The following is a 56,689-nucleotide window of genomic DNA, read 5'->3' on the forward strand; positions in this document are numbered from 1 at the left end:
CGACCGTGCTCGGCGCCCTCTCTGACAACGTTGCCGCACACGCGGTGGCGGTGAACCGTGCTGCCGGCGATCTCGTCGTCTTCCCGGAGATGTCGCTGAGCGGATACGCGATGGACGCGCCGACAGTTGCTCTCGACGACCCGCGCCTCCGCCCGCTGATAGCGGCATGCCGGCACACTGGCGCCGTCGCCCTTGCCGGAGCTCCGGTCCACACCGGCACCGGCGGCCGGGGCATCGGAGTGCTCGCCGAACTCGATGCCAGGGCGCGGAGGATCGCAGCGGTATACGACCTGCCGGTCGCGTTTGCAGTATTCGCCGGGCCAACGGGTGGTGGTTACGTCCAGACCTGCGGCGGCTCGGGAGTCTGGGATGTGACCGGAACCGTGGTGGCGCAGCTAGGACCCGAACCGGGAACGGTCGCATCGGCGGAGCTGTAGCCCCCGAGCGAATCTTCGTGTCGCTGCCTGCGGACCAGGAATGGCAGCGCGGGGACCGCCTGGCGGCGCCACGGCACCGCCAATGGGGGAACGGTCGAAGGGGGGAGCGGGTGGACGATCTAGGCTCGTGGGCATGCAGCGCATCATCGGTATCGAGGTCGAGTACGGGATTTCCTCCCCGACGGAACCGACCGCGAACCCCATCCTGACCTCGACCCAGGCGGTACTGGCCTACGCGGCGGCCGCCGGTGTGCCGCGCGCCAAGCGCACCCGCTGGGACTACGAGGTGGAATCGCCGCTGCGTGACGCCCGCGGTTTCGATCTGGGCCGCTTCAGCGGACCGGCGCCGGTGATCGATGCCGACGAGGTCGGTGCGGCGAACATGATCCTCACCAACGGCGCCCGGCTGTACGTCGATCACGCGCACCCCGAGTACTCCGCACCCGAGTGCACCGATCCACTGGACGCCGTCATCTGGGACAAGGCGGGGGAGCGGGTCATGGAGGCCGCCGCACGGCACGCGTCCAGCGTTCCCGGTGCCCCGCGGCTCCAGCTGTACAAGAACAACGTCGACGGCAAGGGCGCGTCCTACGGGACCCACGAGAACTACCTCTGCTCCAGGGAAACCCCGTTCTCGGCGATCATCGCCGGGCTGACGCCGTTCTTCGCCTCCCGGCAGGTGATCTGCGGATCCGGGCGGGTCGGCGTCGGCCAGTCCGGCGACGAGTCCGGATTCCAGCTGTCCCAGCGCGCGGACTACATCGAGGTCGAGGTCGGCCTCGAGACCACGCTCAAGCGCGGCATCATCAACACCCGCGACGAGCCGCACGCCGACGCCGACAAGTACCGGCGCCTGCACGTGATCATCGGCGACGCGAACCTCGCGGAGTGGTCCACCTACCTCAAGGTCGGCACCACCGCGTTGGTCCTGGACCTGATCGAGGCGGGCGTCGACCTGTCCGACCTGCAGCTCGCGCGCCCCGTCACCGCCGTGCACCTGATCAGTCACGACCCGACGCTGCGACAGACCGTCGCGCTCGCGGACGGGCGTGAGCTGACAGGTCTTGCGCTGCAGCGGATCTACCACGAGCGGTGCGCGGCGTTCGCCGAACGCCAGGGCAACGACGATCCGCGGGTGGCGGACCTGCTCGACAAGTGGGCCACCGTCCTCGACATGCTCGAGCGGGACCCGATGGAGTGCGCGCACCTGTTGGACTGGGTCGCGAAGCTCCGGCTGTTCGAGGGCTTCCGCCAGCGGGAGGGCCTGTCCTGGTCGGCGCCCAAGCTGCACATGCTGGACCTGCAGTACTCGGACGTGCGCCTCGACAAGGGGCTCTACAACCGCCTGGTCGCGCGTGGCTCGATGGAACGGCTCGTCTCCGAGCAGCAGGTGCTGGACGCGATCAGCAACCCGCCAACGGACACCAGGGCGTACTTCCGCGGCGAGTGCCTGCGCAGGTTCGGGGCCGACATCGCCGCGGCCAGTTGGGACTCCGTCATCTTCGACCTGGGCGGCGACTCCCTCGTCCGGATTCCCACCCTCGAGCCGTTGCGCGGCAGCAAGGCGCACGTCGGCAAACTGCTCGAGTCGGTGGATTCCGCCGCTGACCTGGTCGATCAGCTCACCAGCTGAGACGCGCGCACGCGACACGCTCGTCCACCACCTCAGGGTGCCTCGCACTCGGTAGGGTAGGGGTCCGTGCACGAGCGCACACTGGTTGTGCCGGTAATTGTGCAAGAGCTAAGAGGAGGTCGGCGGCTATGGCGCAGGAGCAGACCAAGCGCAGTGGCGGTGGCGACGACGACGATGCCCCGATCGGCGACGGTGCCGCGGGACAGGAACGTCGGGAGAAGCTCGCCGAGGACACCGACGACCTCCTCGACGAGATCGACGACGTTCTCGAGGAGAACGCCGAGGACTTCGTGCGCGCGTACGTGCAAAAGGGCGGCCAGTGACGGCGGATCACCAGCGGTCCGTGGCGGGGGGCGAGCGACTGCACTTCGGTTCACAGCTGTCCTCGTTCTCCGATCACCTCCGCAAGCATGCGCCGGAACTGTTGCCGGAGAACCGGATCGACCTCGGTCGTCAGCGCGCCGGAAGGGGTGACTCGATGGATGCTGCGGACGTCGCTCCGCACGGCACCACGATCGTCGCGTTGACCTTTGCCGGTGGCGTGCTGATCGCCGGTGACCGCCGGGCGACCATGGGGAACCTGATCGCCAGCCGGGACGTGGAGAAGGTGTACGTCACCGACGACTACTCGGCGGCCGGGATCGCGGGCACCGCGGGCGTGGCGATCGAGTTGGTGCGGTTGTTCGCCGTCGAACTCGAGCACTACGAGAAGATCGAGGGCGTTTCGCTGACGTTCGACGGTAAGGCCAACCGGCTCTCGTCGATGGTGCGCGGCAATCTCCCCGCGGCGATGCAGGGACTCGCGGTTGTGCCGCTGCTCATCGGCTTCGACCTGGATTCGGCCACGCCCGAGAAGGCCGGCCGGATCGTGTCCTACGACGTGGTGGGCGGACGCTACGAGGAGCGGGCCGGGTACCACGCGGTCGGTTCCGGATCGCTGTTCGCGAAGTCCGCCCTCAAGAAGCTGTTCGATCCGAAGGCGGATGAGGAGCACGCGCTGCGGGCTGCCATCGAATCCCTCTACGACGCCGCGGACGACGACTCGGCCACCGGCGGCCCCGACGTCAGCCGGGGCATCTATCCGACGGCCGTGGTGATCACCTCGGCAGGCGCCGTCACCGTTCCCCAGGAACGGACGTCCGCGCTCGCCAAGGCGGTCATCGCCGAGCGCACCGAGGAAGCGGGGGAGAACGCATGACGTTGCCGTATTACGCCTCCGCCGAGCAGATCATGCGGGATCGCTCGGAGCTGGCTCGCAAGGGGATCGCCAGGGGCCGCAGCGTCATCGTGCTGACCTACGCGCAGGGTGTGCTGTTCGTCGCGGAGAACCCGTCGACCGCACTGCACAAGGTGAGCGAGCTGTACGACCGGCTCGGGTTCGCCGCCGTCGGCAAGTACAACGAGTTCGAGAACCTGCGACGGGCGGGCATCGTGCACGCCGACATGCGCGGCTACTCGTACGACCGCCGCGACGTCACCGGCCGCTCGCTGGCCAACGCCTACGCGCAGACTCTCGGCACCATCTTCACCGAGCAGCCCAAGCCTTACGAGGTGGAGATCTGCGTCGCCGAGGTGGGCCGCATCGAGCAGGCCAGGCACGCGCAGCTCTACCGCATCACCTACGACGGGTCGATCGTCGACGAGAAGCACTTCGTGGTGATGGGCGGCGCGACCGAACCGATCAGCACCGAGCTCAAGGCGTCCTATCAGCCGGACCTCGAGCTGGGGCCCGCGGTCGAGGTCGCGGTGAACGCGCTGCGGGTCGGCACGGGCATACCCGGCAACGGCGAGGCCGAACCGCGCACCATCGGTGTGGAGGCACTGGAGGTGGCGGTCCTCGACCAGACCCGCCCGCGCCGGGCGTTCAAGCGGATCACAGGCGCGGCGCTGGCCGGGCTCCTGCCCGCCAACATGGTCGGCGGGTCGGACTCGGCGAAGGAATCCGAGGCCACTCCCAAGAGCGGCGAGGACGCCGGTCCCGGCGAGAACGGGACCGACAAGGCCTGACCGGCTCTACCGGTACGTCACCGGTAGAGCCGCAACGCCAGCGGCCTACTGGTGAACCGGAACCGGTTGCCCTTCCCGACCACCTCGCCGTCGGTGGCGAGCGAGATGGCCTCACCGTGCACCCGCACCTCCAGGTCGGCGACCATGGTGCGCTCGTACCCGGCCGAGCCACCGAGCGTGCCGGTCGCGGCGGCCCACAACAGCCGTGTCCGTGACCAGCGCCGGTCGGCCCGCAGACAACGGACGTCGAGAAGACCGTTGTGCAGCTCCGGCCGCGACATCGGGACCTGATCGGCGGGCGAGTAGCGGCCGTTGCCGACGAAGAGCATCCACACAGCGATCCGGCGGCCGTCCATGGACACCTCGAGGGGCTGCGCCTGCGCGAGGACCCGGACCATCGCCGCGGCGGCCGCAGGCCACTTGCCCATCCGGTGCTCCCAGCGTTCGCGCAACCGGACCGCATCCGGGTAGCCGCCGAGGCTCGCGGTGTTGACGAATATCATCGGGTCCTGCTCGTCCGCAGTGACCTCCGCGACGTCCAGCCGTGTCGCCCGGCCCTCCGCAACGGCCTCCCTGGTGGCCTCGATGTCCTCGACCCCGGTGTCCCTGGCGAAGTGGTTGAGGGTGCCACCTGGGAACACCGCAAACGCGAGATCGTTGCGGATCGCGGCCGCCGCCGCTGCCACCACGGTGCCGTCGCCGCCGCACACGCCGAGCGCCCGCGGCTTCACCCGCGCGATCGCGTCGTCGAGCTGGGCTTCGAGATCGGTGTCCGGATCCGACTCGACGAGCGTCGCCTCCGGCAGTAGCTCGGACAGCGCTGCGGCCGGATCATCGTCGGCCGTCCCCGATCCGGGGTTGACGAGGACGAGCAAGCCGGCGCCGTTCGGCATCTCGGGCGCTTCCGACGTCGGCCCAAGCGTGGCCGGTTCCTCGGTCCGCACGGCCCACCAGCGACGAGTCGCGAGGGCGATGCCCCCGCCGACGGCGGCACCCACGACCACATCGGACGGCCAGTGCACGCCGATGTGGACCCGTGAATAGGCGACCGCGGCGGCCACCGGTGCGAGGAGCGCGGCGGTGGCGGGCGATTCGAGGGCAACGCCGGTCACGTAGGCGGCGGCGGACGCCGAGTGGCCGGAGGGGAACGACGAGGAGGTCGGGACCCGCCGCGCCTGCCGGTGCGCCGCCACCCACCCCACGGGCGGGCGCCTGCGGGGGAGTACCGGTTTGAGCACGGCGTTCGTGAGCGCGCTCGCACCGCCGAGCGAGAGCAGACCGCGCACCGCCGCACGCCTGGGCCTGCCACCGATCGCGAACAATCCGGCGCTGATCGCGAACCACAGCACGCCGTGATCGGCCGCTCGACTGAGCGCCCTGAGGCCGCGGTCAGACGCGAGCGGCGCCGTGGGCAGGACCCGCTCCGACGTGGTCATCAGTTCAGAGTAGACGGCGCGAAACGCCGCGGAGGTATGTATGCGGTGAGCCGGTCCGGGGGGCTCCCGGCGCTGTACTGTCAGAGTGTGGAGCGACGAATCATGGGCATTGAGACCGAGTTCGGTGTTACGTGCACCTTTCACGGCCACAGGAGGCTGAGCCCCGACGAGGTGGCCCGCTACCTGTTCCGTCGCGTGGTGTCCTGGGGCCGCAGCTCCAACGTCTTCCTCCGCAACGGCGCGCGCCTCTATCTCGACGTGGGATCGCACCCCGAGTACGCCACCGCCGAGTGCGACAGCCTGGCCCAGCTGGTCACCCACGACCGGGCGGGCGAGCGGGTGCTCGAGGATCTGCTGATCGACGCGGAGGAGCGGCTCGCCGAGGAGGGCATCGGCGGGGACATCTACCTGTTCAAGAACAACACCGACTCGGCGGGCAACTCGTACGGCTGCCACGAGAACTTCCTCGTGGTGCGGGCGGGCGAGTTCTCGCGGATCTCCGACGTGCTGCTGCCGTTCCTGGTCACCCGTCAGCTGATCTGCGGCGCGGGCAAGGTTCTGCAGACGCCCAAGGCGGCGACGTTCTGCCTCTCGCAGCGGGCGGAACACATCTGGGAGGGCGTCTCGTCGGCCACCACCCGCTCCCGGCCGATCATCAACACCCGCGACGAGCCGCATGCGGACGCGGAGAAGTACCGGCGCCTGCACGTGATCGTCGGTGACTCGAACATGTCGGAGACCACCACCATGCTCAAGGTGGGCACGGCGGCCCTGGTGCTGGAGATGATCGAGGCCGGGGTCTCCTTCCGCGACTTCGCGCTCGACAATCCGATCCGGGCGATCCGCGAGGTCAGCCACGACATGACCGGCAAGCGCCCCGTTCGGCTGGCCGGGGGCCGCCAGGCCAGCGCGCTCGACATCCAGCGCGAGTACCACGCCCGCGCGGTCGAGCATCTCAAGACCAGGGCGCACGACCCGCAGGTCGACCAGGTGGTCGAGCTGTGGGGCCGCACCCTCGACGCCGTCGAGTCCCAGGACTTCGCGAAGGTCGACACCGAGATCGACTGGGTGATCAAGCGCAAGCTGTTCCAGCGCTACCAGGACAAGCACAACCTCGAACTGTCCGACCCGAAGATCGCCCAGCTCGACCTGGCGTACCACGACATCAAGCGCGGCCGCGGCGTCTTCGACCTGCTGCAGCGCAAGGGGCTGGCCAAGCGTGTCACCGAGGACGAGCAGATCGATGAGGCGGTCAACACCCCGCCGCAGACGACTCGGGCCAAGCTGCGTGGCGAGTTCATCTCGGCCGCCCAGGACGCCGGCCGGGACTTCACGGTGGACTGGGTGCACCTCAAGCTCAACGACCAGGCGCAGCGGACGGTGCTGTGCAAGGACCCGTTCCGGTCGGTCGATGAGCGCGTCGAACGCCTCATCGCATCGATGTGAGTGCCGGGCGGTCACCGTTCTGGCACTAGGCTGCTGAGCCGTGGCGATCACCAAAGTCGAGCGGTTGATGAACCTGGTCATCTGTCTGCTCTCAACCCGGCAGTTCCTGACCGCCGAGAAGATCCGGCACAGCGTGGCGGGCTACGACGAATCGGCCAGCTACGAGGCCTTCAGCCGGATGTTCGAGCGGGACAAGAACGAACTGCGTGATCTCGGCGTTCCGCTCGAGACCGGCCAGGCCTCCCGCTTCGGCACGGTTGAGGGCTACCGGATCAACCGGGACGCCTACGAGCTGCCGGACATCGATCTGAGCAGCGAGGAGGCGGCCGCCGTCGCGATCGCGGTGCAGCTGTGGGAGTCGCCGGAACTGAGCTCCGCCGCCCAGGGCGCGTTGCTGAAGCTGCGCGCGGCCGGTGTGGTGGTCGACCAGGATTCCGCATCGGCGATCATCACCGCCCTGCCCGCCAGGTCGAGGGGTTCCGAGCCCGCGTTGGAGAAACTGCTGGCCGCGGTCGACGCCGGACAGAGCGTCCGCTTCGAGCACCGATCGGCCCGCAACGAGCCGCTGCGCACCCGAACCGTGCAGCCGTGGGGTGTGGTGACCCACGCCGGCCGCTGGTACCTCGTCGGGCACGACACCGACCGGGATGCCACCCGCACGTTCCGGCTGTCCCGGATCGGAGACGACGTCACCGCGTTCGGGCCGGTCAACTCGGTGCACAAACCCGACGGCGTCGACCTGCGCCAGATCGTGGACCGGATCGTCGGATCGGGCGGGGTCACCGGCGTCGCCGTCGTGTGGGTCGCGGACGGTCGCGCGCAGGAACTGCGGCGGCTCGGCCGCGCGGCCTCGGACCGGACCGTCCGGGGACGACCGGGCACGATGCTCGAGGTCCCAGTGCGGTCCTGGGACTGGGTGGCCAGGCTGATCGCAGGCTATGGGGAGGACGCGCTGGTGTTCGAGCCCGCGGAACTGAAGGAGGACGTCCTGGACAAGCTTCGATCGGCGCTGTCGACGTCCGGTGGCGAGGGGCTGGCCGGCCGATGAGCCAGAAGCTCTCCTCCCGGCTCGCCCGGCTGCTGAACATGGTCCCGTACTTCATCGCCAATCCCGGGATGAGCGCCGCGGAGGCGGCCACGGAACTGGGGGTCAGCACCGCCCAGCTGATGGACGACCTGAACCAGCTGTGGATGTGTGGGCTGCCCGGGTACGGACCCGGCGACCTCATCGACCTCTCGTTCTCCGAGGAGAGCATCGAGGTGACCTTCTCGGCGGGCATCGATCGGCCGCTACGGCTGACCTCGACGGAGGCGACCGCACTCCTGGTGGCCCTGCGCTCGCTGGTGGAGATGCCGGGCACCGCGGACCCCTCGGCCGTGCAGGGTGCGATCGCCAAGATCGAATCGGCGGCGGGCGTCGCCGCGGGCGGGTCCGTCACCGGCGTGGCGGATCAGCGCGAGCAGGCGGAGGACCCGGTCGCCGCGACCGTGCGCTCCGCGGTGCGCCGGGGCATGGCACTGGAACTGACCTACTTCTCCGCGTCGCGGGACGCGGTGTCGCAACGGGTCGTGGACCCGGTGCGCATCGTCCTCGTCGACAACCAGAGCTACCTGCAGGCGTGGTGCAGGCAGGCCGGGGGAGTCCGGCTGTTCCGGTTCGACCGGATCGACGCGGCAACCGAGCTCGACGAGCCCGCCGCCGCGCCCGAGGCGGCACTCGAGGACGGCCACTCGATGGACCTGTTCCACGACGACCCGACGCTGCCGCAGGCCCGGCTGTTGATCGCGCCGGAGCACGCCTGGGTCATGGACTACTACCCGATGACAGACGTCATCGTGGCCGCGGACGGCTCGATCGAGGCGTCGATGCGATACGGCTCGCAGGACTGGATGACCCGGCTGATGGTGGGGTTCGGTCCTGGGGTGCGTGTGCTCGGCCCCGACGATCTGTCGGCGTCCGTGCGAAACCGTGCAGAGGCCGCCCTTGCCGCCTATGGTGAGGCCTCGACCGCTGACTGACCCGCACTCTCCGCGGGGGCCTGGCCGCTCTGGTCCGGTAGCATCGAATCATCTGATAACTGGAGGTAAAAATGGGAGCCATGAGCCCCTGGCACTGGGCCATTGTGGCGCTTGTCGTCGTCATCCTGTTCGGTTCGAAGAAGCTTCCCGACGCCGCGCGCGGCCTGGGTCGCTCGCTGCGGATCTTCAAGAGCGAGGTCAAGGAGATGCAGAACGACGGTGCCACCACCGCCGCGCCGGCACCCGCCGCCCCGCCCGCCGAGCTGCCCTCCGTGGCACCGGTCGCCGATCCGACGCAGTCCGCGGTCACTCACACCGAGCCCCGGACTTCCTAGTCCCGATTCCGACGGTCCCGGGGCTGCGTCTCGCGCCCCGGGCCGACTGCTGACCAGAACCAGGGCCCACTGTGCGCATCCCATTCGACCCGCGGCGGAGCAAACGCAGGGTCAATCCAGACGGCAGCATGTCGCTGACCGATCACCTGTACGAGCTGCGGACCAGGTTGCTCCTGTCGATTCTCGCCGTGCTGATCACCACCGCGTTCGGCTTCTACTGGTACTCGCACGAGATCTTCGGCATGCAGAGCCTCGGCGACCTGATGCTGGGGCCGTACTGCTCGTTGCCCCAGGCGAACCGCGCCGAGCTCACCAGCGACGGCGCCTGCCGACTGCTGGCGACCGGACCGTTCGAACAGTTCATGCTCCGGTTCAAGGTGGCGTTCACGGCGGGCATCGTGCTCGCCTGCCCGATCTGGCTGTACCAGCTCTGGTCGTTCATCACGCCCGGGCTGTACGCGAAGGAACGCCGGTACGCGATCGGTTTCGTCGCGGGTGGCGCGGCGCTGTTCGTCTCGGGCGCGGTCCTCGCCTACGTGGTGGTCTCGAAGGCGCTGCACTTCCTGCTCACCATCGGCGGCGACGTCCAGGTGACCGCGCTCAGCGGCTCCGAGTACTTCGGCTTCGTGATCAATCTGATCATCATCTTCGGTGTCAGCTTCGAGATCCCGTTGCTGATCGTGGCGCTCAACGCCGTCGGCGTGCTCAGCTACGCCAAGCTCAAGGCCTGGCGGCGCGGCATCATCATGGGACTGTTCGTGTTCGCCGCCATCGCGACCCCCGGTCAGGACCCGTTCTCGATGCTCGCACTGGCGGCCGCGCTGACCGTCCTCGTCGAGTTCTCCATCCAGATCGCGCGACTGAACGACAAGCGCAAGGCCCGCAAGCAGGAGGAGGGCTGGGGCGCTCTCGACGACGACGAGGCCTCGTCCATCTCCGGTGCTACGTCGCTCGACGACGCGTCGACGATCTCCGGTGCGACACCGCTCAAGGACCTCTCCGACACCCTCTGACACAACCGGACCCGAGACACGGGCTGCCCTCACGACCGCCGTTCGGCGATCGGCTCGAGGGCAGCCCGTTCGTCGTTGGCTAACCTGGCTGTGTGGAACTCGAGACCTTCGCGGCGCAGATGAGCTTTCCGCTCGATCCCTTCCAGAAGGAGGCCTGCCGGGCGCTGGAGGCGGGGCACGGAGTGCTGGTGTGCGCGCCGACGGGCGCAGGCAAGACGGTGATCGGCGAGTTCGCGGTGCACCTCGCCCTCACCTCGGGCCGGAAGTGCTTCTACACCACCCCCATCAAGGCGCTGAGCAACCAGAAGTATGCCGACCTGGTCGACCGGTACGGCAAGTCCTCCGTCGGCCTGCTCACCGGCGACCTGAGCATCAACCCCGAGGCGCCGGTGGTCGTGATGACCACCGAGGTGCTGCGCAACATGCTGTATGCGGACTCACCGGTACTGCGCGGGCTCTCGCACGTGGTGATGGACGAGGTGCACTACCTGGCGGACCGGTTCCGCGGCGCCGTGTGGGAGGAGGTCATCCTGCACCTGCCGGAGGAGGTCCGTCTCGTGAGCCTCTCCGCGACCGTCAGCAACGCCGAGGAGTTCGGCGCCTGGATGGAGACCGTGCGCGGTGACACCGAGATCATCGTCGACGAGGTCCGTCCGGTGCCGCTGTGGCAGCACATCATGGTGGGACGCCGGCTCTTCGACCTTTTCGACAACGATGCGCAGAAGGCTGACAGCGGCGCCAAGCTGATCGTCGACCGCGAGCTGGTGCGGCACCTCAAGCAGCGCCAGTCGCTGGACCGGGCCGACTCGTGGCAGCCTCGCGGCCGCGGGCGCGGGGACCGGGGCGGCTCGAACGGCAACTTCCGGCCGCTGGCCCGTCCCGAGGTGATCGCGCGTCTCGACGAGGAGGGCCTGCTGCCCGCGATCACCTTCATCTTCAGCAGGGCAGGCTGCGATGCGGCGGTCGCCCAGTGCCTGCGGTCGCGGCTACGGCTGACCACCGAGGAGCAGGTCGAGGCGATCACCGCGATCATCGACAAGCACACCGGGGAGTTGCCGCGCGCCGACCTCGAGGTGCTCGGCTACTGGGAATGGCGGGAGGCCCTCGAACGGGGCATCGCCGCACACCACGCCGGCATGCTGCCCGCGTTCCGGCACACCGTCGAGGAGCTGTTCGTCAACGGGTTGGTCCGGGCCGTGTTCGCGACGGAGACGCTGGCGCTCGGCATCAACATGCCCGCCAGGACCGTCGTCCTCGAGCGTCTGGTCAAGTACAACGGCGAGACCCACGCCGAGCTCACCCCCGGCGAGTACACCCAGCTCACCGGCAGGGCCGGCAGGCGCGGCATCGACGTCGAGGGCCACGCCGTCGTGCTGTGGCAGCCCGGGATCGAGACCACCGAGGTGGCGGGCCTGGCCTCCACCCGCACCTTCCCGCTGCGGAGTTCGTTCCGGCCGGCGTACAACATGTCGATCAACCTCATCGACCGGATGGGGGCGGCCGAGTCACGCTCGCTGCTTGAGCGGTCGTTCGCACAGTTCCAGGCGGATCGGTCGGTGGTCGGGATCGTCCGCACGATCGAACGCAACCGGGTCACTCTCGCAGAGCTGAGCGATCAGCTCGGCGGCGCCGACGGCGAGTTCTTCGAGTACGCCCAGCTGCGGGAGCGGGTTCGCGCACGCGAACGGCTGCTGGAGAAGCAGGGCCGCACCGATCGCAGGCAGGACGCGGTGAGCTCCCTGACGGCACTCCGGCGCGGCGACGTCATCGCGATCCCGGTGGGACGGCGGACCGGGCTGGCTGTGGTGCTGGAGACCGATTCCGACCCGAATGACCCTCGTCCGCTGGTGCTCACCGAGGACAAGTGGGCGGGGCGGATCTCCGCTGCCGATTTCCCGGCACCCGCCACGTCGCTCGGCAGCATGCGGTTGCCCCGCCACGTCGACCACCGAACCGCGCGCAGCCGACGGGATCTCGCCTCGGCGTTGCGCAGTACCGGGATCGTGCCACCCGGCCGGTACAGCAAGCGGAAGTCGCCCGCGGCCAGTGACCGCGAACTGGCGACGCTCCGGCGGGCGCTGCGTTCGCACCCGTGCCACACCGCGCCGGATCGAGAGCAGCTCAGCCGGATCGGGGAGCGATACAACTCGCTGGCCCGCGAGACGGAGACGCTGCGGCAGAAGGTCGCGGCGACGACGAACTCGTTGGCCCGGACCTTCGACCGCATCGTCGCGCTGCTCGCCGAACGCGAGTACATCGAGCAGGAGGGACACGGGATCACCGAGAACGGGCAGCGGCTGAGCCGGATCTACTCCGAGAGCGACCTGCTCGTCGCGGAATGCCTGCGGGGCGGTCTGTGGAAGGGACTCGGACCGGCCGAGCTGGCGGGGGTGGTGTCGACGATGGTCTACGAGTCGCGGATGGACGGCGACACCGGTGACCGCGGACCGACCGGACCGGCGCGGCACGCGCTCACCCGGACGTTGCAGATGTGGAGCGAGATTCGCGCGGATGAGGTTCGGCACAAGCTGCCGCTCACCAGGGAACCGGACTTCGGTTTCGTCGCGGCCATCTACAAGTGGGCGCGAGGGGAGCCGTTGGTGGACACGCTGCTCGCCGCGGGCGATCGCGGACAGGCCCTCTCGGCAGGCGATTTCGTCCGGTGGTGCAGGCAGGTGATCGATCTCCTCGACCAGGTGCAGTCGACCGCGCCGGACCGAGAGGTGCGCGCCGCCGCGACCAAGGCGGTGCACGCCATCCGGCGGGGCGTGGTGGCCATCGACGCGGCCTGAGCGCGTCGAACGTGATGGGATTCGACGGCTTCCGCGGCAGCCACGCCGTTTGACCTCGGGGTGACGAGCCGCGGGGGACTACGGTGTATCTCAACACAACCTTCAGGGGAGGCAACGATGAGTGGCCCGGTCGGACCCAGCCAGCCAGACGAGCGCGGGGCGTCACGCGAGGACCAGCCCGGTGCCGGTGAGCAGTCACCCGCCGAAAACGATGCGCCCGGAGCCAACCCGCAGGAGGCAGGCGGCGAACCGTCACAGCCGGGGGGCGAGCACACGCCACAGCACAGCGGCGACCAGACACAGCAGTTCCAGTGGCCGCAACAGGCCGGCGCGGAACCGACTCAGGCGTATCCGTCTGCGCAGCAGCCGTATCCGGGCGTCGAGCACCAGCAGGCGCCGCAGCAATACCCCGGGCAGCAGTACCAGCCGCAGCAGTACCCGGGACAGCAGCAGTACCCGGCGCAGCCCGCGACCGACCAACAGCAGTGGAGCCAGCAGGCCTGGGGCGCACAGCAGCCCGGCCAGCCACAGACCGGCGCCCAACCGCAGTACCCCGCGTACTCCGCGCCACAGCAGCCGTATCCCGGTCAGCCGCAGTACCAGCCACAGCAGTACCCGGGACAGCAGCAGTACCCGGCGCAGCCCGCGACCGACCAACAGCAGTGGAGCCAGCAGGCCTGGGGCGCACAGCAGCCCGGCCAGCCACAGACCGGCGCCCAACCGCAGTTCCAGGCGTACAACGCGCAGCAGCAGCAGCAGCAGTACCCGGGCCAGCCCGGTCAGTATCCGCAGGCTGGTTACCAGCCCGGCCAGCCCGGCCAGCCGCAGTGGGGTGCACCGGTCGCCGGGCAGCCGGGAGGCGGTTCGTCGAAGGCCCCGCTGTGGATCGCGCTCGGTGTCGGCGCCGTGGTGGTGCTCGGCGCCATCGCCGTGATCGCCGGGATGGCGTTCGTCGGCGGTGACACATTGGACCGGGCGGCGGCGGAGCGGGGCGTCGAGCAGGTGCTCACGGGCTCATACGGCATCAAGGACGTCGACGACGTGACCTGCCCCGCCGACCAGAAGGTCGAGCAGGGTGAGAGTTTCACCTGCGAGCTCACCGTCGACGGTGAGCCGCAGCAGGTGACCGTGACCTTCACCGACGACTCCGGCACCTACGAGGTCAGCAGGCCGACCAGCAAGTAGGTCTTCCCGGACCGTCCATTCGACCGTCCACCCGTCCGCCCGACCAGGGCGTCGGGTGGGCGGTCGAATTCGTTTTCCGCCACGGTGTCTCGCGTGTTGACGGATTCGGGTACAGCGCCGCCAATTCTTTGAGAAGGTTCATTGAGAATTGCTTCCCAGTGGCCGACGGTTTGCGCCGTCGTGGTCGCGCATGACACCTGGAGGAAATGTGACGAACGCTCAGCCACCTGACATGAAGTTGCAGCGCACGAGCCGCGACATGGCCGTCGTGCCTGCCGCCCTGGCCACGTGGCTCGCCACCAAGCTCCCCGAGGGAGCGGAGCCAACCGTCACCCTTCATTCCGGGATCGACGCCAACGGGATGTCCTCCGAGACCCTCGTTTTCGACGCGTCGTGGCAGGAGGAAGGCGAGCAGCGCACCGCTGAGTATGTGGCCCGCGTCGTGCCGTCGGTCGAGGACTTCCCGGTCCTCGAGACCTACGCATTGCAGCACCAGTTCGACACGATGCGGATCATCGGCGAGCTGAGTGACGTCCCGGTACCCCGCGTGGGTTTCATGGAGCCGTCGGGTGAGGTGCTCGGGATGCCGTTCTTCCTCATGGACCGTCTCGCCGGAGTCGTCCCACCCGACGTGATGCCGTACAACTTCGGCGGCAACTGGCTTTTCGACGCGTCGCCTGCGGACCAGCGGCGCCTGCAGGACAGCACCGTCAAGGCACTCGCGGGATTGCACGCGATCCCGGCGGCGGAGAAGGCATTTGCCTTCCTCGACCCGAAGCAGGCAGGCGCAACCGCGTTGCAGCGCAACCTCGCCCGAACCCGCGCCTGGTACGAGTTCGCGGTCCGAGACCTCGAGCGCTCACCGCTGATCGAGCGCGCCCTGACGTGGCTCGAGTCCACCCTGCCGGACACCACCGAGTCCGTGCTGGTCTGGGGCGACGCCCGCCTCGGCAACGTGATGTACGCCGACTTCGAGCCGGTCGGAGTCCTCGACTGGGAGATGGCGAGCATCGGCCCGCGCGAGCTGGACCTGTCCTGGCTGATCTTCGCGCACCGGGTCTTCGAGTCGATGACGACCACCTTCGGCCTCCCGGGCATGCCGGACTTCATGCGCGAGGAGGACGTCGTGGCCGAGTACGTCGATCTGACCGGCGCCCCGATCGGCGACCTGCTCTGGTATCACGTCCACAGCGCGGTCAACTGGGGCGTGCTGTTCATGCGCACGGGAGCGCGATCCATCCACTTCGGGGAAATCGAGCGCCCCGAGGACATCGAGTCGCTGTTGCATCACCGATCACTGTTCGAGAGCCTTCTCGACGGTCTGGACGAGGTGGCCCCGTGAGCGAGCAACTGAACGAACTCGGCTACTACGCGGTGACCCGGCACCCGGCAGACGCACGGGTGATCTTCTCGGAGGCGCGCGCGGCCGAGGAGCTCGGGCTCGGCTCGTGCCACGTCGGCGAGCGCTTCACAGTGAAGGACGCCGCGGTCCTCTCCGGCGCGCTGGCGGGCTGCACGACGACCCTGGGTATCGGCCCGTCGACCAATCCTCACACCCGGCACCCGACGGTCACGGCCACCATGGGGTCGACGATGCACGCGCTGACCGAGGGGCGCTTCTCGATGGCCTTCGGCCGCGGCATGGCCGCCTACTGGCAGGCCGTCGGGCTTCCCGTGGTGACCGAGGCCCGGCTGCGCGACTACTTCGGCATCCTGCGTCGCCTGTGGGACGGCGAGATGATCCTGGGCCACGACGGGCCGGCAGGGAAATGGCCGATGCTGCGGCACGCGAACGGGCTGGCGGACGCGCCGCCCCTCGGCCTGGTGGCGGTCGGTCCGAAGACGATGGAGCTCGCGGGTGAGATCGGCGACTTCGTCGTGCTCCACACGTTCTTCTCCGACGAGGCGACAGTGGCGTCCGTCGAGGCCGTGCGTCGCGGCGCCGAGCGCGCGGGCAAGGACCCCGACAGCGTCCGCATCTGGGCCTGCCTGGCGACGGTGGGCGACAACCTGCCGGAGGAGGACCGCCTGCGCCGCCGGGCCGGGCGGTTGGTGACCTACCTGCAGGCCTACGCGGACGTGCTGATCCGCGCAAACGGCTGGGACCCGGCCGTGTGGGAGCGGATACGCCAGACCGAGCTCTATTCCAACGCGGCCGCAGCGGGACCCATCGACGCCAGCGCATCGGTCGAGACGCTGGAGCAGCTCGCCGCGATGATGCCCGACGAATGGCTGGACTCGGCCGCCTCGGGTTCGCCCGAGGCCTGCGCGAAGACCATCGCCCGACAGTACGACCTGGGCGTGCACTCGGTCATCATGCACGGGGCGACCCCACAGGAGCTCGCGCCGGTCGTCGCGGCCTACCGCGCCGATCGACCGACGCTGCGCCGTGCCGTCGCCGCGAATCCGGGAAGGTTCGCCTGATCGGCCGCCCGTAAACTGTGCGCAAGACCGAGGGCGTCGACCCCGGTCTTGCGCACACCCGACACGGAGGACGGACCGAGATGTCAACAACGTCGACTCCTGTTGGCGCGGCGCGGGTGCCCCGGACCTGCGGGTCATGACGAGCGAGTCCCCGCAGGCAGCCCGGGCCCTGGAACAGTGGCTGGTGGCCGTCCCGACCCCGGTCACGACATCGGCCGCCGGTACGCGGCTGAACAAGCGCGGCCTCGAGACCAGGGCACGGTTGCTCGAGGTGGCCATCCGCTGCCTGGCCGAGGAGGGCAGTGAGCCGGTCTCGGCGAACCGCGTCGCCAAGGAAGCGGGCGTGACCTGGGGCACGGTGCAGCACCAGTTCGGGGACCTCGACGGCCTGTGGGTCGCGGTGATCACCGAGATCCACGCCCGCAGTTGGGGCGAGATCCCGGGTCCGTGGCCCGCGCTGAGCGGTTCGCTGCGCGAGCGGGTCGAGGGCGCCATCGACTCCGTGTGGATCTACCTCGACACGCCCGAGGGACGGGCGCTCACCGCGCTGCGCACCTTGCTGCCGCCGCGACGCTCGGACATCGTCGCCGAATACCCGAGGACGGCAGCGGCATTCGCCGCCCGCGAGCACGACTGGATCCAGGGCTTCGACTACCTGATGGACGGTCTCGACCTCGACCCGGTCAAGCTCGACCAGGTGCGGTGCCTGTTACCCGCGGCCGTGCGGGGCCTCGGCAACGAACGCCAACTCGGCTTCACCTCAGACCTCGATGTCGCCCGTCGGACGCTTGCCGAGGCCCTCGTGGCCTTCCTGACCTGAGGCCCCCTCGGACCTAGCCGCCGTACCCGTTCCGCGGCGCGGCCATCGCCTTCGTCAGCCGGCCGATCGACGCCCCGATCGCCAGTTCGTCCGCGAGTGCCGCGAGCCGCTCCTGGTCCACCGGCGCGACGGGCAACGGGTCCGGACGCGACATCTCGACCGCCGCGTCGGTGGCCACCCGAACCACCGGCAGCGCGGCGTCGAGATAGTCGGAGGCCGCGGTGAGCTTGGCCCGGATCCCCTTGGCCAGACCGGACTTCGGATCGTCGACGGCCGCGCGAAGCGCCTCGACCGACCCGTATTCGAGCAGCAGCGACGAAGCGGTCTTCTCGCCGACTCCCTTGACGCCCGGCAACCCGTCGGAAGGGTCGCCGCGCAGCAGGGCCAACTCCGCGTATCCGATGCCCGGTCGATCCGCGGGCACGCCGTACTTCTCGGCCACCTCGAGCGGACCGAAGAGTTCGGCCTTCGACAGGCCGCGCCCGACGTACAGCACCCGCACCGGCACCGGCTCGTCGGCGACGACCTGCAGCAGGTCCCGATCGCCGCTCACCACGACGACCGTGTCGGCGCGTTCGCGGGCGGCGAGGGTGCCCAGCACGTCGTCTGCCTCGAAGCCCTCGGCACCGGCGGTGGCGATACCGGCCGCGGCCAGCACGTCGAGGATCATGTCGACCTGCGGCGTCAGCGTGTCCGGCACCTCCTCGACGTCGGGACCGACCTCGGTCTCGACCGCGACGCGATGGGTCTTGTACGAGGGCACGGCGTCGACCCGGAACTGCGGGCGCCAGTCCAGATCCAGGCAGACCGCCAGCCGCTCGGGCTGATGCCTGGTGATCAGCGAGGCGACCATGTCGGTGAATCCGCGGACCGCGTTGACCGGTCGCCCGTCGCGGGAGGTGAACGATTCGGGGAGCGCGTAGTACGCGCGAAACCACAGGCTCGCGCCATCGAGCAGGAGCAGGGGGCCAGTCATGGCCCTCATCCTGCCAAACCGAACTAACCTGAGTGGCATGAGTTCCCACGGCGGTTCCGCGAGCACCTCATCCGACAGTCCAGAAGCGCAGGCTCCCGCGCGCTTCCCGACCGCGATCTACGCGGAACGCCTGCGCCGAGCTGCCGAACTCACCGCGGCTGCGGGGCTCGACGCCCTGCTCATCACCCCGGGTCCGGATCTTCGGTACCTGCTCGGATCCCGGGCGGATTCCTTCGAGCGGCTCACCTGCCTCGTCATCCCCGCCGACGGATCCACTGCCTCCGTGGTGGTTCCGCGGCTGGAGTTGGCGGCGCTCGGCGATTCGGCGACCGCGGAACTGGGCCTGACCGTGCGGGACTGGGTGGACGGTGTCGACCCGTACGCCTTGGTCGCGTCGGGGTTGCCCTCGCCGGCACGGACGGCGGTCGCCGACGCGATGCCCGCGCTGCACGTCATCCCGCTGACCTCGGCCTTCGGTGCACCGCCGGTCCTGGCCACGGACGTGCTCCGCGAACTCCGGATGATCAAGGACCCGGCCGAGATCGACGCGCTGCGACGCGCGGGTGCGGCCATCGACCGGGTGCATGCCCGGATGGCGGAGTGGCTGCGTCCCGGTCGCACCGAGGCGGAAGTGGCTGCGGACATCGATGCCGCGATCCTCGAGGAGGGCCACACCGCGGCAGAGTTCATCATCGTCGGGTCCGGTCCACACGGGGCGGACCCGCACCACGAGGTCTCGGATCGGACGATCCGATCGGGGGACGTCGTCGTCGTGGACATCGGCGGTCCGGTCGAGCCCGGCTACAACTCCGATTCGACCCGCACCTACTGCCTCGGTGAGCCCAGTGCCGAGGTGGCCGCCCAGTTCGCCGTGCTGGAGCGGGCGCAACGGGCCGCCGTGGACGCGGTTCGGCCCGGCGTCACGGCCGAGTCCGTGGACGCGGCCGCCCGCGACGTGCTGGCCGCGGAGGGGCTCGCGGACGTGTTCGTGCACCGCACCGGCCACGGCATCGGCCTGTCGGTCCACGAGGAGCCGTACATCGTGGCGGGCAATCGCATCGAGCTCGCCGAGGGCATGGCCTTCAGCATCGAACCGGGCATCTACTTCCGCGGCGCCTGGGGCGCGCGGATCGAGGACATCGTGGTGGTCACGGCGGACGGCTGCGAGCCGATGAACTCCCGTCCGCACGGACTGACGGTGCTCGGGGGCTGACGGCGCACGTCAGAGGCCGAGCGCGGTGACGGCGTTGCCGTGCAGGCCCGCGTGCTGTCGGGAGTAGATCGCGATCATCCGCTGGTCGGTGTGTCCGCTCTGGGTCATGATCTGTTCGGCGCTCGCGTCGTTGCGGACCGCCTGGGTCACGAATCCGGCCCGGAGGCTGTGCCCGCCGAGCAGGGCAACGAACTCCTCGGCGTACCCGGCCCCGACGGCGCGGCGCTTGATCATCGACGCGATCGCCTGTCCGGACAGGGCTTTGGCACCCAGGCCACCGGTACGGTGCACGGGCCGGAACAACGGCCGGACCTCGGACTCACGGCGCCCGAGTGCGCCGCGGCAACGATGCGTGAGGGGTTCGGTGTCTGGCTCTGCGAGCAACGCGCTGAGCGCGGGTTTGCCGTCCCGGTCCCACGCGTCCAGCACCTCGCGCCACCGCCAGTAGGCGCATACGGGGCAGGTGATCTCGGCGGAGCCGTAGGGCAGTGTGACCGTACGTCCCGCCGCGGCTTGGTCGGTCTTCGACCGGCGGATCGTCACATACAGTCCGTCCGCCCGGTGCGGGACGACGTCGCCGACCGCGAGCCCTGACAGTTCCGACCGCCGCATCGCGCCGGTCAGTCCGAGTAGCAGCAGCGCAGTGTCCCGCCGCTCGGCAGCCCGGTCGGCCCACGAGCCGTGTGCGGACTGGGCACGCATGGACTCGACGATGCTGCGGATGTCGGCGGTGAGCAGCGGCTCGCGCCGAACCGGCGGCGTGGCCCTGGTACGGGCGATACCTCGCAGGATCTCGCGCACGGTGGAGGACTGCCCCGGCTTGGGATGGCCGGCGAGCGAGTGCACCTTGTTGATCGAGGCGACCCAGCGCGTCATTGTCGACGACGCGTAGGCGGGTCGGCCGTCCGGCCGCACCTCCGAGGACTTCTCGGTCAGGAACCAGCCGACGAGGTCAGGGGAGGCGGGCAGCGGATCCCGGCCGACGCGCGTGCACCAGCGGATGAAGCTGGTCCAGTCACTCAGTTGCGCGGCGCGAGTGTTGGGGGAGACGGATTCGACGCGCAGGCGATGCATGGCCGCGGCTGCGTCGACCGGGACCGCGAGCGCTCCGGCCGACGAGTCGCCAGCGGTGAAGGATTCGAGTTCGGCCGCCACGACACAGGACGATACGTGGCCGAACCGACAGTTCGCGGCCGGCAGCACGATCCGGGGCGCGACATCTCGGCCAACCGTCACATGACGTAACGGGACCGGGGTGTCGGCGTCCGGAACGCGCTCTGGACGCCGACACGCGGGGCATCTTCGTCGCCACCGCGGCGGTGCGACACTCCGCCGCGAGTCCTCACTCGTCCCGTCACATCGCGGCCGGCCCACTTTTCCGAATCCGTTTCTCCGACGGTTCGGTGCACAATTCCGACCCGAAATCCTCTCAGTCGCTAACTCACGATAAGTGGGGATTATGACGATCAAGTGTCATCGTTTCATTACATACGGCGTAACGTAACATGCAACGTAACGTAACTTTAAGGGCGGACGCGCAATGAAAAGGGGAGTGCACGTGAACACCGAGGACGAGAAGGACGCGGATACCGCCGAGGAACCGAAGGCGCGCCCAGGCCGTCCCCGGCAGTACGCCAGCGACGCAGACCGCGTCAGGGCCTTCCGCTCGCGCCGGAAGGCCCGCGAGCAGCAGGGCGAACTCGACGCGCTCGCAACCGCGACGCCGGGCGAGGTGGTCGGGGTCCTCGAACGGACACTCGACGACCTCCGAACCGTCACCGCCAATTCGATCGAGCAGTTCAACGTGTTCGCCCGGCAGATCACCGCCGCCGTGGACAAGCTCAGCGACCCGGACGCGCTCGACGTTGCACTGCACCGCGCCACCGTCGAACTCGCGCAGACGAAGGCGAAGTACGAGACGGACCTGGCCGAGCTGCGGACACGGCACGAGGCCGCGGTGGAGGATCGGGCGAACGCAGAGGCCACCGTCGACGCGGTCGACGCCGAACTCTCTGCCGCGGTAGAGAATCACCGGCTCGAACTCGAACGACTGTCCGCTGACCACCAGGCCGAGCTCCGGGATCTGGAGCAGACCCACGCGGCGGAGCTACGAGCCGCGACCGAGCGGGTGGCGGCCGTTGAGGCGGATCGCGACACCCGCCTGTCCGTCGCGGAGTCCGACCTCGACGATCTGCGCAGCAGGTTCCGCGAGGCGCAGTCCCTGGCGGAGGCGGCCGAACGAAGGGCCGCGTCCGCCGAACAGTCCGCGGCCGTATCGGAGCAGCGTGCCGAGCAGGCAGGCGTGGCGGCCGAACAACGCCTCGCGCAGGTCGTCGCCTCGGCCGAGCAACGGATCGCCGACATGCGCGCCGCGGCCGAACTCGCGGCGAACACTACGGCGGCGACCATCGCGCGGCTCGAGAAGTCCGTCGACCACGAGCGGGCGGCGGCCACCACCGCCCGTGAACGCGCCGACACCCTCAGGGACGACCTCGAGCTGGCCCGCCTCGACACCCGCGAGGCGCGCACCGCCGAGGCCGCACTGCGGGAGAAGTTGGACGAGCTGCGCCAGCGCGCTCGGGAAGGTGAGCCTCCAGAGACCGCGACGACGTGACGCTGATCGGAACCTGACCGACCCTGGCGATTCCTTGACAGGTCCCGGCCGCATGGAACCATGGTGAATGGGTATTCGCGACACGCACCGCGACCACAGGAGCGCCGTCATGACTGTTTCCTCACCGACCAGGCAGGGATTCGGATCGATCCGCGCGGGCGGACTGAACTGGGATTCCTTCCCGCTGCGACTGTTCGCCAAGGGGAACTCACTGTTCTGGGATCCGGCGAACATCGACTTCCGGCGCGACGCCCAGGACTGGCGCGAGCTCAACAGCGAACAGCAGCGCAGCGCGACCTACCTGTGCACCCAGTTCATCGCGGGTGAGGAGGCCGTCACCGAGGACATCCAGCCGTTCATGAAGGCGATGTCCGCGGAGGGGCGGCTCGGCGACGAGATGTACCTGACACAGTTCTGCTTCGAGGAGGCCAAGCACACCGCCGTCTTTCGGCTGTGGATGGACGCGGTGGGACTGACCGGCGATCTGCATCCCTTCGTCGCGGAGAACCCGTACTACCGGACCCTCTTCTACGAGGAACTCCCCGGCGCTCTCGGTGTCCTCGAGACCGACCCGAGTCCGGCCAACCAGGTGCGCGCCAGCGTCACCTACAACCACGTGATCGAGGGCAGCCTCGCCTTGACGGGCTATTTCGCCTGGCAGAAGGTGTGCACCAAGGAGGGGATCCTGCCCGGGATGCAGGAGCTGATCCGCCGGATCGGCGTCGACGAGCGCAGGCACATGGCGTGGGGCACCTTCACCTGTCGGCGTCACGTCGCCGCCGACGACTCGAACTGGGGCGTCGTGCAGCAGCGGATGACCGAGCTGATGCCGCTCGCGCTCGGCATGATCGACTGGGTCAACAAGCAGTTCGAGGTTCAGCCGTTCGGGCTCGACGAACAGGAGTTCATCGACTACGCCGCCGACCGGGCGCAGCGCAGGCTCGTCGCCATCGAGTCGGCCCGCGGCCGCCCGCTCGAGGAGATCGACGTCGACTACTCGCCCGAGGCACTCGAGGACCAGTTCGGCAGGGAGGACGCGGCCGTCTTCGTCGAGGCCAGCGAGTGAGTTCGGCTAGACGATGAAGGTCCCGGTCGACGGACTGTTCGAACAGATCGGGGCACTGCCCAGGTTGATCGATCCGAACGCGGTGGCGATGACCTCGCCGTGCCCGGTGCGCACGGTCTTGGACAGGTAGGGGTACTTGCCCTCGAGGTCCACGATTCCGCTCTGGCCGGTGGTGGTGTTCAACCACGCCACCGTCACCTGTCCGGCCGCCGGGATCGGCGGGGCGGCAGGGAAGGACTGGAACCTGATCTCGCCGGGTGCGATCCCCGGTTCGGGCCCCGACTGCCCGGTCGCCGCGGTGAGCGACATCAGGCTGCCCTGGTTGGGACAGCCGATGGTCAACACGGGCAGGCCGAACGGGTGGGGTGGCAGGGCGGTGGCCGGCCCGGCCATCAGTCCGCCGATGAGGGCTGCCGTGGCCGCGGGGGCGGCCAGGGTGAGGATCATCCGAGTGGTGCGTAGAGCGCGCATTGCTGCTCCCTGGGTCCGAATGTCATTGCCGGACCGGTCGCGGCGGGGCACACGGCCGAGTCCCCGACGAGCAATGTATGACCTAGATCACACTAGTCGCCGGCGGTGGGACGGTCGAGCGGCGATGCTCAGCGGCCGAGCAGGGTGCCCAGGCCCATGACCCGCTGCACCGCGATCTCGACGACGACCCGGGTCGGGTTCTCCCGCGGCTGGCGGTACCGGGCGGCGTAGCGGGCGACGGCGTCCGCGACCGCCTCGGGGTCGGAGCGCACGGTCGCCGGCCCCTCGAGGGTCAGCCACCGGGGGCCCTCGATCTGGGTGACAGCGGCGTACCCGCGGCGCTCGGCGTTGATCGCCTTCTGCGATCCGCCGTTTGTGATCACCCTGGCGAGCCCGCTCTCCGGATCCCAGGTGAACCCGACCGCCACCACGTGCGGGGTGCCGTCCAGGCGCAGCGTCGAGAGGGTGGCCAGGTGCCGATCGGTGAGGAAGGCGAGCGCCTCGGCCGACAGATCTGCTGGGTTGAAGGGGGTGCGGGCCATGTGCCGACCGTAGTCCAGCACACTTGACGGTATGAGTGTCGGATCAGTCGTCATCCTCGGGGGCCGCAGCGAGATCGGTCTCGAACTGGCCACCAGACTCGCCCCCGGGCGGACCGTCGTCCTGGCCGCGAGGCGAAGCGTGGACCTCGAAGACGAACGCCGGGCGGTGCTGGCCGCCGGAGCCACCTCGGTCGAGACCGTCGAGTTCGACGCCGACCGCCTCGCCGACCACGCCCGGGTGCTGTCGGAGATCGTCGAGCTCGGCCCGATCGACGTGGTGGTGCTGGCCTTCGGCATTCTCGGCGACCAGGCCCGCGCCGAGACGGATGCCCAGCACGCGGTGAACGTCATCCACACCGACTTCGTCGCGCAGGTCGGCGTGCTCACGCACCTCGCGCAGCTGCTGCGTGCGCAGGGATCGGGGCGGATCGTCGTGTTCTCCTCGATCGCGGGCGCCCGGGTGCGGCGCGCGAACTACGTGTACGGCTCGGCCAAGGCGGGGCTCGACGGCTTCGCCAGCGGGCTCGGTGACGCCCTCGCGGGCAGCGGCGTGAGTCTGCTGCTGGTCCGTCCCGGCTTCGTCGTCGGCAAGATGACCGAGGGGATGAGCCCGGCGCCGATGTCGAGCACCCCGGGGCAGGTCGCGGATGCGGTGGTCAAGGCGCTGAGCCGGGGCCGCGAGCGCGTGTGGATCCCCGGCATGCTGCGCCTGGCCATCTTCGTGATGCGGCTGGTGCCACAACGTATCTGGCGACGGATGCCGCGATGACCGAGCTGCTGACCGTCGTCGGCATCGGTGCGGACGGATGGTCCGGGCTGTCCCCGAACGCGCAGCGCGCGATCACCGACGCAGAGGTACTGATGGGGTCGCCGCGCCAGTTGGACCTGGTCCCGGTCGGCGACGACGGATCGGAGACCGTGCGGGTGTCCTGGCCGTCGCCTCTCGTACCCGCGCTGCCCGGCCTGCTCGCCGAGCACGAGGGCAGGCGGGTGTGTGTGCTCGCCAGCGGCGACCCGATGTTCCACGGCATCGGGGTGACCCTCACGAACCTCGTCGGTCCCGAACGGATGCGGGTGATCGCGCACCCCTCCTCCGCCTCGTTGGCCTGCGCCCGGCTCGGCTGGGCGTTGCACGAGATCCCTGTCGTGAGCGTGGTGAACCGGCCCGTCGAGGTCATCACCCCGGAACTGGCCGACCACCGGCGGTTCCTGGTTCTCAGTCGCGACGCGGGCACCCCGACGGCGCTGGCCGCGCTGCTCCGCGAGAACGGCTACGGCGGTAGTGAACTCGCTGTGCTCGAGCAGCTCGGCGGCGATCGCGAGCGGATCGTGCGGGGGCGGGCGGATGGCTGGGATCATCCGACCGGCGACCCCCTCAACGTCGTCGCGGTCCGCTGCGTGCGGGGCGTCGCGACACCGCGACTGACCCGCGTGCCCGGCCTCCCCGACGAGGCGTACGAGTCCGACGGCCAGCTCACCAAGCAGGAGATCCGGGCCCTGACCCTGTCCGCACTCGCCCCGGGCCCCGGCGAGCTGCTGTGGGATGTCGGCGGCGGAGCGGGCAGCATCGGAATCGAGTGGATGCGTGCCGACGCCGGCTGCCGTGCGATCGGTTTCGAGCGCGATCCCGATCGCGCGGCCCGGATCGCGACCAATGCCCGACGGCTGGGCGTGCCCGGGCTCGAGATCCGCGGCTCCGCACCGGACGCACTCGCAGGTGCACCGACACCGGACGCGATCTTCCTCGGTGGCGGCGTCACCGCGTCCGGGGTGTTCGAGACCTGTTGGGACCGACTGCCGCCCGGCGGCCGGATGGTGGTGAACGCGGTGACCGCGGAATCCGAGACCCTCGTACTGCGGTGGCACGGGCTGCACGGCGGCACGCTGCGCAAGTTCCAGGTCTATCGGGGCGGGCCGCTCGGCGGGTTCACCGCATGGCGGCCGCAGCTGCCCGTTGCCCAGTGGATCGCGACAAAGAAGGAATCAACCCAGTGACCGTCCATTTCATCGGAGCGGGCCCCGGCGCCGCCGACCTCATCACGGTGCGCGGCCAGCGGATCATCGGCCGTAGCCCCGTGTGCCTGTACGCGGGCAGCCTGGTCCCCGCCGAACTCCTCGCGATGTGCCCCGAGGGCGCGGAGATCGTCGACACCGCGCGCCTGAGCCTCGACGAGATCACCGACCGCCTCATCGCGGCCGACCGGGCCGGGCTGGACGTGGCGCGGTTGCACTCGGGCGACCCGTCCATCTACAGCGCGGTCGCCGAACAGGCGCGCCGCCTCGATGCGGCGGGGGTCGGCTACGAGATCGTGCCCGGGGTACCGGCATTCACCGCCGCCGCAGCGGCGCTGGGCCGCGAACTGACCGTCCCGGGGGTGTCCCAGTCGATCGTCCTCACCCGGGTCTCGACGCTGTCCACCGCCATGCCGCCGGGCGAGGACCTGGCGACACTCGGAGCGAGCGGGGCCACGCTGGTCATCCACCTGGCCGCGCACCGCATCGATCAGGTCGCCGAGGAGTTGCGCGCCCCCTATGGCGGCGACTGCCCCGTCGCGGTGGTCGCATTCGCCAGCCGACCGGACGAGATCATCCTGCGGGGGACCGTCGACTCGATCGCCGCCCAGGTTCACGCGGCCGGGGTGACCAAGACCGCCGTGATCATCGTCGGCCGGGTACTGAGCGCCGAGGGATTCCCGGACAGCTACCTGTACTCGGCCTCGCGGCGTCGAACCGACCACTGATGGCGCCGACGGTGCGCGTGCTGATCCTCGGCGGGACCTCCGAGGCCCGATCCCTGGCGGCACGGCTGTCGGAGGCATCGGACGTCGAGGTCGTCTCGTCGCTCGCCGGGCGGGTCCGCGACCCGAGGCTCCCCGAGGGCGAGGTGCGGATCGGCGGATTCGGGGGAGTGGCAGGCCTGCGAGACTGGCTTCGCGACAACGCCATCCGTGCCGTGCTCGACGCCACCCACCCGTTCGCGGCCCGCATCTCGAGCAACGCCGCCGCGGCCACGACCGAGGCGGGCCTCCCGTTCGCCGTACTGCAACGGCCACCGTGGTCGCCCCGGTCGGGGGACAGCTGGCTGGAGGTGGACTCGCTCGACGCTGCCGCGGCCGCGCTGCCGGAGCTGGGCCGCCGGGTCTTCCTCACCATCGGGAGGCAGGGCGTGGACCGATTCGCCACGGTGAACGCCGACTTCCTGGTCCGAGCGATCGATCCGCCGGAAGGCCCGACACCGGCCCGGATGACGCTCCTGCTCGACCGCGGCCCCTTCGACGTCGGCCGTGAGTCCGCGCTGATGCGAGAGCACCGCATCGACGTGCTGGTCTCCAAGAACAGCGGGGGCGACCTGACGGTCGCGAAACTCACGGCGGCGCGCGAGCTCGGCATCCCGGTCCTGATGGTGCGTCGGCCGCCGAATCCGCTCGGCGTCACGGTGTTCGACGGCGTCGACGAGGCGGAGCGCTGGCTACTCGCCGTCGCCGGCTGACCTGTCCTCGGCGGGAGCCTCGACCGCCTTGTCCGCCACTGCCCGCGCCAACGCGTCCAGGTGCTTTTTGGTCCCCTCGGTGTCGCGATCGACCAGCCACCGCAGCACCAATCCGTCCAGGGTCGCGAGCCCGAAACGAGCGATCGCGGAAACAGGCTCGGACCACGCGGTTCCGGTTGCCCGCGCACATTCGTCCATGAAGGCCGCGACCTCGGCCGTCATGTGCTCCCGTTGGGCAACGGCGATCGCGCCCGCCCGGGGGAAACCGGCCTCGCGCTGGCGGAGCGATTGGGTCATGATCTCGTAGGTCAGCAGTCGCCGCTCCGGGTTGGCCTCGATCACCGGCCAGCCCCACTCGAGACCCGTTCGGATCAGCGCGTAGATGCCTTCCCTGCCACGCAGCTCCGGCCGGTCTTCGACGGTGTCGAACGTGATGCGGGCAGAGCCACTGAGCTCAAGGACGAGTTGCTCGGCCATCGCGACCACGAGCTCTTCCTTGTTCTCGAAGCAGTACTGGACCATTCCGATCGACACGCCCGTGTGCGCGGCGACCGCCCTGATGGTGACGGCGTCCATGCCGCCACGTTTGGCCAGTTCCAGCGCGCTCATCACCAAGGTGGCGCGCCGCTCATCCCCAGTGAGCCTACTTCCCATTCAGCGATCCTAGCGCTTGACAGACACTCTGTTGGACAATCGTCCAACAGAGTGCCGCGTGTCGGCCGCTCGTCTGGGATCTCAACCGCGTCAAGCGGGTTCAGCGCACGAACATCACGCCGGGTAGCGGCGAGGCGTGAACACCATCGTGCCCTCGGCGCCGTCGACCACGGTGGTCAGCGAGGAGCCGATGATCAGCAGGCAGCGCATGTCGATCTCGGACGGGTCGAGCTCACCGAGGGTGACGATCCGAACGCTCTCCTGCGGACCCGCGACGTCGCGGCCGATGATGACCGGGGTCGCGGGATCGCGATGCTCGAGCAGCAGGTCCCGCATCGCGCCCACCTGCCAGGTGCGCGAGCGCGACGCCGGGTTGTAGACGGCGATCGCCATGTCCGCCGCGGCCACCGCGGAGATCCGCTTGGCGACGATGTCCCACGGCTTGAGCCGATCGGAGAGCGAGATCACCGCGTAGTCGTGACCGAGGGGGGCACCGGCGCGGCTGGCGACGGCGTTGGCCGCGGTCATGCCGGGCAGCACCCGGACAGGGACGCCGGACCACTGGTCGTCGGAGGCCATTTCGATCACCGCGGCGGCCATCGCGAACACACCGGGGTCACCGGAGGACACCACGACCACCCGCGCTCCGCGCTTGGCCAGGTCCAACGCCATTGCCGCACGCTCGGATTCGACCTTGTTGTCGCTCGCGTGCCGGTTCTGGCCGTCGATCACGGGCACCCGGTTGACGTAGGTGGTGTACCCGACGATGTCGGTCGCGCGAGCCAGCTCCGCACGCACCTCGGGGGTAGTCCATGCATCGTCGCCGGGCCCGAGCCCGACGACGGTGACGTATCCCGTGGACGCCTGCCGGTCCGCGGAGGCACGGTTGTTGGACGGACTCGGCACCAACGCGATCGAGAAGTACGGCACCTGCGACTCGTCCACGTCGGCGGCCGCGATCACCCGCTGTTTGGGGGTGCTGGCCCGTTCGACGTAGCTCGCCTCGGCGAGCCGGCCGGAATCGGAGAGCGCCTGCCGCACGGCGGGAAAGGTGCGGCCGAGCTTGAGGATCGCGGCCGAATCGGTCTCCCTCAACCTCCTGGTCAGCTCCTCGACGGGAAGGGTTCCCGGCAGCACGGTGAGGATCTCGTCGCGCTCGACGAGGGGAGTGCCGAGCGCGGCGGAGGCCGCGCTGATCGAGGTGACGCCCGGGATCACCTCCGCCTCGAACCGGTCCTGCAACCGCTTGTGCATGTGCATGTACGAGCTGTAGAAGAGCGGGTCGCCCGCCGCCAGCAGCGCCACCGTCCGACCCGCCTCGAGATGCTTCGCCAACCGCTCCGCGGCCACCGCGTAGAACTCGTCGATCGCGCCCTGGTAGCCGCCCGGGTGATCGACCGTCTCGGTGGTGACCGGGTAGACCAGGTGTTCCTCGATCTGACCGTCCCGCATGTAGGGCTGCGCGACGGCGCGCGAGATGCTGCGGCCGTGCCTGGCGCTGTGGAACGCGATGACGTCGGCCTCGGCGATGATCCGGGCCGCCTTCACCGTCACCAGCTCCGGGTCGCCGGGGCCGAGCCCGATGCCCCACAGCTTGCCGGGGGTCACGCGATCCACCATCACTCCACCTCGCTGGCGATGGCGTTGAGCGCGGCCGCGGTGATCGCGCTGCCGCCGCGGCGGCCGCGGACGACCAGGTACTCGGAGCCGCCGCGGGCGATCAGCTCGTCCTTGGACTCGGCGGCGCCGATGAAGCCCACCGGTCCACCCACGATCGCCGCCGGGCGCGGTGCGCCCTGATCGATCATGTCGAGCAGGTGGAACAGCGCGGTCGGGGCGTTGCCGATCGCGACAACCGCGCCGTCGAGCTTGTCGCCCCACAGCTCGAGCGCGGCCGCGGATCGGGTGTTGCCCAGCTGCTCGGCGATCACCGGCACGCGCGGATCGGCCAGGGCGCAGAGCACCTCGTTGTTCGCGGGCAGGCGCTTGCGGGTGACCCCCGCGGCGACCATGGTCGCGTCACACAGGATCGGTGCGCCGGCCCGCAGCGCGGCACGGGCGGACTCGACGACGCCGGGGGTGAACGCGATGTCGTCGACCAGGTCGACCTGTCCCGACGCGTGGATCATCCGCACCACCACCTGCGATACGTCCGCCGGGAACCGGCCAAGGTCAGCCTCGGCCCTGATGGTGGCGAAGGACTGACGGTAGATCTCGGCGCCGTCGCGGATGTAGTCGGTCATGCGCCACACGATATGGGGTCAGCGCGGCCGTCGGTCCACCCGGTAGCCGTCGCCGGTGGCCACCACGTCGGCTACCTCCCCGCGGGGCCTGCCGCATTTGCGGTCGCAGCCCACCCAGTGCTGCCTGCCCTCCACCGGCAGCTCCCCGGCCGCCACTGCCGCGCCGAGGTCGCCGCGGACATCGGCAAGGGACTTGGCGCAGCCGGGGCTTCCCGTGCATGCGCTGACCTGCAGCCAGGGCGAGGCGGCGTCGAAGATCAGGCCCATCGGCGCGAGTACCCGCACGACCTGCTCCGCGGTCCATTCGTCGAGGTCGCACAGCAGCACCGATCGCCATGGCGTCACGACGAGGGGCTTGCCGACCGCGGCCAGGAACTCGGCGGTGCGCGCGGGGATCGCTCCCAGCGCGAGACCGGCGGCCAGAGTGACGCCACCGTCGCCGTGATCGAGCCAACCGATCGGCCCGGCCCCGTCGCCTGCCAGGTCGACGGGCTCCACCGTGGCCCGCAGGCCGAGACCGGCGAGGATCCGCTCGGGACCGCCGTCGATCTCGTGCAGCCGCCACTGCTCCCCGCGGATCTCCAGCAGGTGCCGGGCGGCCTCGAGCAGCACCGACACCCCGTCGGCCGCGGGGATCCGGGCGCCGGAGTCGCGGCCGGCCAGGACCAAGGTCACCTCGTCGGCGCCGACGGCGTGCAGCCCCAGGTCCGCGGACAGCCCCGAGACGTCGCCACGGCCGTCGTCGAGGGAGAACATCACCCGACCCGGCAGCTGCGCCAGCACCGGGTCGGCGCACAGGCCGCGGTCGAGTTCGCGCACCCAGTCGCGCACGTCGACCAGCCCACCGAGCCGCCCGGACAGGGGACTGGCGAGGATGTTGCGCACCCGTTCGTGGGTGGCCGAGGGCAGCAGGCCGATCTCGGCCAGCCGCTCGGCGAACCGGTCGGGGTCGGTGACCGCGCGTAGCTGCACATTGCCGCGCGAGGTCAGCTCCAGCTCACCCGCCGCGAGTTCGCGGGACGCCTCGGCCAGCGCCTGCAGCTGACCGGGTTCGAGGAACCCGCCGGGCAGCCGCACCCGGGCCAGCGCGCCGTCCGCCGCCTGGTGCACCTGGAGGGCTCCGGGGCAGGCGTCGGGGCGGGAACGGTCGGGGGTGTTCGGTTCAGCGGACATCGTCTCCAAGGTTACGTCCCGGCACCGGTAGCATCAGCGGCGCTTGCGGCAGCTCGAGAGGAAACCGGTGGGAATCCGGTGCGGTCGCGCCACTGTCACCCGACCGCCCGCTCTGCGGGCACCGGGGAGCCAGACCCTCCGCCGCTGCCGTTCCGAACCGATGGGGCGCGAAACCCCGAGGAGGCCTCACCGTGATCCTGCTGCTGTCGACGTCCGACACCGACCTGCTCAGCGCCCGTGCCAGCGGCGCGGAGTACCGCTGGGCGAACCCGTCCCGGCTCCTGGTGGACGACCTGCCCGGCCTGCTCGAGGGGGTAGAGCTGGTGGTGGTGCGCATCCTCGGTGGCCGCCGCGCCTGGGAGGACGGGCTCGACGCCGTCCTCGCCGCGGGCCTGCCGACGGTGGTGCTCGGCGGCGAGCTCGCCCCGGATGCCGAGCTGATGGAGCACTCGACGGTGCCGGGCGGCGTGTCCGCCGAGGCGCATTCGTACCTGGCCGAGGGCGGCCAGCAGAACCTGCTCCAGTTGCACCACTTCCTCACCGACACCGTGCTGCTCACCGGGTACGGGTTCGAGCCGCCTGCCCACACCCCCACCTGGGGTCACCTGGAGCGCGGCGCGGTCACGGAGATCGACGGCCCCACCATCGCGGTGCTCTACTACCGCGCCCAGCACCTGGCAGGCAACACCGAGTACGTCGAGGCGCTGTGCCGCGCGATCGAGGCCGCGGGCGCCAACGCGCTGCCCATCTTCTGCGCCTCGCTACGCACGGCCGAGCCGGAGCTGTTGACGACGCTCGGCACGGTCGACGCGATGGTCGTGACCGTCCTCGCGGCGGGCGGCACCAAGCCCGCGGGCGCATCGGCTGGCGAGGACGACGAGGCCTGGGATGTCACCGAACTGGCCGCGCTCGACGTGCCCATCCTGCAGGGCCTGTGCCTGACCAGCAGCCGCGAGGCCTGGGAGTCCAATGACGACGGCCTCTCGCCGATGGACGTGGCGACGCAGGTCGCGGTGCCCGAGTTCGACGGCCGGCTGATCACGGTTCCGTTCTCATTCAAGGAGATCGACGCCGACGGCCTCACCGCGTATGTGCCCGACCCCGAGCGGGCTGCCCGGGTCGCCGGCATCGCGGTGCGGCACGCCCGGCTGCGGCACATCCCCCTCGCGGAGAAGCGGATCGCGCTGATGCTCTCCGCCTATCCGACCAAGCACGCCCGTATCGGCAACGCCGTCGGCCTGGACACCCCGGCCAGCGCGATCGCGCTGCTCACCGAGATGCGCGCTGCCGGATACGACCTCGGGCCGCTCGACGGCGACGACGCGCTGCCCGGTCTGGCGGCAGGCGACGGCGACGCCCTGATCCATGCGCTCATCGCGGCGGGCGGGCAGGACCCGGACTGGCTGACGGCGGAGCAGCTCGAGGGCAACCCGATCCGCATCTCCGCTGCGCGGTACCGGCAGTGGTTCGCCACGCTGCCGCTGGACCTGCGCGAGGGCGTCGAGAAGCACTGGGGCGCCGCGCCGGGCGAGCTGTACGTGGACCGGTCGTCCGACCCCGACGGCGAGATCGTCATCGCCGCGATGCCGGTCGGCAACGTGGTCCTGATGGTGCAGCCGCCCCGCGGCTTCGGCGAGAATCCCGTTGCCATCTATCACGATCCGGATCTGCCGCCGAGCCACCACTACCTCGCCGCCTACCGTTGGCTGGCCGCCCGTCAGGACGAGGGCGGCTTCGGCGCGGACGCGGTGGTGCACCTGGGCAAGCACGGGAACCTGGAATGGCTGCCCGGCAAGACGCTCGGCATGTCCGCGTCCTGCGGCACCGACGCCGCGCTCGGTGAGCTGCCGCTGATCTACCCGTTCCTGGTGAACGATCCGGGCGAGGGCACCCAGGCCAAGCGCCGCGCCCACGCGACCCTGGTCGACCACCTGATCCCACCGATGGCCCGCGCCGAGAGCTACGGCGACATCTCGCGCCTCGAGCAGCTGCTCGACGAGCACTCCAACATCTCGGCGCTCGACCCGGCGAAGCTGCCCGCGATCCGCCAGCAGATCTGGACGCTGATGCGTGCGGCAAAGATGGACCACGACCTGGGCCTCGCGGAGCGCCCGGACGAGGACGTCTTCGACGACATGCTGCTGCACGTCGACGGCTGGCTGTGCGAGATCAAGGACGTGCAGATCCGCGACGGGCTGCACATCCTCGGCAAGGCACCCGAGGGCGACGCTGAGGTCGAGCTGGTGCTCGCGATCCTGCGGGCCCGGCAGATGTGGGGCGGCGAACGCACCGTCCCCGGCCTGCGCGAGGCGTTGGGGCTCAGCGAGGACGGCGACGAGGTCCGTACCCGGGTCGATGCGATCGAGGAGATCGCGCACCGGCTTGTCGCGGACCTGCAGGCCGCGGACTGGGCCCCGGCCGCCGCGGCACGGATCGGCGCCGACCACGGCGAACAGGTGGTGGCCGTACTGGAGTTCGCGGCGGCGGAGGTGGTGCCTCGGCTGCGGCAGACCGCAGGCGAGATCGCCCAGGTGCTGCGCGCCCTCGACGGCCGGTTCATCGCAGCCGGGCCCAGCGGGTCGCCGCTGCGCGGTCTGGTCAATGTGCTGCCCACCGGCCGCAACTTCTACTCGGTGGATCCGAAGGCGGTGCCGTCGCGGCTGGCCTGGGAGACCGGTCAGGCGATGGCCGAGTCGCTGCTTGCTCGCTACCTGGCCGATCACGGCGAGTACCCGCGCTCCGTCGGGCTGTCCGTGTGGGGCACCTCCGCGATGCGCACCTCCGGCGACGACATCGCGGAAGTCTTTGCCCTGCTGGGTGTCCGGCCGGTGTGGGACGAGGCGTCGCGCCGTGTCACCAGCCTGGAGGTCATCTCGCTGGAGGAGCTGGGCAGGCCCCGCGTGGATGTGACCGTCCGGATCAGCGGCTTCTTCCGGGATGCCTTCCCGCACGTGCTGGCGCTGCTCGACGACGCGGTCCGGATGGTCGCGGCCGTGGACGAGCCCGCCGAGAGCAACTACATCCGCGCCCATGCGCAGGCGGACCTGGCCGAGCACGGTGACGACCGCCGGGCGACCACCCGCATCTTCGGGTCCAAGCCGGGCACCTACGGCGCGGGACTGCTGCAGCTGATCGACTCGAAGAGCTGGCGCAACGACGCCGACCTCGCCGAGGTGTACACGACCTGGGGCGGCTACGCCTACGGCCGAGGCCTCGACGGCGCGCCCGCCTCCGACGACATGCGCACCGCCTACCGGCGAATCGCGGTGGCAGCCAAGAACACCGACACCCGCGAGCACGACATCGCCGACTCCGACGACTACTTCCAGTACCACGGCGGAATGGTCGCCACCGTCCGCGCGCTGACCGGGAAGTCGCCGGAGGCCTACATCGGCGACAGCACCCGCCCCGAGGCGGTCCGCACCCGCACGTTGTCGGAGGAGACCGCCCGGGTGTTCCGCGCGCGGGTGGTCAACCCACGCTGGCTCGAGGCGATGCGCAGGCACGGCTACAAGGGCGCCTTCGAGATGGCCGCGACCGTCGACTACCTGTTCGGGTACGACGCCACGACCAACGTCGTCGCGGACTGGATGTACGAGAAGCTTGCCGAGACCTACGTGCTGGACGAGCAGAATCGCAAGTTCATGACCGAGTCCAATCCCTGGGCCCTGCACGGGATCGCGGAGCGGCTGCTCGAGGCCGCCGAGCGCGACATGTGGGAGCAGCCGGAGCAGCAGACGCTGGACGGGCTGCGACAGGTCTACCTGGAGACCGAAGGTGAGCTCGAGGGGGAGTAATCGGGCCGGTTGCCCCCTAGGCTGATGCGCATGAGCCCCACGCTGAGCGAGATCGGTGCCACCAAGTACGTCCTGCTGACCACCTTCCGCAAGGACGGCTCAGCGGTCCCGACCCCGCTGTGGGCTGCGCTCGACGGCGACCGCCTGCTGCTGTGGACGGTCACCGACTCATGGAAGGTCAAGCGGATCCGTCGGAACCCGCAGGTGACGGTCGCGGCCTGCGATGTGCGCGGCAATCAAAAGGGTGACGCGGTCGAGGCGACCGCGGTGGTGCTCGACGACGCCGGGACGGAGCACGCCCGCGAGGTCATCACCCGCAAGTACGGGATCCTCGGCTGGATCACGGTCAAGGGCAGCCTGCTGCGCCGCGGCAAGACCGGCACGATCGGCCTGGCCGTCACCACACCCTGACGGCCTGTACCCGGCCGGTGCGCCGGGAGGGCGGCTGGGGCTCGTGAACGGACCGTCGAGCCCCACCCGTCGGGACGGTCCGTTCAGGCCAGTTGCCGGAGCGGCTACGAACCGAGGCTTCCGGAGCCGCCTACACTGCCGGAGCTGCCGTTGGAGCTGCCCGCACTGCCCGAGTTACTGCCGTTGCCGTCGGAGCTTCCGACACCGGGGATCTCGCGCGACTGGTACGTGATGATCACGGTCGGCAGTGCTCCCGGATTGGCCAACCCCTGACTGCCCCCGACTGGGACGAGGAACGATCCGCCGCCGCCGCCGGTCGTTCCGCCGCCGCCGCCGTAGAGGCCGCCGCCGCCGCCGTCGCCGAGCGCGCCCCCGAATCCGCCTTGACCGAAGCCACCCGCGCTACCCCCGAAACCCGCCGCACCACCGGCCGACTGGGTCCCGGCCTGGCCGCCCGCCGCACCGGGAGCGGAGACCGCCGCGTCGCCACCCGCTCCTGCGACACCGCCTGCACCGCCACCGGGCGCCACGACGAGACGAGACGCCAGCGCGACTTCCCGTCCGTTGTGCACGGACTTCGTTGCCACAGAGGAGAAACCGCCACCCCGGTTGAGGCCGGCCCCTCCGTCGACACCGGAGCGAATGTAGAGGGTCTGACCGGGAGTCACCGTGAGATCGGTGACGACCAGGCCACCGCGACCACCCTGCGCGCCTGCTCCTCTGCCCCCGATCGCCGACACATTCACAGACCACACATCACCCGGAATCGACAGGACGTACTCGTCCGCGAGTCCCGCGTCGTATGTGCACGTGGTGAGTGCCGGCGTGGTCGAGCACCCGACGGTCACTGCCGATGCCGTGCCCGCACCGAACACGACGGCCGCCGCGGATGCCGCCGTCAATCCGACGACAGCGGTGAGCCCCATCGCCCGACGAGCCCGCACCGCACCGTGTCGCCTACCCCGATCGATCATCAAACGTACCTCGCTGAATCGTTCCGATCCGGAGGCGGATGCCTCCGGATGGGGAAGCATGGCACGTCGAGAACGACCGCATGAGGGGAATGAGTAAGCGAATCACGCTACGTTTCCCTAGCTAGTCTTCGTTGAACCCGCGGAGCCGATTCAGTTCGCGCCGTTCACGTTTGGTCGGTCGGCCGGTTCCCCGATCACGCTCGGGCACCGCTAGCAGGACCTCGCGCGGCGGCGGAGGCGGCGTGCGGTCGATCAGGCACAGCGCTGCCTCCGCGGCACCGACGCGCTTCTTGATCGCCCGCGCCACCACCACGATCCGCTCGACACCGCCCGCACGAATCCGGATCTCGTCATCGGCACGAATCGGCTGAGCGGGTTTGGCCGAGATCCCGTTGACGCGAACATGGCCGGACCGGCACGCGGCCGCCGCGGCCGACCGGGTCTTGAACAGGCGAACCGACCAGGTCCAGCTATCCAACCGGACACTCGTGGTTTCTTCGGCGGACACGATATCCAGGATACTTCGCCGCTCTGGCACGGTGGTCAACGGCGACTGAGCCAGGCCAGCCGCACTGGCGGCAAGAATTCACCGACCTCCGCCCGCTCCCACCAGGCGCCGGTCGCTCGGCGCTCTGCGCGGGTCGTGAAGCGGTATCTGTACAGGGTTGCGCGGATGAAAACCGGCGGCGCAGCGGGGAACGGATTGCGGCGAAGCAGTTTCAGCGTCGCGGGATCGTTCTCGAGCAGCTTCGCGATGAACGCGGCGAACCACGCCCGCGCGTAGCTCGGAGAGATCGCAGCGAACCACATGAGCCAGTCGAGCCGTAGGTGATATGGCGCGAACTGGCCTGGCCGCCTGCGGACATCACCAGGTTTGCCTTTGAACTCGTACTCCTCCCAGATCGTGTCGGGCGTGAGGTGCTCATCGACAGTCCCCTCGACGATGACCTCATGTCGCAGCCGCGTCACGTGTCCGAATGCACCGTAGGTGTTGACCAGATGCCAGGGGTTGAACGAGGCGTTCATCAGCTGCCGGTGAGAGATCAGGTTCCGCACCGGCCAGTAGCTCAGCACGAGGACGAGCGCGGTCACCGCGAACACCGTCCCCACGTATGCCGGTGGTGTCGAACCGGATTCGGCCGGAATCGCGAGTACACCCGCAAAGAACCGGTCCGGGAGCACGGAGACGGCCAGCACGATCGCCATCCAGTTCAGCCAGGAGAAATTGCCGCTGGCGACCAACCAGAGCTGGGTGACGATCATGATCCCAGCCGCGATGCCGGCAATCGGCTGTGGAGCGAACAAACCGAACGGCACGATCAGCTGGGTGATGTGGTTTCCCGCGACCTCCACCCGGTGCAGGACCCGGGGGAGCCGGTGGAAGTGCCAGCTCAGCGGTCCTGGCATCGGCTGCGTCTCATGGTGGTAGTACAGACAGGTCAGATCGCGCCAACAACTGTCGCCGCGCATCTTGATCAGGCCTGCTCCGAACTCGAGCCGGAACAAGAGCCAGCGGAGCAGCAGCAGGATCGCCCACGGCGAGGCGGTATCGGCGTTTCCGGCAAAGACCGCCAGGAAGCCGGTCTCTAGTAGCAGCGATTCCCATCCGAAGGCGTACCAGGTCTGCCCCACGTTGACGATGGACAGGTAGAGCACCCACAGCGTGAGCCACACCAGCATGCATGCCGGAAGTGGCAGTCGGTCGGTCAGCCCGACCAGCGTGACAGCGGAGAGCGCGACGCCGGTCCAGGCAAGCGCGGCGAAGTACCGGTCCGAATAGTGCAAATGGAACAGGCTCGGATGACGGCGGAAGGAGGCATTCCGCAGGAACAGGGAAATCGGCAGCAGCCCGTCGCTCCCCAGCAGTGGCCGGAACTGGTTCACCGCGGACAAGAAGGCAACGAGGTAGATGGCGGCAAGCCCCTCCTTGAAGAGCAACCGCCCGAGTGAATAGCCCTCCGCAACGAACCAATCCATGTCCGTCACCTCACGACGACGGGACCTTCACCACTTTGCATGCCGAATCTGCCTACCGAATCGGACGTTACTCCTCGATACGACGGTCAGGGTCACCGAAGCGAGGGGTTGAGGAGCACACGCCGGTCGAGGACGAGCCGCACATTCGGCGCGGCTCGTCCTCGACCGGTGTTCACTCGTCAGTCCCGACGCAGCGGATCAGGATCCGCTGCTACCGAAGGAGTCGCAGAACGAGCCACAGCCGTCGCCGAGTCCGGGAATCAGGCCGGCGCCGAGGGTGAAGGTGAAGCCGACAACAGGCGCGGTGCCCGCCTTCGCGAGTCCCTTTTCACCACCGGCAGGCACCAGGAACGACCCACCGCCGCCACTGCCGCCCGCAGCGCCGCCGCCACCACCGTAGTAGCCGCCGCCGCCACCACCACCGGTACCGAACGCGGCGCCGCCGATGCCGAGAACACCCGGCTGACCGGGGTTCGAGTCGACCCCACCCGCGCCGCCGGCAGCGTCGGTACCCACCTTGCCGCCCTTGACGCCGGCGGCCGATTCACCCGCGTTGCCGCCCGCTCCGGCAGAGCTGGCCGCTCCGCCGCCCGGAGCGACGAGAATACGGGAGTTCATGGCACCGACCGGGTCGGTCTTGATGGACTTGGTCGACACGCTGGAGAAGCCGCCACCCTTGTTGGTGCCGTCGCCTCCGTCGACTCCGATCCTGATGTACAGCGTCTGCCCGGGGGTCACCGGTACGTCGGCGGCGACCTTACCGCCGAGACCGCCGGCTCCGGTGTACTGAGAGCTCCCGCCAGCACCGCCGATCGCGGTGACGCGCATCTTGGTGACACCTGCGGGGACGACCAGGGACTGCTCGTCCGGTGTGACGGTGTAGCCACAGGTCACGAAGGGGCCCGACTGCGCACATCCCGCGGCAGCGTTCTCAGCGGAAGCGGTCCCCGCACCAGCGGCAGCCGCAGCCACGGTCAGTCCGAGCGCGGCAGTGATTCCCATTGCACGCCGTGCCCGCGCCGAACCGGTGCGCTCAATCCGCATCGACTGCCTCGCACGTATTCCCATCAACCAACCTCACAGTGTTGCCTCGATCCGGAGACGGATGCCACCGGCGGATGGAAGCATGCCACGCAATCCTGGGTCACAGGAGGGTATCGACTGGATTTCAGCAGATCACTTCACTCGAGGGGGTCCAGGTACAGCCAGCGCCCGTCCTCGCGCACGAACCGACTGTGCTCGCGGAGCGAGTCCCGCTGCCCGGAGTGCACGTAATGTGCCTCGAACTCCACCGTGCCCTCGGTATCCAGGAGCCCGCCGCCCGTGTGGCCGAGAATGTCGAGCCGGGTCCAGCGCTGATCGGGGTCGAGGGTCAGCCGCGCCGGCCGGGTACTCGGGTGCCAGGTCCGTCGAAGATAGTCGGCGTCGCCGACGGCGAATGCGCTGTACCTGGACCGCATCAGCTGCTCCGCGGTCGGCGCCTCCGCGGCACCGGAATGGAACCGCCCGCAGCATCGCTCGTAGGTCTCACCGCTCAGGCAGGGGCAGCGGGTCATCACTGAGCCTGGCTCACGGACGACATGTGGAAGTCGGGGATCCGCAGCGGCGGCATCGCGGTTCGGGTGAACCAGTCCTTCCACTCGCGCGGGAGGGTGCTCTCGGTGGCCCCGACCTCCGAGACCCGCCGCAGCAGGTCGAGCGGACTCTCGTTGAAACGGAAGTTGTTGACGGCGCCGGTGACCGCCCCGTCCTCGACCAGATATACCCCGTCCCTGGTGAGGCCGGTGAGCAACAGCGTGGCCGGGTCCACCTCGCGGATATACCAGAGCGTGGTCAGCAGCAGCCCGCGCTCGGTCCGGGCGACCATCTCGTCGATGGTCGCCGCACCGCCGCCGGTGAGGAGCAGGTTGTCGCCGGGCACGGCCACCGCGGCCCCGAACTCCTGCGCCGCGTGGCGGGGGTAGGCGAGCGCGTTGACGGTACCGTCACGGACCCAGTCGACCCGATCGACATCCATGCCGTTGTCGAAGAGGGAGAGGGAGTCGCTCGATGTCGTCGTCGCCACGAAGGGCGCGTATTCGAGCCCTGGTGCGCGGGGGTCCGAGCGCAGGGTGAGCGGGAAGTCGCCGAGCCGCTCGCCGACCCGGGTACCACCCGCCTTCGACAGCGCGGTGTGACCCTCCTCCGCGCCGCGGCCCTCCATCGTCCACATCAGGTAGATCATCAGGTCGGCCACCGCGGAGGGCGGCAGCAAGGTCTCGTAGCGACCCGCGGGCAGGTCGACCGTGCGCTTGGCCCAGTCCAGCCTGGTGGTCAGCTGGGCCAGCAGGCTCGGCACCGATACGTCCGCGAAGTCGGCAGTGCCCGCGCCCACCCACGCGCTGGCGTCACCGCGCTTGCCGTTGATCTCCACCGAGCCGGTCGGCTGGGTGAAACGCCTGCGCACCCCGCTGGAGGTGCCCAGCCAGGTGGTGTGGAGTTGATGGTGCGCAAACCCGTACAGCCGGTCGGCGCCGTCGAACCCGTCGGCGAGATCACCCGCCAGTCGGCCGAACACGTCGATACCGGTCGACGCCGCGGCCGCGGACCAGTCCGGGGCGGGACCGCAGGCATCCGGCATGAGGTCCATCGCGTCCTCGGCGGGCGGGGCGGTCCGCGCCGCCTCCTCGCTCGCCCGCACGACGTCCGGGATCTGCTGCGGGTCGACGGTGCTGGAGCTCACCGTCCCCACGTGCGCACCGTCGGCATCGCGGACGATCGAGATGACGGTCCAGTTTCGCGAGGTCGACACGCCGTTCGTGGTCATTGAATTGCCGGCCCAGCGCAGCGACGCCTCACTGGCATCGGTGACCAACACCATCGATTCGTCCACCGTGCGTAGCGCGAGGGCCCGCTCGATCACGTCCTGCGCCTCGATCATCATCGACCACCCTCCACCTGCGTGTTGAGCACGTTCACACCGCGGAACAGCGCGGAGGGACAACCATGGCTGACCGCCGCCACCTGACCCGGCTGGGCCTTCCCGCAGTTGAAGGCGCCGCCCAGCTGCCAGGTGGATGTGCCGCCGACGGCCTCCATCGAACCCCAGAAGTCGGTCGTGGTGGCCTGGTACGCCACATCCCGGAGCTGCCCGTCGAGAACGCCGTTCCGGATCCGGAAAAACCGCTGACCGGTGAACTGGAAGTTGTACCGCTGCATGTCGATCGACCAGCTCTTGTCACCGACCACGTAGATACCGTCCTCGACCCGGCTGATGAGATCCGCGGTCGAGGTGTCGCGCTCGGGGTCCGGCTGCAGTGACACATTCGCCATCCGCTGGATCGGGACGTGGTGGGGCGAGTCCGCATAGGAGCATCCGTTGGACCGGTCCAGGCCCAGGCGCGGGGCGAAAACCCGGTCGAGCTGATAGCCGACGAGGGTGCCGCCGCGCACCAGATCCCAGCGCTGCGAACCGACGCCGTCGTCGTCGTACCCGATGCTGGCGAGCCCGTGCTCCTCGGTGCGATCGGCGGTCACGTGCATGATCTCGGTCCCGTATCGCAGCGTGCCGAGCTGGTCCGGGGTCGCGAACGAGGTACCCGCGTAGGCCGCCTCGTAGCCGATGGCGCGGTCGTACTCGGTTGCGTGGCCGATGGATTCGTGAATGGTCAGCCACAGGTTGGTCGGGTCGATGACCAGGTCCGTCGGGCCCGCCGTCACCGACGGCGCCTTGGCCTTCTCGGCAAGCCATTCCGGGATCCGTGCGAGTTCCGTTGTCCAGTCCCAGGAACCCGGCCCGACTCCGGCGCCCAGATACTCCCACCCACGCCCGACCGGGGGCGCGAGGGTCCGCATGGTCTCGAAGCTGCCCGCCGACTGATCGACGGCGGTCGCCTCCAACTGCGGATGCAGACGGACCCGCTGCTGGGTGATGGTCGACCCGGCCAGGTCTGCGTAGAAGGTCTGTTCCTTGACCTGCATCACGCTCGCCGTGACGTGGTCCACGCCGTCGGCGGAGGACAGCCGCGCCGAGTAGTCGCCGAGCAGCTCGATCTTCTCGGCCGTCGGGACCTCGAACGGGTCGACCTCGTAGCCGGAAACCCAGACCGCATCCGGATATACGGGCTCCGGGGCCAACTCGACCCGTTCCCGGTTCAGCGCCCGCAGCGCCCTGGCCACCTCGACCGCCTGCGCCGCGGTGCGGGCCGCGGCGTCGGGGGTCAGCTCCGCGTGCGAGGCGAATCCCCAGGTCCCGTCGACCACCACTCGCACCGCCACACCGAGTTCCGCGCCGTCGACCGCGGACTGCACGGCACCGTCCCGCAGTCGTATCGACTGGGTCAGCAGCCGGTGCACCCGCAGATCGGCGTGGGTGGCGCCCGCGGTCCGGGCGGCGGACAACGCGGCGTCCGCGAGGGCGCGCAGCGGCAGGGCGAGGAAGTCGGGGTCGACGTCGCGGGTGGCGGTCACGGGTCACACGCTACCTACTGGGCGAACTGCTGCCAGCCCAGCCGGATGACCATCACCACGACCACCACCAACAGCACGATCCGAATGAAGCCCGCGCCCTTGGCAAGTGCCATCCTGGCGCCGAGTACCGCGCCGAGCACGTTGCACGCCGCCATGGCGAGTCCCAGGGTCCACCACACGTTCCCGGTGGCCGCGAAGAAGATGAGGGCGCCGAGGTTGGAGCCGAGGTTGATCACCTTCGCCATCGCGGCGCTGCGCACGAACTCCGTTCCCAGCATCACCGCGAAGGTGACGATCAGGAACGTGCCGGTGCCGGGGCCGAGGAGCCCGTCGTAGAACCCGATCACGCCGCCCGCGACCAGCACCGTCGTCCACACCCGCACCGGACTTGGCTGGTGATGGGCGAGCGTCGTGCCCAGTGTCGGTCGCATCGTGACGAACACCGCGATCGCGACCAGCAACACCATGACGATCGGGATGAACAGCGCCTTGTCGATCAGCGACACGGCGGCCGCCCCGAGCCCGGCGAACACCGCGGCCAGCACGGCGGCCGGGATCATCAGCCGCCACTGCATGGCGACCTTCCTGCTGAAGGTGAACACCGCGGCGGCGGTGCCGTTGACGGAGGTCAGCTTGTTCGTCGCCAACGCCATCTGCGGGCTCAGCTGAGGCATGGTGATCAGGATCGCCGGGAGCAGGATCAGGCCACCCCCGCCGACCACCGCATCGACCCAGCCGGCCGCGGTGGCCGCCACCATCAACACACCCCAGTCGAACCACGCCATGGGTCAGACCCAATCACAAGACCGGCCGAGGCCCGCAACTCCTAGGCTGTGATCATGCGGAGGTTCAGCCTGTGGCTGCGGGGCAAGCCGTTCGTCGCCGACTCGATGCTCGCGACGATCCTGTTCGTGCTCGAAGGCCTGTCGGCACCGAACAGCCAGGCCCCGTGGCTGTTCGTGCTGCTCGGCCTGGCGCTGTGCACACCGATCGCCTTTCGCCGTCGCCATCCCGTGCTTGCCGCGGCAGCCCTCCTCGGTCTCTCGATCCTGACCACCGTGATCAGCAGCTGGATCGGCGACGAGGCGGTCGCGCATGTGGGCCAGATCGGTCTGGCCGTGATGCTCTACACGCTCGTCGCCTACGTCGGCAGGAGGCCGGCGGCGCTCTATCTCGTCGGGCTCGCCGTCGACTCGGCGCTGGCGATCTGGCTCCTGCACCAGGACTTCTGGACCACCGCGGCTTTCGTCTCGCTGTTCTATGCGCTGTCCTGGATCACGGCGGAGTTCCTCGGTGCACGACGGCTGTACGACGAGGAGGTGGCGGCGCGACTGGCGGTCGCCGAGTACGACCGGGACCGACGGGCCGAGGAGGCGGTCGCGGGGGAGCGAACCCGCATCGCACGCGAGTTGCACGACGTGGTCGCACACGCGGTGAGCGTCATGGTGGTGCAGGCGGACGGCGCCTCATATGCCATGCGGCGCAACCCCGACGCCGCCGAGCGAGCACTGGGCAATATCGCGAGCACCGGCAGGCAGGCGCTCGCCGAGCTGCGTCGCACGGTCGCGCTGCTACGCACCGAACAGACCCCCGCCGAGATGCCACAGCACGGGACGGCGGGAGTGGCAAAGGTCGTCGACATGATGCGCGACGCGGGCCTGCGCGTCGAGCTCGAGATGACGGGGGAGCTCGACGACATCAGGCCAGCGCTCAGCCTCGGCATCCACCGCGTCGTGCAGGAGTCGCTGACGAACGTGCTGCGGCACGCGGGCAGCTCACCGCGGGCACGGGTCCGGGTGCGCAGGCGCGACGAGGACGTGCTGGTGGAGATCACGGACAACGGCCGGGGGTCGAGTCAGTTCACCCAGGGCTCGGGGAACGGGCTGGTGGGGATGCGGGAAAGGGTGGCCGTCCTCCAGGGCAACCTCGAGACCGGCCGGGAGCCGGACGGGAGTTGGCGGGTTCGGGCGGAATTGCCTCTGCACCCGGAGGATTAGGCGTTTCAGGCGGCGTGGAACGCGCGGCGACCGGGGGTTGCCAGGCACCTGAACAAACGTCTACGTTACTCAGCGGTACTGAGAGACCTGGATCACTTCCGTCGCCAAGAGTGGGGGTGGCCCCATCAGACGACTAAGGGGATCCGAATTGTCCGTGACAACCGGGGCTAGACGTTGGCTATTGGCTGCGAGCGCGCTCGCCGCCGCCGTGGGTTTCGCGTCGCCCGCGGCCGCAGCCCCATCCCAGCCGCTCGAGTACGTGAACCTCGGCGACAGCTTCAGCGCCGGATCCGGGGTGGCCCCGATGGCCCCGACCCAGGTCTCGCAGTGCTGGCAGTCCGAGCAGAACTTCTCCCACCTCATCGCCCAGCAGCACGGCTACCGGCTCACCGACGTCAGCTGCGGCGGCGCGAAGACGCAAGACTTCTACGCTCCGCAGTACAACGGGACCCGCGCCCAGTTCGATGCGCTGACACCGACGACCGAGCTGGTCACCCTGATGATCGGTGGCAACAACAACAGCACCTTCGCGGGGGCGATGGCATCCTGCATCGGCGCCATGGTCTCCAATCCGGGTGCGCAGGCGCCGTGCCGGGCGCAGTACGGCGCGAGCCTCGCCGCCCCCATCGAGGCCCAGACGTATCCCGCGCTGGTGAAGGCGCTCGGCGACATCCACGAGAAGTCCCCGCGCGCCCAGGTCATCATCGCCGGCTACCCGTGGCTGGTGCCCGCCGGCGGCAGCTGCTTCCCGCAGCTGCCCCTCGCCCCGGGCGACGTCCAGTACCTGCGTGACCTCCAGGCCTCGCTCAATGACGCGGTCCGGCGCGCGGCCCAGGAGACGGACACCACCTTCGTGGACATGTCACAGGTGTCGGAGGGGCGCGACGGCTGCCAGCCCGTCGGGCAGCGCTGGATCGAGCCGATGCTGAATGCGACCCAGCCGGTCCCGGTGCACCCGAACGCCGACGGCGAGCGGGCGCTCGCGACCGAGATCATGAAAGCGATCGACGTGGCATAGCCGCCATCACGACATTCCATACGCGGTCTCGGCGATCGCGGTCCGGTGCATGACCACCAGACCGCGATCGCCGAGTTCGTTGACCGGAACTGTCACGACACGACTGCCCACCGTCGGTGGCACAAACCATTACATGCGACTACGTTACTCAATGGCTTTGAAGAGATCCGGATCACTTCCGCGGAAAGGGTGGGGGGTGGCCCTCATCAATCGACTAAGGGGAACGAAATGTCCGTGACAATGGCGGCCAGACGTTGGCTTCTGGTGGCGAGCACGCTGGCCGCAGCTGTAAGTTTTGCATCGCCCGCGGCCGCGGCCCCATCGCAGCCGCTCGAGTACGTGAACCTCGGTGACAGCTTCAGCGCGGGCGCAGGCGTGTTCCCGGTCGCCACCACTCAGGCCTTGCCGTGCATGCAGTCCGAGCAGAACTTCTCCCACCTCATCGCGCAGCAGCGCGGCTACCGGCTCACCGACGTCAGCTGTGGCGGCGCCAAGACGGAGAACTTCTACGTCCCGCATTACCCCGGCACCCGCCCCCAGTTGGAGGCGCTGACACCGGCGACCGAGTTGGTGACGTTGATGATCGGCGGCAACGACAACAACACCTTCATGGGCGCGATCGCGTCCTGCGTCGCCGCGACAGTCGCCCATCCCGGCGCGCCGGATCCCTGCCGGGCGCAGTACGGGGCGAGCCTCACCGAGCCGATCGAGGCGAGAACGTATCCCGCGCTGGTGAAGGCGCTCGGCGATATCCATGACAAGTCCCCGCGGGCCCAGGTCATCATCGCCGGCTACCCGTGGCTCGTGCCCGCCAGCGGCAGCTGCCAGCCGCAGTGGCCCATCGCCCCGGGCGACGTCGAGTACATTCGCGACCTCGAGGCCAAGGTCAACGACGCGGTCCGGCGGGCGGCCGAGGCGACGGATACGACCTTTGTGGACATGGCACAGGTGTCGGAGGGGCGCGACGGCTGCCAGTCGGTCGAGCAGCGGTGGGTCGAGCCGTTGCTGAACACGGCACAGCCGGCTCCTGCTCACCCGAACGCAGAAGGAGAGCGAGCGCTCGCGACAGAGATCCTGAAGGCGATCGGCAAAGGTTAGGCACGCCACGCACAAGGCAATGAAGGCCGATTCGCCGCCGTCGCCCATAACCTGCGGCGGCGGCGATACGCTGGAGCGCGCAGACCGGCTAGAGGCGACTGGCGGCGAACTGTGCAGCCTCGATGGTCGTCCCGTTCACGGGATACAACGCGTGCAAGACGTTGGGGCGACCGAGTGGGGAACCATCGCAGATGTTGTCGCCGGGAGCGCACAGATCGATTGCCTTGGGACCGAACAGTGGCCCGATAACGATCGGGGGATTGCCCGCGTCGCGCATGAATCGATCCGAGGGCTTTCCGAAAAGGGCGACGGCTGCGACGTGGCCGGCCACATCCGGCGACAACGGCCCGGGTAAGGCTGGCTCAGCAGATGATCCGGCGGGATCTCCGGCCGCAGTGACAAACCCGGCAACGGCCGCGCCCTGTGAATAGCCCCCGACCACGATCCTCGTATTGGGGCAGCTTGCCGCCATGTACTGAATCCGAGAATGCATGTCCCACATCCCTTCGACGAAGGTGCGGAAGAACGCTTGTCGGTCGTCGAAATTGCTGCTGGCGCGGTAATTGACGGCGTACACCCCGATCGATCGCGCGCCCGCGAACAAGCGCAGCGATTCGATGAATGAGAGCCCCGTCGTGCCCACACCATCCTCTTGGCCGGTACCCCGGGCGAACACCACCTCGACATCGGCGCAGGGCTGGGCTGACGCTGGCGGGGGCTCGAAGGTAACGCAGAGCAGCGCTGCAGGAATCACCATCCCGGCGCAGAGGAATCGAGCGAGCGTGCGAGCCCCCATGGGCCAACATTACATTCGGGGACGCCTCGACGACATGCTTCCTCAAGGCAGTCGGCGAGCGGTTCGTACTGCGAACCTGTCGGACCCCGGCGGTAGAATTCGAACATGAGTTCGATCGATAGGATCGGGGCGACGGGGCAGATGCAGGGTCACCTGTCCGCGATCGCCGACGCCGTCGAGGGACTGTGCGACAGCGACCTGACCGGGCTCTCCGACGACGAGCTGACCGACACCATGCGCCGGTTGGAGAAAACGCTGCGCCGGGCGTCGGTGGTTGGTCACAACCTGATCGTCGAGACCGTCGAACGTTCCCTACCCGGCAAGCTCGGCCACAAATCCCTCAACAAGCTGCTCATCGGGGTGCTGCGGATCTCCGCGGCCGACGCCTCCGTGCGGGTCACCGCAGCCAAAGCCCTCGGCACCTGGCATGCGCTGTCCGGTCAGTCAATTCCCGCGGACCTGCCCGAAACCGCTGCCGCGCAACGCGACGGCGACATCGGCGCCGATCACGCCCGCGCGATACGCGAGGCCATCCGCAAGATCCCCCACGCAGTCAGCAGTTCCGACGTCACCGCCGCGGAGCAGATCCTCGCCGAGCTGGCGCGCTCGGCAACACCGGAGGACGTCGAGAAGGCCGGACACACTCTGCTCGCGCACCTGAACCCGGACGGCAACCTCACCGACGAGAGAGACCGCAAGCGACTGCGGGGGATCCGCCTCGGCCGCCAAGTCCAGAACCTCATGACCCCGATCTCCGGTCACCTCGACCCCGAGACCCGCGCATTGCTCGACCCGATCTTGGCGAAGTGGGCGCGGCCCGGGATGAACAATCCCGACGACCCCGAATCACCCACCGGCGCCGCCGAACACCCTGGTGTCGACCGCGACCAGCTCGCCGCCGCCGCGGGCCGCGACACCCGCACCGCCCCGCAACGCAACCACGACGCATTCAAGGAAGCACTGCGCGCACTCCTCGCATCCGGCATCCTCGGCTCCCATCGCGGCCTGCCGGTAACCGCGATCATCACCATGACCCTCGATCGACTCGAGCACGCCACCGGCGTCGCCACCACCGCGTCCGGCGGGACCCTCCCGATTCGAGACGCACTGACGATGGCCCAACGGTCACACCCAGTGCTGGTGCTCTTCGACCACAACGGCAGACCACTGCACCTCGGACGTTCGAAACGCCTCGCCACCGCCGACCAACGACTCGCATTGATCGCCGCCGACGGTGGCTGCACCCGGCCCGGCTGCGACGCCCCCGCCACCATGACCGCCGTCCACCACATCCACGACTGGTCCAAGGGCGGCGCCACCGACATCGACGCACTCACCCTCGGCTGCGACGGCTGCCACGCCCTCATCCACGACGGCCCCGGCGGCTGGCACACCCGCACCGCACCCGAAGGCACCGAATACGCCGGACACACCGAATGGATCCCGCCACCGCACATCGACCCCGACCGAAAACCCCGCGTCAACCACCGCCACCACCCGAAAGTGATCCTCGAGCGCGCCCGACGAAAAGCCAACGCCCACAAATATGCCGACACGATGTCAAGGCGTGAGCAACCGCAGCGGCCGACGGGAAGCGACGGAGCGGACGAGATCCCGTAGGGGGATAGGGTGGCGCCATGGCCATCACCGTGCTCCTCGTCGACGATCAAGAGTTGATGCGCATGGGCCTCAAGATGGTGCTCGAGGCGCACGAGGACATCGTGGTGCTGGGGGAGGCGGGGGACGGGGCCGCCGCAGTCAACGCCACGCGGGACCTCAAACCCGACGTGGTTCTCATGGACGTGCGGATGCCGATCGTCGACGGCGTGGCGGCCACCACGCAGATCGTCGAATCCGGCTGCTCCAGCAAGGTATTGGTGATGACGACCTTCGACCTCGACGAGCACGCCCTCGGCGCGCTGCGGGCGGGGGCGAGCGGATTCCTGCTCAAGGACACCCCGCCCGAGGACCTGGTCTCGGCGATCAGGAGCGTGGCGGCCGGCGACGCGGTGGTCTCACCCAAGGTGACCCGGCGACTGCTGTCGCGGTTCATCGGCGACGACCCGGCCCCGACCCGGACGCCCGAGGTCCTCGACGACCTGACCGAACGCGAGCTCGAGGTGCTCCGTCATCTGGCGACCGGACTGTCGAACGCGGAGATCGCGCAGCAGCTCTATCTCTCCGAGGCGACCATCAAGACCCACGTGGGCAAGATCCTGACCAAGCTCGGCCTCCGCGACCGCGTGCAGGCGGTCGTGTTGGCCTACGAGACCGGGCTGGTGACGCCCGGCTCGTAGGTCGACACGGGGCTAGGCGGTGAAGCTGCCCACGGTCGGAAGCGCGACGCAGGTCTTGCCCGACTGGTAGGTGACGTCGCCATAGAGCGCGGCGAACACGGTCCCGGCGCCGGTTGCCACGGTCTTCGACATCGTCGGCACCCCGAGCAGCACGTCGTCGAGCGGCTCGATGCCGCCCTTGAAGGTGTCGGCATTGAACCAGACCACATTGAGACCGGACTGCTTCGGGAAGTCGACGTGGGCGGGCAACGCCTGGAACCGCAACTGCCCTCGCTCGATGAAGGGCGGCAGGGGGAAGTTGGGACCTGCCTGCGCGGAAGCGACCGTGACGGTCACCGGGGTCTCGCCGACCCCGCAGCCGAGAGTCGGTGCGGGATACATGAAGTCCTGCGGCGCGGTCACGCCGAACTCGGGGAGGCCGAGGGGACCGAGCGCCGCCGCGCCCAGAATGTTCTGGAGCACCGCAAGCGCCTCGGGTGACTGCATGCCCGACTGTGCCAGGAGAGTGGCGGGTGCCGAGCCGGGCGGCTCCGCGGCCGCGGGGGACGCGTCCGCCTGCCCGGTGACAACGAGGGCAAGGGCCGCGGCGGAGACCACAGCGACGGACATCGTGCGAAGGATCAGGGGGAGACGCATGTTGCTCCTCGACTGGTGCTCGAACAGGGCGATCATGAACCCGACCGATGTGAACTGCATCACGCCCAATGTCTAAATGTCAACTAGAGGGTTTGGGTTGACCTCAACTAGACGTTTGCGTCCAGGTCGGCTGGAGGGTTCTGGTTTACAGCGGAAACCCGGGAGAATTTCGGGGCCTCCGCACGTTGTTCGGGCAGAGGACCCGACAGGGGACCGAGGAAAGGCAGGCCGATGATCCCGGCGTTGTTCGTGCTCTACGTCGTCATCGAGGTGGCTGCGGTGATCTGGGTGGGCAGCACCATCGGTGTGCTGTGGACGATTGCGCTGTTCCTGCTCGGCTGGGCGATCGGCCTCGTCTTGGTCCGCTCACAGGGCCGCAAGGTGATCGAGGGATTCCGTCGTGCCGGCAGCGGCACCGGTTCCGCAGGCGGCGCCGTCGCCGACGGGGCGGTGGTCGCCGCGGGCACCGTTCTCCTGGTGGTCCCGGGCCTCGTCACCACCGCGCTCGGGTTGCTCCTGCTGATCCCCCCGACCCGGCGGGTGCTCCGGCCGCTCGTGTTGATCCTCGGGGGTCGTCGACTCGGCATGGCGACCGCGGCGGGCGGGGTCGGCGCCGAGGTGTACTCGCGGACCCGTCGCAGCACGGTGGTGGACGGCGTCATCGTCGAGGACACCATCGTCGAGGACGTCACATTCGGGACCGAGACCGCCGGCTCGCCCGCGGGCACGGCCGAACCGCTCGCGATCGAGGGGGAGATCATCCTTCCGGATCCCGGTGACACGGCGGCGGGTCCACGGCGGGCAGACTGAACCCCCGTGGGTACCCAATTGTTGGTCGGCGGTCGCATCTACAGCCCCGCCGCACCTGATGCGACATCGATGGCCGTGACCGATGGCACCGTGGTGTGGGTCGGCGAGGACCGTCCCGGACGCGCGCTCCATCCCGACGCCGAGATCATCGAGCTCGACGGGGCCTTCGTGACACCGGCCTTCGTGGACACCCACGTCCACGTGACGGCCCTCGGACTGATGTTGACCGGCCTCGACCTGACCGGCGCCCGATCACGGCGCGAGTGCCTCGACCTGGTTCGCCGCTACGCGGAGGAACAGGACGACGCGGTGATCTGGGGTCACGGCTGGGACGAGACCACCTGGACCGAGGACACCGGCGCCCCGACGACCACCGAGCTCGACGCCGCCGCGCCGGGCCGGATGGTCTACCTGGCCCGGATCGATGTCCATTCCGCCGCCGCCTCGTCGCTGCTACGGCGGGCGGGCGGCGTCGACGAGGCCGAGGCCCCGGTCACCGCCGACGATCACCACAGGGTCCGCGCGGCCGCCAGGGAGCTGCTCACCGCGGCACAGCGCGCGCGGGCCAGGACCGCGGCGCTCGACAGCGCCGCCGCCAACGGGATCGTCGCGGTCCACGAATGTGCAGGCCCCGACATCTCCGGTCGCGAGGATCTGCGCGAACTGCTCGCACACCCGCACGGGGTCGAGGTGCGCGCCTACTGGGGACAGCCCGTCCAGACCGCGGCGGAGGCGAAGGCACTCCTCGCCGAGACGGGGGCGGCCGGCCTCGGCGGTGATCTCTTCGTCGACGGCGCGATCGGATCCCGCACGGCCTGGCTGCACGAGCCGTACGCCGACCGCCCCCAGACCGGCAATGCCTACCTCGACGTCGACACGATCGCGGCGCACCTGCGGGCCTGCACCGAGGCGCGCATCCAGGCCGGCTTCCACGTCATCGGCGATGCCTCCGTCGCCGCCGTGGTCGAGGCGTTCGAGCGTGTGGCAGGCGAGCTCGGTGGGCCGGCGGTCGCGGCGTGTGGTCACCGTCTCGAGCACGTCGAGATGATCACGGCCGCGCAGGCGGCGACCCTCGGCGGACTCGGTGTGGTCGCCAGCGTCCAGCCGGTCTTCGACGCACTCTGGGGCGGCGACCACGGTCTCTATGCCCAGGCCCTCGGGCGGGATCGCGCGGCCACGCTCAACCCGTTCGCCGCGATGGCGGCGGCTGGGGTGTCGCTGGCCTTCGGATCGGACGCACCGGTCACCCCTGTCGACCCGTGGGCGATGCTCAGGGCCGCGGTCAACCACCGCACCGAGGGCAGCGGGGTCTCGCCGCGCGCGGCCTTCTCCGCCGCCACCAGGGGAGCCTGGCGGGCCGGTGGCGTCCGCGACGGGCTCGCGGGCACGCTGGTCCCGGGTGCGCCTGCCTCGTACGCCGTCTGGGAGGCCGGTGAGCTGGTGGTCACCGCGGCCAAGGATTCCGTCCAGCGCTGGTCGACCGATCCGCGGTCCCGCGTGCCCGCGCTGCCGCACCTCGATCCCGAGTCCCCGAACCCGGTGTGCCTGCGAACCGTTCACCGCGGGGAGACCATCTATGAGCGTTGAGGTGACCGCCTCGACCCAGACCCGCTCTCGCAAGCCCCGACCGTCGACCATCCGCGACTGCGTCCTGGCGTTCGGATCCGGTGCGTTGCTGTTCGCGAGCTTCCCACCACGACCGCTGTGGTTCCTCGCCCCGTTTGCCGTGGCGCTGCTCGTCCTGGTGCTGACGCGTTTCGGCGCGGGGGATCGCGCCGGGACGGCCCAAGATCGGCCGCCACTGCGCCTGCGAGGCGCATTCGGGTACGGATTCCTCGCCGGACTCGGCTTCCTGCTGCCCCTGCTGCCCTGGGTGGGGGAGTACGTGGGTCCGGCGCCCTGGCTCGCCCTCGCCGCCGCGGAGGCCGTGTTCTTCGGGCTGTTCGGCGTCCTCGCCGTCATCCTCGCCAGGCTGCCGCTGGCGCCGCTGTGGATCGCGTGCGCGTGGACGCTGACGGAATGGCTGCGCTCGAGCGTCCCGTTCGGGGGCTTCCCGTGGGGACGGCTGGCATTCGGACAGTCCGACGGCTGGCTGCTGTCGCTCGCCGCGATCGGTGGCGCCCCGCTTCTCGGGTTCGCGGTCGCACTGACCGGCACCGGGATCGCCGCGCTCGCGGTGGCGATCGCCCGCCGGCGCCAGACCCGGGACCTGCTCACCGCCGGGGCCTTCGCCCTCGCCATGCCGGTCCTCGCCGCCGCCCTGTGGCCCGCCGTTCCCGGCATGGAGTCGGTGGACGGCGCGGCGGGGGATCGGAGGATCGTCGTGGCCGCGATCCAGGGCAGCGTGCCCCGACTCGGGCTCGAGTTCAACGCCCAGCGCCGCGCCGTCCTCGACAATCACGTCCGGGAGACCCTCGCGCTGGCCGAGGACGTGCGGGCAGGCACGCAGCCGCAACCCGACCTGGTGATCTGGCCGGAGAACGCCTCGGACATCGATCCGTTCCGCAACGCCGACGCGGCCGCCGCGATCGAGGCGGCCTCGCGTGCCGTCGACGCTCCGATCCTCGTCGGCGCCGTCCTGGTGAACGGCGACCGGACCACCACGAACTCGGTGATCGTCTGGGACGGCGACAACGGGCCACAGGACCGCCACGACAAGAAGATCATCCAGCCGTTCGGCGAGTACCTGCCCTACCGCGACTTCTTCCGCCACTTCTCCTCGTATGCCGACCAGGCGGGCAACTTCGTCCCCGGCAACGGCAACGGGGTCGTGACGGCCGCCGGGATCCCGGTCGGCGTTGCGACCTGCTACGAGGTGGCCTTCGACCGGGCGCTCAGCCAGTCGGTCCGGGCCGGCGCCCAGTTGATCGCGGTACCCACCAACAACGCGACCTTCGGGGATACCGAGATGACATACCAGCAGCTCGCGATGTCGCGGGTGCGGGCGGTCGAACACGGTCGGGTCGTTGTGGTGGCGGCCACGTCGGGGGTCAGTGCGATCGTCGCCCCCGACGGGTCCGTACAGGAATCTTCGTCACTTTTCGTGCCTGCGACGCTTGTCGCGGAGGTTCCACTTCGGGCCTCCACTACGCTGGCTACTCGACTCGGCCCGATTCCGGAGATCGTTCTCTGTGTCGGCGCCACCTTGGCCCTCGCCGTCGCACTCGTGCGGCGGCGTCGGTCGGCCGCACCGATCAACTGACGGCGGCGGACGCATCACGAAGGAAACCAGCCTCGGCTGGCAGGGAGGATCAAGATGGCAGCGGGTACGCCAGGCGGGGACACACCGAGCGCGCACACCTTGGTGATCATTCCGACGTACAACGAGCGGGAGAACATCGGACTGATCATCGGCCGCCTGCACGCCGCTCTCCCGAACACGCATGTGCTCGTGGCCGACGACGGCAGCCCGGACGGAACCGGCGACCTGGCCGACAAGCTGGCGGAGCAGGACACCGCGGGCCGGATCCACGTCATGCACCGGACCGAGAAGAACGGCCTCGGCGCGGCCTACATCGCCGGTTTCAAGTGGGGCCTCGAGCGTGACTACCGCGTCATCGTCGAGATGGACGCGGACGGCAGCCACGCCCCCGAGCAGCTGCACCGGCTGCTCGACAAGATCGACGCGGGCGCCGACGTGGTGGCAGGCTCGCGGTACGTGCCGGGCGGTTCCGTGGTGAACTGGCCCAAGCGACGCGAGTTCCTCTCCCGTGGCGGCAACATCTACTCCCGGCTGGCGCTGGGCGTGAAGATCAAGGACATCACCGGCGGCTTCCGCGCCTACCGGCGCGAGGTGCTCGTGGCGCTGGACCTCGACTCGATCGAGTCGCACGGCTACTGCTTCCAGGTCGACCTGGCGTGGCGCGCGATCCAGCACGGCTTCACCATGGTGGAGGTGCCGATCACGTTCACCGAGCGCGAGTTCGGCGAATCCAAGATGGACGGCAACATCGTGCAGGAGGCGTTGCTCAAGGTCACCGTCTGGGGCATGCGCAACCGGTGGATCAAGGCGAAGGCGCTGTTCGGTAGGTAGGCACGGCTTCGGATACGACAACGCCGCCCCCGGGGAGATCCCCGGGGGCGGCGTTGATTCGTTCAGGTGGAGCTACGCTCCGCGTCGCGGCGCCTCAGGCGCCGGCTCCGCTACGCTCCGCGTCGCTTGGTCTTCAGCAGGTCCAGGCGCTCCTTGAGCAGCTCCTCGAGCTCCTCGACGGAACGGCGCTCGAGCAGCATGTCCCAGTGGGTACGCGGGGGCTTGACCTTCTTGGCCTCCGGCGCGGTGCCCTCGAGGAGGCTGCCCTCCAGACCGTTCTTGCACAGCCAGGTGCCGGGGATCTCGGCATCGTCGGAGAAGGGGACATCGAACTCTTCGCCGTTGTCGCAGCGGTACCGGGCCATGCGGCGGGGCGCCAGGTCGTGGTCGCGATCGGTCTCATAGCT

At 69.6% G+C, this 56,689-nt stretch carries 53 protein-coding genes (2 of these 53 running past the window's edge); 33 read left to right on the forward strand and 20 right to left on the reverse strand.

Annotated features, from left to right (window positions below; genetic code table 11):
* The 5 genes from FCG67_RS10420 to prcA all read left to right on the forward strand — a co-directional run.
* Positions 1-437, forward strand: the 3' portion of a protein-coding gene (locus tag FCG67_RS10420) for a nitrilase-related carbon-nitrogen hydrolase (RefSeq protein WP_136909534.1). Its footprint begins 25 nt before the window's first position; the window shows 437 of its 462 coding nt (coding positions 26-462); its start codon lies off the left edge, out of view; it ends in the stop codon at positions 435-437.
* 133 nt (positions 438-570) lie between these two features.
* Positions 571-2,070 (forward strand): depupylase/deamidase Dop, encoded by a 1,500-nt coding sequence (gene dop / locus FCG67_RS10425; protein WP_136909536.1) that lies wholly within the window; start codon positions 571-573, stop codon positions 2,068-2,070.
* A gap of 128 nt (positions 2,071-2,198) precedes the next feature.
* The gene (locus FCG67_RS10430) at positions 2,199-2,393 is read left to right on the forward strand and encodes a ubiquitin-like protein Pup (protein WP_077041654.1); all 195 of its coding nucleotides are present in this window, start codon (positions 2,199-2,201) and stop codon (positions 2,391-2,393) included.
* Positions 2,390-3,268, forward strand: a complete 879-nt coding sequence (gene prcB / locus FCG67_RS10435; protein WP_136909538.1) for a proteasome subunit beta — start codon at positions 2,390-2,392, stop codon at positions 3,266-3,268. The genes FCG67_RS10430 and prcB overlap by 4 nt, the downstream gene beginning before the upstream one ends.
* Positions 3,265-4,077: a proteasome subunit alpha gene (gene prcA, locus FCG67_RS10440; protein ID WP_136909540.1), complete on the forward strand. Its 813-nt coding sequence runs from the start codon at positions 3,265-3,267 to the stop codon at positions 4,075-4,077. Before prcB ends, prcA begins: the two co-directional genes overlap by 4 nt.
* Before the next feature lie 17 nt (positions 4,078-4,094).
* On the opposite strand, the gene FCG67_RS10445 is transcribed toward prcA, so the two are convergent.
* On the reverse strand, positions 4,095-5,513 hold the full coding sequence (locus FCG67_RS10445) for a bifunctional phosphatase PAP2/diacylglycerol kinase family protein (protein WP_136909542.1): 1,419 nt from the start codon (positions 5,511-5,513) through the stop codon (positions 4,095-4,097).
* 87 nt (positions 5,514-5,600) lie between these two features.
* On the opposite strand from FCG67_RS10445, the gene pafA reads away from it, so the two are divergent.
* The 10 genes from pafA to FCG67_RS10495 all read left to right on the forward strand — a co-directional run bounded on the left by pafA (position 5,601) and on the right by FCG67_RS10495 (position 17,547).
* Complete coding sequence (pafA, locus tag FCG67_RS10450) at positions 5,601-6,959, forward strand: Pup--protein ligase (RefSeq protein WP_209926429.1); 1,359 nt, start codon at positions 5,601-5,603, stop codon at positions 6,957-6,959.
* Positions 6,960-6,999: 40 nt separating this feature from the next.
* The gene (locus FCG67_RS10455; RefSeq protein WP_136909546.1) at positions 7,000-8,007 is read left to right on the forward strand and encodes a helix-turn-helix transcriptional regulator; all 1,008 of its coding nucleotides are present in this window, start codon (positions 7,000-7,002) and stop codon (positions 8,005-8,007) included.
* On the forward strand, positions 8,004-8,978 hold the full coding sequence (locus FCG67_RS10460) for a helix-turn-helix transcriptional regulator (protein WP_136909548.1): 975 nt from the start codon (positions 8,004-8,006) through the stop codon (positions 8,976-8,978). The genes FCG67_RS10455 and FCG67_RS10460 overlap by 4 nt, the downstream gene beginning before the upstream one ends.
* Positions 8,979-9,049: 71 nt before the next feature.
* The gene (tatA, locus tag FCG67_RS10465; protein ID WP_077041660.1) at positions 9,050-9,313 is read left to right on the forward strand and encodes a Sec-independent protein translocase subunit TatA; all 264 of its coding nucleotides are present in this window, start codon (positions 9,050-9,052) and stop codon (positions 9,311-9,313) included.
* A 71-nt stretch (positions 9,314-9,384) separates the two neighbouring features.
* Positions 9,385-10,326, forward strand: coding sequence for a twin-arginine translocase subunit TatC (gene tatC / locus FCG67_RS10470; protein WP_136909549.1), 942 nt, complete (start codon positions 9,385-9,387; stop codon positions 10,324-10,326).
* Between the two features lie 119 nt (positions 10,327-10,445).
* The gene (locus FCG67_RS10475; protein WP_136909922.1) at positions 10,446-13,118 is read left to right on the forward strand and encodes a DEAD/DEAH box helicase; all 2,673 of its coding nucleotides are present in this window, start codon (positions 10,446-10,448) and stop codon (positions 13,116-13,118) included.
* A gap of 117 nt (positions 13,119-13,235) precedes the next feature.
* Complete coding sequence (locus FCG67_RS10480; protein ID WP_136909551.1) at positions 13,236-14,303, forward strand: DUF4333 domain-containing protein; 1,068 nt, start codon at positions 13,236-13,238, stop codon at positions 14,301-14,303.
* Between the two features lie 232 nt (positions 14,304-14,535).
* The gene (locus FCG67_RS10485) at positions 14,536-15,645 is read left to right on the forward strand and encodes a phosphotransferase family protein (protein ID WP_136909553.1); all 1,110 of its coding nucleotides are present in this window, start codon (positions 14,536-14,538) and stop codon (positions 15,643-15,645) included.
* Entirely contained in the window at positions 15,642-16,727 is a 1,086-nt protein-coding gene (locus FCG67_RS10490; RefSeq protein WP_136909555.1) for a TIGR03857 family LLM class F420-dependent oxidoreductase, read from the forward strand. The genes FCG67_RS10485 and FCG67_RS10490 overlap by 4 nt, the downstream gene beginning before the upstream one ends.
* A 136-nt stretch (positions 16,728-16,863) precedes the next feature.
* The gene (locus FCG67_RS10495) at positions 16,864-17,547 is read left to right on the forward strand and encodes a TetR/AcrR family transcriptional regulator (RefSeq protein WP_136909557.1); all 684 of its coding nucleotides are present in this window, start codon (positions 16,864-16,866) and stop codon (positions 17,545-17,547) included.
* A 13-nt stretch (positions 17,548-17,560) separates the two neighbouring features.
* On the opposite strand, the gene FCG67_RS10500 is transcribed toward FCG67_RS10495, so the two are convergent.
* On the reverse strand, positions 17,561-18,523 hold the full coding sequence (locus tag FCG67_RS10500; RefSeq protein WP_136909559.1) for a 5'-3' exonuclease: 963 nt from the start codon (positions 18,521-18,523) through the stop codon (positions 17,561-17,563).
* A gap of 37 nt (positions 18,524-18,560) precedes the next feature.
* On the opposite strand from FCG67_RS10500, the gene FCG67_RS10505 reads away from it, so the two are divergent.
* Positions 18,561-19,736, forward strand: a complete 1,176-nt coding sequence (locus FCG67_RS10505) for a M24 family metallopeptidase (protein WP_136909561.1) — start codon at positions 18,561-18,563, stop codon at positions 19,734-19,736.
* A 9-nt stretch (positions 19,737-19,745) separates the two neighbouring features.
* Here the strand turns inward: FCG67_RS10505 and FCG67_RS10510 are convergent, their stop codons facing one another.
* A complete protein-coding gene (locus FCG67_RS10510) occupies positions 19,746-20,891 on the reverse strand; it encodes a site-specific integrase (RefSeq protein ID WP_246044987.1) in 1,146 nt (381 codons plus the stop codon).
* Positions 20,892-21,294: 403 nt separating this feature from the next.
* Between FCG67_RS10510 and FCG67_RS10515 the strand changes: the two genes are divergently transcribed.
* The gene (locus FCG67_RS10515; protein WP_136909563.1) at positions 21,295-22,350 is read left to right on the forward strand and encodes a coiled-coil domain-containing protein; all 1,056 of its coding nucleotides are present in this window, start codon (positions 21,295-21,297) and stop codon (positions 22,348-22,350) included.
* A 109-nt stretch (positions 22,351-22,459) separates the two neighbouring features.
* Positions 22,460-23,416: a R2-like ligand-binding oxidase gene (locus tag FCG67_RS10520; protein WP_136909565.1), complete on the forward strand. Its 957-nt coding sequence runs from the start codon at positions 22,460-22,462 to the stop codon at positions 23,414-23,416.
* Positions 23,417-23,422: 6 nt separating this feature from the next.
* Here the strand turns inward: FCG67_RS10520 and FCG67_RS10525 are convergent, their stop codons facing one another.
* A complete protein-coding gene (locus FCG67_RS10525; RefSeq protein ID WP_136909567.1) occupies positions 23,423-23,887 on the reverse strand; it encodes a hypothetical protein in 465 nt (154 codons plus the stop codon).
* 128 nt (positions 23,888-24,015) lie between these two features.
* Positions 24,016-24,429, reverse strand: a complete 414-nt coding sequence (locus FCG67_RS10530; protein ID WP_136909569.1) for a PPOX class F420-dependent oxidoreductase — start codon at positions 24,427-24,429, stop codon at positions 24,016-24,018.
* 31 nt (positions 24,430-24,460) lie between these two features.
* On the opposite strand from FCG67_RS10530, the gene dprE2 reads away from it, so the two are divergent.
* Genes dprE2 through FCG67_RS10550 form a run of 4 tightly spaced genes read left to right on the forward strand, consistent with a single transcriptional unit; the run spans position 24,461 to position 27,919 of the window.
* Positions 24,461-25,198, forward strand: a complete 738-nt coding sequence (gene dprE2 / locus FCG67_RS10535; RefSeq protein ID WP_136909571.1) for a decaprenylphospho-beta-D-erythro-pentofuranosid-2-ulose 2-reductase — start codon at positions 24,461-24,463, stop codon at positions 25,196-25,198.
* Positions 25,195-26,424, forward strand: coding sequence for a precorrin-6y C5,15-methyltransferase (decarboxylating) subunit CbiE (gene cbiE, locus FCG67_RS10540; protein ID WP_136909573.1), 1,230 nt, complete (start codon positions 25,195-25,197; stop codon positions 26,422-26,424). Before dprE2 ends, cbiE begins: the two co-directional genes overlap by 4 nt.
* The gene (cobM, locus tag FCG67_RS10545) at positions 26,421-27,170 is read left to right on the forward strand and encodes a precorrin-4 C(11)-methyltransferase (RefSeq protein ID WP_077041670.1); all 750 of its coding nucleotides are present in this window, start codon (positions 26,421-26,423) and stop codon (positions 27,168-27,170) included. Before cbiE ends, cobM begins: the two co-directional genes overlap by 4 nt.
* Positions 27,170-27,919, forward strand: coding sequence for a cobalt-precorrin-6A reductase (locus FCG67_RS10550; RefSeq protein ID WP_136909575.1), 750 nt, complete (start codon positions 27,170-27,172; stop codon positions 27,917-27,919). Before cobM ends, FCG67_RS10550 begins: the two co-directional genes overlap by 1 nt.
* On the opposite strand, the gene FCG67_RS10555 is transcribed toward FCG67_RS10550, so the two are convergent.
* The 4 genes from FCG67_RS10555 to cobG all read right to left on the reverse strand — a co-directional run bounded on the left by FCG67_RS10555 (position 27,899) and on the right by cobG (position 31,989).
* Positions 27,899-28,573, reverse strand: coding sequence for a TetR/AcrR family transcriptional regulator (locus FCG67_RS10555; protein ID WP_136909577.1), 675 nt, complete (start codon positions 28,571-28,573; stop codon positions 27,899-27,901). The two genes, FCG67_RS10550 and FCG67_RS10555, sit on opposite strands and share 21 nt — an antisense overlap.
* 114 nt (positions 28,574-28,687) lie before the next feature.
* Entirely contained in the window at positions 28,688-30,193 is a 1,506-nt protein-coding gene (cobJ, locus tag FCG67_RS10560; protein ID WP_136909579.1) for a precorrin-3B C(17)-methyltransferase, read from the reverse strand.
* Positions 30,193-30,816 carry a precorrin-8X methylmutase gene (locus tag FCG67_RS10565; RefSeq protein WP_097209736.1) on the reverse strand — a complete coding sequence of 208 codons (624 nt, stop codon included), beginning with the start codon at positions 30,814-30,816 and terminating at the stop codon, positions 30,193-30,195. The genes cobJ and FCG67_RS10565 overlap by 1 nt, the downstream gene beginning before the upstream one ends.
* Positions 30,817-30,834: 18 nt before the next feature.
* Complete coding sequence (gene cobG, locus FCG67_RS10570) at positions 30,835-31,989, reverse strand: precorrin-3B synthase (protein WP_136909581.1); 1,155 nt, start codon at positions 31,987-31,989, stop codon at positions 30,835-30,837.
* A 191-nt stretch (positions 31,990-32,180) separates the two neighbouring features.
* On the opposite strand from cobG, the gene cobN reads away from it, so the two are divergent.
* Both cobN and FCG67_RS10580 read left to right on the forward strand, forming a co-directional pair.
* The gene (cobN, locus tag FCG67_RS10575; protein ID WP_136909583.1) at positions 32,181-35,786 is read left to right on the forward strand and encodes a cobaltochelatase subunit CobN; all 3,606 of its coding nucleotides are present in this window, start codon (positions 32,181-32,183) and stop codon (positions 35,784-35,786) included.
* Between the two features lie 30 nt (positions 35,787-35,816).
* Entirely contained in the window at positions 35,817-36,197 is a 381-nt protein-coding gene (locus FCG67_RS10580; protein WP_136909585.1) for a PPOX class F420-dependent oxidoreductase, read from the forward strand.
* A gap of 104 nt (positions 36,198-36,301) precedes the next feature.
* Here the strand turns inward: FCG67_RS10580 and FCG67_RS25175 are convergent, their stop codons facing one another.
* From FCG67_RS25175 to FCG67_RS10615, 8 genes are all read right to left on the reverse strand, one after another.
* The gene (locus FCG67_RS25175; RefSeq protein ID WP_211243164.1) at positions 36,302-37,171 is read right to left on the reverse strand and encodes a hypothetical protein; all 870 of its coding nucleotides are present in this window, start codon (positions 37,169-37,171) and stop codon (positions 36,302-36,304) included.
* A gap of 121 nt (positions 37,172-37,292) precedes the next feature.
* Positions 37,293-37,709 carry an RNA-binding S4 domain-containing protein gene (locus FCG67_RS10590; protein ID WP_246045010.1) on the reverse strand — a complete coding sequence of 139 codons (417 nt, stop codon included), beginning with the start codon at positions 37,707-37,709 and terminating at the stop codon, positions 37,293-37,295.
* Between the two features lie 5 nt (positions 37,710-37,714).
* Complete coding sequence (locus FCG67_RS10595) at positions 37,715-39,148, reverse strand: lipase maturation factor family protein (protein ID WP_136909587.1); 1,434 nt, start codon at positions 39,146-39,148, stop codon at positions 37,715-37,717.
* Positions 39,149-39,346: 198 nt separating this feature from the next.
* Positions 39,347-40,150: a hypothetical protein gene (locus FCG67_RS24940; RefSeq protein ID WP_169310490.1), complete on the reverse strand. Its 804-nt coding sequence runs from the start codon at positions 40,148-40,150 to the stop codon at positions 39,347-39,349.
* A gap of 179 nt (positions 40,151-40,329) precedes the next feature.
* Entirely contained in the window at positions 40,330-40,704 is a 375-nt protein-coding gene (locus FCG67_RS10600; RefSeq protein WP_136909589.1) for a YchJ family protein, read from the reverse strand.
* Entirely contained in the window at positions 40,704-42,068 is a 1,365-nt protein-coding gene (locus FCG67_RS10605) for a metallopeptidase TldD-related protein (protein WP_136909927.1), read from the reverse strand. The genes FCG67_RS10600 and FCG67_RS10605 overlap by 1 nt, the downstream gene beginning before the upstream one ends.
* Positions 42,068-43,597 carry a TldD/PmbA family protein gene (locus FCG67_RS10610; protein ID WP_136909591.1) on the reverse strand — a complete coding sequence of 510 codons (1,530 nt, stop codon included), beginning with the start codon at positions 43,595-43,597 and terminating at the stop codon, positions 42,068-42,070. Before FCG67_RS10610 ends, FCG67_RS10605 begins: the two co-directional genes overlap by 1 nt.
* Positions 43,598-43,611: 14 nt before the next feature.
* Positions 43,612-44,382 carry a TSUP family transporter gene (locus FCG67_RS10615; RefSeq protein WP_136909592.1) on the reverse strand — a complete coding sequence of 257 codons (771 nt, stop codon included), beginning with the start codon at positions 44,380-44,382 and terminating at the stop codon, positions 43,612-43,614.
* Between the two features lie 54 nt (positions 44,383-44,436).
* Here FCG67_RS10615 and FCG67_RS10620 point away from each other — a divergent pair, with 54 nt between their 5' ends.
* The 3 genes from FCG67_RS10620 (at position 44,437) to FCG67_RS10630 (ending at position 47,710) form a co-directional block, all read left to right on the forward strand.
* Positions 44,437-45,594, forward strand: a complete 1,158-nt coding sequence (locus FCG67_RS10620; protein ID WP_136909594.1) for a sensor histidine kinase — start codon at positions 44,437-44,439, stop codon at positions 45,592-45,594.
* 181 nt (positions 45,595-45,775) lie between these two features.
* The gene (locus tag FCG67_RS10625) at positions 45,776-46,612 is read left to right on the forward strand and encodes an SGNH/GDSL hydrolase family protein (protein ID WP_246044988.1); all 837 of its coding nucleotides are present in this window, start codon (positions 45,776-45,778) and stop codon (positions 46,610-46,612) included.
* A gap of 228 nt (positions 46,613-46,840) precedes the next feature.
* Positions 46,841-47,710 (forward strand): SGNH/GDSL hydrolase family protein, encoded by an 870-nt coding sequence (locus FCG67_RS10630; RefSeq protein ID WP_246044989.1) that lies wholly within the window; start codon positions 46,841-46,843, stop codon positions 47,708-47,710.
* An 88-nt stretch (positions 47,711-47,798) separates the two neighbouring features.
* Here FCG67_RS10630 and FCG67_RS10635 read toward each other — a convergent pair whose 3' ends face one another.
* Complete coding sequence (locus FCG67_RS10635; RefSeq protein ID WP_136909599.1) at positions 47,799-48,506, reverse strand: cutinase family protein; 708 nt, start codon at positions 48,504-48,506, stop codon at positions 47,799-47,801.
* Positions 48,507-48,611: 105 nt separating this feature from the next.
* On the opposite strand from FCG67_RS10635, the gene FCG67_RS10640 reads away from it, so the two are divergent.
* Positions 48,612-50,126 carry an HNH endonuclease signature motif containing protein gene (locus tag FCG67_RS10640; protein WP_246044990.1) on the forward strand — a complete coding sequence of 505 codons (1,515 nt, stop codon included), beginning with the start codon at positions 48,612-48,614 and terminating at the stop codon, positions 50,124-50,126.
* A gap of 17 nt (positions 50,127-50,143) precedes the next feature.
* Positions 50,144-50,803, forward strand: coding sequence for a response regulator (locus tag FCG67_RS10645; protein WP_136909601.1), 660 nt, complete (start codon positions 50,144-50,146; stop codon positions 50,801-50,803).
* Positions 50,804-50,815: 12 nt separating this feature from the next.
* On the opposite strand, the gene FCG67_RS10650 is transcribed toward FCG67_RS10645, so the two are convergent.
* The gene (locus FCG67_RS10650; RefSeq protein WP_246044991.1) at positions 50,816-51,499 is read right to left on the reverse strand and encodes a hypothetical protein; all 684 of its coding nucleotides are present in this window, start codon (positions 51,497-51,499) and stop codon (positions 50,816-50,818) included.
* A gap of 171 nt (positions 51,500-51,670) precedes the next feature.
* Here FCG67_RS10650 and FCG67_RS10655 point away from each other — a divergent pair, with 171 nt between their 5' ends.
* From FCG67_RS10655 to FCG67_RS10670, 4 genes are read left to right on the forward strand one after another with little or no spacing between them, the layout of a single operon-like run.
* Complete coding sequence (locus tag FCG67_RS10655) at positions 51,671-52,249, forward strand: FxsA family protein (RefSeq protein ID WP_136909603.1); 579 nt, start codon at positions 51,671-51,673, stop codon at positions 52,247-52,249.
* A gap of 6 nt (positions 52,250-52,255) precedes the next feature.
* The gene (locus FCG67_RS10660) at positions 52,256-53,836 is read left to right on the forward strand and encodes an amidohydrolase (protein ID WP_246044992.1); all 1,581 of its coding nucleotides are present in this window, start codon (positions 52,256-52,258) and stop codon (positions 53,834-53,836) included.
* The gene (gene lnt, locus FCG67_RS10665) at positions 53,826-55,451 is read left to right on the forward strand and encodes an apolipoprotein N-acyltransferase (protein WP_136909604.1); all 1,626 of its coding nucleotides are present in this window, start codon (positions 53,826-53,828) and stop codon (positions 55,449-55,451) included. Before FCG67_RS10660 ends, lnt begins: the two co-directional genes overlap by 11 nt.
* Positions 55,452-55,505: 54 nt before the next feature.
* Positions 55,506-56,282 (forward strand): polyprenol monophosphomannose synthase, encoded by a 777-nt coding sequence (locus FCG67_RS10670; protein WP_136909606.1) that lies wholly within the window; start codon positions 55,506-55,508, stop codon positions 56,280-56,282.
* Between the two features lie 110 nt (positions 56,283-56,392).
* Here FCG67_RS10670 and FCG67_RS10675 read toward each other — a convergent pair whose 3' ends face one another.
* A protein-coding gene (locus FCG67_RS10675; RefSeq protein ID WP_027501343.1) for an RNA polymerase-binding protein RbpA crosses the window boundary here: on the reverse strand, positions 56,393-56,689 show its 3' portion. 42 nt of this gene lie beyond the right edge of the window; 297 of the gene's 339 nt are visible here — the last part of the coding sequence; its start codon lies beyond the right edge, outside the window — the gene reads right to left on this strand; it ends in the stop codon at positions 56,393-56,395.

Source organism: Rhodococcus oryzae (genome assembly GCF_005049235.1).
Classification (GTDB): domain Bacteria; phylum Actinomycetota; class Actinomycetes; order Mycobacteriales; family Mycobacteriaceae; genus Rhodococcus_G; species Rhodococcus_G oryzae.

Excerpts from the sequence above, each read along its gene's own strand:
- dop (WP_136909536.1), top strand. The coding sequence starts at position 571 with ATGCAGCGCATCATCGGTATCGAGGTCGAGTACGGGATTTCCTCCCCG.
- FCG67_RS10430 (WP_077041654.1), top strand. The coding sequence starts at position 2,199 with ATGGCGCAGGAGCAGACCAAGCGCAGTGGCGGTGGCGACGACGACGAT.
- prcA (WP_136909540.1), top strand. The coding sequence starts at position 3,265 with ATGACGTTGCCGTATTACGCCTCCGCCGAGCAGATCATGCGGGATCGC.
- FCG67_RS10445 (WP_136909542.1), bottom strand. The coding sequence starts at position 5,513 with ATGACCACGTCGGAGCGGGTCCTGCCCACGGCGCCGCTCGCGTCTGAC.
- FCG67_RS10460 (WP_136909548.1), top strand. The coding sequence starts at position 8,004 with ATGAGCCAGAAGCTCTCCTCCCGGCTCGCCCGGCTGCTGAACATGGTC.
- tatA (WP_077041660.1), top strand. The coding sequence starts at position 9,050 with ATGGGAGCCATGAGCCCCTGGCACTGGGCCATTGTGGCGCTTGTCGTC.
- FCG67_RS10475 (WP_136909922.1), top strand. The coding sequence starts at position 10,446 with ATGAGCTTTCCGCTCGATCCCTTCCAGAAGGAGGCCTGCCGGGCGCTG.
- FCG67_RS10480 (WP_136909551.1), top strand. The coding sequence starts at position 13,236 with ATGAGTGGCCCGGTCGGACCCAGCCAGCCAGACGAGCGCGGGGCGTCA.
- FCG67_RS10485 (WP_136909553.1), top strand. The coding sequence starts at position 14,536 with ATGAAGTTGCAGCGCACGAGCCGCGACATGGCCGTCGTGCCTGCCGCC.
- FCG67_RS10495 (WP_136909557.1), top strand. The coding sequence starts at position 16,864 with ATGACGAGCGAGTCCCCGCAGGCAGCCCGGGCCCTGGAACAGTGGCTG.
- FCG67_RS10500 (WP_136909559.1), bottom strand. The coding sequence starts at position 18,523 with ATGACTGGCCCCCTGCTCCTGCTCGATGGCGCGAGCCTGTGGTTTCGC.
- FCG67_RS10505 (WP_136909561.1), top strand. The coding sequence starts at position 18,561 with ATGAGTTCCCACGGCGGTTCCGCGAGCACCTCATCCGACAGTCCAGAA.
- FCG67_RS10520 (WP_136909565.1), top strand. The coding sequence starts at position 22,460 with ATGACTGTTTCCTCACCGACCAGGCAGGGATTCGGATCGATCCGCGCG.
- FCG67_RS10525 (WP_136909567.1), bottom strand. The coding sequence starts at position 23,887 with ATGCGCGCTCTACGCACCACTCGGATGATCCTCACCCTGGCCGCCCCC.
- FCG67_RS10530 (WP_136909569.1), bottom strand. The coding sequence starts at position 24,429 with ATGGCCCGCACCCCCTTCAACCCAGCAGATCTGTCGGCCGAGGCGCTC.
- dprE2 (WP_136909571.1), top strand. The coding sequence starts at position 24,461 with ATGAGTGTCGGATCAGTCGTCATCCTCGGGGGCCGCAGCGAGATCGGT.
- cbiE (WP_136909573.1), top strand. The coding sequence starts at position 25,195 with ATGACCGAGCTGCTGACCGTCGTCGGCATCGGTGCGGACGGATGGTCC.
- FCG67_RS10550 (WP_136909575.1), top strand. The coding sequence starts at position 27,170 with ATGGCGCCGACGGTGCGCGTGCTGATCCTCGGCGGGACCTCCGAGGCC.
- FCG67_RS10555 (WP_136909577.1), bottom strand. The coding sequence starts at position 28,573 with ATGGGAAGTAGGCTCACTGGGGATGAGCGGCGCGCCACCTTGGTGATG.
- cobJ (WP_136909579.1), bottom strand. The coding sequence starts at position 30,193 with ATGGTGGATCGCGTGACCCCCGGCAAGCTGTGGGGCATCGGGCTCGGC.
- FCG67_RS10565 (WP_097209736.1), bottom strand. The coding sequence starts at position 30,816 with ATGACCGACTACATCCGCGACGGCGCCGAGATCTACCGTCAGTCCTTC.
- cobG (WP_136909581.1), bottom strand. The coding sequence starts at position 31,989 with ATGTCCGCTGAACCGAACACCCCCGACCGTTCCCGCCCCGACGCCTGC.
- FCG67_RS10580 (WP_136909585.1), top strand. The coding sequence starts at position 35,817 with ATGAGCCCCACGCTGAGCGAGATCGGTGCCACCAAGTACGTCCTGCTG.
- FCG67_RS25175 (WP_211243164.1), bottom strand. The coding sequence starts at position 37,171 with ATGATCGATCGGGGTAGGCGACACGGTGCGGTGCGGGCTCGTCGGGCG.
- FCG67_RS10595 (WP_136909587.1), bottom strand. The coding sequence starts at position 39,148 with ATGGATTGGTTCGTTGCGGAGGGCTATTCACTCGGGCGGTTGCTCTTC.
- FCG67_RS24940 (WP_169310490.1), bottom strand. The coding sequence starts at position 40,150 with ATGGGAATCACTGCCGCGCTCGGACTGACCGTGGCTGCGGCTGCCGCT.
- FCG67_RS10600 (WP_136909589.1), bottom strand. The coding sequence starts at position 40,704 with ATGACCCGCTGCCCCTGCCTGAGCGGTGAGACCTACGAGCGATGCTGC.
- FCG67_RS10605 (WP_136909927.1), bottom strand. The coding sequence starts at position 42,068 with ATGATCGAGGCGCAGGACGTGATCGAGCGGGCCCTCGCGCTACGCACG.
- FCG67_RS10615 (WP_136909592.1), bottom strand. The coding sequence starts at position 44,382 with ATGGCGTGGTTCGACTGGGGTGTGTTGATGGTGGCGGCCACCGCGGCC.
- FCG67_RS10620 (WP_136909594.1), top strand. The coding sequence starts at position 44,437 with ATGCGGAGGTTCAGCCTGTGGCTGCGGGGCAAGCCGTTCGTCGCCGAC.
- FCG67_RS10630 (WP_246044989.1), top strand. The coding sequence starts at position 46,841 with ATGTCCGTGACAATGGCGGCCAGACGTTGGCTTCTGGTGGCGAGCACG.
- FCG67_RS10635 (WP_136909599.1), bottom strand. The coding sequence starts at position 48,506 with ATGGGGGCTCGCACGCTCGCTCGATTCCTCTGCGCCGGGATGGTGATT.
- FCG67_RS10640 (WP_246044990.1), top strand. The coding sequence starts at position 48,612 with ATGAGTTCGATCGATAGGATCGGGGCGACGGGGCAGATGCAGGGTCAC.
- FCG67_RS10645 (WP_136909601.1), top strand. The coding sequence starts at position 50,144 with ATGGCCATCACCGTGCTCCTCGTCGACGATCAAGAGTTGATGCGCATG.
- FCG67_RS10650 (WP_246044991.1), bottom strand. The coding sequence starts at position 51,499 with ATGCAGTTCACATCGGTCGGGTTCATGATCGCCCTGTTCGAGCACCAG.
- FCG67_RS10655 (WP_136909603.1), top strand. The coding sequence starts at position 51,671 with ATGATCCCGGCGTTGTTCGTGCTCTACGTCGTCATCGAGGTGGCTGCG.
- lnt (WP_136909604.1), top strand. The coding sequence starts at position 53,826 with ATGAGCGTTGAGGTGACCGCCTCGACCCAGACCCGCTCTCGCAAGCCC.
- FCG67_RS10670 (WP_136909606.1), top strand. The coding sequence starts at position 55,506 with ATGGCAGCGGGTACGCCAGGCGGGGACACACCGAGCGCGCACACCTTG.